The organism is Janthinobacterium saanense (assembly GCF_014200675.1).
Lineage (GTDB): Bacteria > Pseudomonadota > Gammaproteobacteria > Burkholderiales > Burkholderiaceae_D > Janthinobacterium.
Genome location: NZ_JACHCI010000021.1, coordinates 1 through 57,671, shown reverse-complemented (window position 1 = coordinate 57,671; position 57,671 = coordinate 1). Strand labels below are relative to the sequence as shown.

At 61.0% G+C, this 57,671-nt stretch carries 47 protein-coding genes (1 of these 47 running past the window's edge); 21 read left to right on the top strand and 26 right to left on the bottom strand.

Annotation, left to right across the window (positions count from 1 at the left end):
* Positions 1-260 carry the start of an alpha/beta fold hydrolase gene (locus tag HDE72_RS22755; RefSeq protein WP_183746205.1) on the bottom strand. The gene continues 619 nt to the left of window position 1, outside the view, so only the first 260 of its 879 coding nucleotides appear in the window; it begins with the start codon at positions 258-260; its stop codon lies off the left edge, out of view.
* 335 nt (positions 261-595) lie between these two features.
* On the opposite strand from HDE72_RS22755, the gene hslO reads away from it, so the two are divergent.
* From hslO to HDE72_RS22735, 4 genes are all read left to right on the top strand, one after another.
* Positions 596-1,579, top strand: coding sequence for an Hsp33 family molecular chaperone HslO (gene hslO / locus HDE72_RS22750; protein WP_183746202.1), 984 nt, complete (start codon positions 596-598; stop codon positions 1,577-1,579).
* Positions 1,580-1,811: 232 nt separating this feature from the next.
* A complete protein-coding gene (locus HDE72_RS22745; RefSeq protein ID WP_183746200.1) occupies positions 1,812-4,238 on the top strand; it encodes a TonB-dependent receptor in 2,427 nt (808 codons plus the stop codon).
* An 11-nt stretch (positions 4,239-4,249) separates the two neighbouring features.
* Positions 4,250-5,368, top strand: a complete 1,119-nt coding sequence (locus HDE72_RS22740; protein ID WP_409254980.1) for a glycerophosphodiester phosphodiesterase — start codon at positions 4,250-4,252, stop codon at positions 5,366-5,368.
* A gap of 174 nt (positions 5,369-5,542) precedes the next feature.
* Positions 5,543-5,821, top strand: coding sequence for a hypothetical protein (locus tag HDE72_RS22735; RefSeq protein WP_183746194.1), 279 nt, complete (start codon positions 5,543-5,545; stop codon positions 5,819-5,821).
* A 218-nt stretch (positions 5,822-6,039) separates the two neighbouring features.
* On the opposite strand, the gene ftsB is transcribed toward HDE72_RS22735, so the two are convergent.
* The 3 genes from ftsB to HDE72_RS22720 form a co-directional block, all read right to left on the bottom strand.
* The gene (gene ftsB / locus HDE72_RS22730) at positions 6,040-6,360 is read right to left on the bottom strand and encodes a cell division protein FtsB (RefSeq protein ID WP_183746191.1); all 321 of its coding nucleotides are present in this window, start codon (positions 6,358-6,360) and stop codon (positions 6,040-6,042) included.
* A 52-nt stretch (positions 6,361-6,412) separates the two neighbouring features.
* Positions 6,413-7,696: a phosphopyruvate hydratase gene (eno, locus tag HDE72_RS22725; RefSeq protein WP_183746188.1), complete on the bottom strand. Its 1,284-nt coding sequence runs from the start codon at positions 7,694-7,696 to the stop codon at positions 6,413-6,415.
* A gap of 153 nt (positions 7,697-7,849) precedes the next feature.
* Positions 7,850-9,499 carry a CTP synthase gene (locus HDE72_RS22720; protein WP_183746185.1) on the bottom strand — a complete coding sequence of 550 codons (1,650 nt, stop codon included), beginning with the start codon at positions 9,497-9,499 and terminating at the stop codon, positions 7,850-7,852.
* A 245-nt stretch (positions 9,500-9,744) separates the two neighbouring features.
* Here HDE72_RS22720 and HDE72_RS22715 point away from each other — a divergent pair, with 245 nt between their 5' ends.
* The gene (locus HDE72_RS22715; protein WP_183746182.1) at positions 9,745-10,152 is read left to right on the top strand and encodes a PRC-barrel domain-containing protein; all 408 of its coding nucleotides are present in this window, start codon (positions 9,745-9,747) and stop codon (positions 10,150-10,152) included.
* Here the strand turns inward: HDE72_RS22715 and HDE72_RS22710 are convergent, their stop codons facing one another.
* Positions 10,153-11,043, bottom strand: coding sequence for a ChaN family lipoprotein (locus HDE72_RS22710; RefSeq protein WP_183746179.1), 891 nt, complete (start codon positions 11,041-11,043; stop codon positions 10,153-10,155).
* Between the two features lie 101 nt (positions 11,044-11,144).
* Entirely contained in the window at positions 11,145-11,624 is a 480-nt protein-coding gene (locus HDE72_RS22705; protein ID WP_260176870.1) for a GNAT family N-acetyltransferase, read from the bottom strand.
* 453 nt (positions 11,625-12,077) lie between these two features.
* Between HDE72_RS22705 and HDE72_RS22700 the strand changes: the two genes are divergently transcribed.
* Entirely contained in the window at positions 12,078-12,536 is a 459-nt protein-coding gene (locus HDE72_RS22700) for a GNAT family N-acetyltransferase (protein ID WP_183746176.1), read from the top strand.
* 230 nt (positions 12,537-12,766) lie between these two features.
* On the opposite strand, the gene HDE72_RS22695 is transcribed toward HDE72_RS22700, so the two are convergent.
* Entirely contained in the window at positions 12,767-13,909 is a 1,143-nt protein-coding gene (locus HDE72_RS22695; RefSeq protein ID WP_183746174.1) for a hypothetical protein, read from the bottom strand.
* Positions 13,910-14,031: 122 nt separating this feature from the next.
* The gene (locus HDE72_RS22690) at positions 14,032-17,169 is read right to left on the bottom strand and encodes an error-prone DNA polymerase (protein ID WP_183746171.1); all 3,138 of its coding nucleotides are present in this window, start codon (positions 17,167-17,169) and stop codon (positions 14,032-14,034) included.
* A 102-nt stretch (positions 17,170-17,271) separates the two neighbouring features.
* Here HDE72_RS22690 and HDE72_RS22685 point away from each other — a divergent pair, with 102 nt between their 5' ends.
* Positions 17,272-18,057: a PhzF family phenazine biosynthesis protein gene (locus HDE72_RS22685; RefSeq protein WP_183746168.1), complete on the top strand. Its 786-nt coding sequence runs from the start codon at positions 17,272-17,274 to the stop codon at positions 18,055-18,057.
* A 165-nt stretch (positions 18,058-18,222) separates the two neighbouring features.
* Entirely contained in the window at positions 18,223-20,625 is a 2,403-nt protein-coding gene (locus tag HDE72_RS22680) for a TonB-dependent receptor plug domain-containing protein (protein WP_183746165.1), read from the top strand.
* Between the two features lie 165 nt (positions 20,626-20,790).
* Here HDE72_RS22680 and HDE72_RS22675 read toward each other — a convergent pair whose 3' ends face one another.
* Complete coding sequence (locus HDE72_RS22675; protein WP_183746162.1) at positions 20,791-20,970, bottom strand: hypothetical protein; 180 nt, start codon at positions 20,968-20,970, stop codon at positions 20,791-20,793.
* Positions 20,971-21,083: 113 nt separating this feature from the next.
* Positions 21,084-21,929, bottom strand: a complete 846-nt coding sequence (locus HDE72_RS22670; protein ID WP_183746159.1) for an SDR family oxidoreductase — start codon at positions 21,927-21,929, stop codon at positions 21,084-21,086.
* Positions 21,930-22,055: 126 nt separating this feature from the next.
* On the opposite strand from HDE72_RS22670, the gene HDE72_RS22665 reads away from it, so the two are divergent.
* Positions 22,056-22,955: a LysR family transcriptional regulator gene (locus HDE72_RS22665; protein WP_183746156.1), complete on the top strand. Its 900-nt coding sequence runs from the start codon at positions 22,056-22,058 to the stop codon at positions 22,953-22,955.
* Positions 22,956-22,978: 23 nt separating this feature from the next.
* Positions 22,979-23,581, top strand: coding sequence for a 2-hydroxychromene-2-carboxylate isomerase (locus HDE72_RS22660; protein ID WP_183746153.1), 603 nt, complete (start codon positions 22,979-22,981; stop codon positions 23,579-23,581).
* 105 nt (positions 23,582-23,686) lie between these two features.
* Here the strand turns inward: HDE72_RS22660 and coaD are convergent, their stop codons facing one another.
* The 8 genes from coaD to HDE72_RS22620 all read right to left on the bottom strand — a co-directional run bounded on the left by coaD (position 23,687) and on the right by HDE72_RS22620 (position 31,411).
* A complete protein-coding gene (coaD, locus tag HDE72_RS22655; protein WP_183746152.1) occupies positions 23,687-24,823 on the bottom strand; it encodes a pantetheine-phosphate adenylyltransferase in 1,137 nt (378 codons plus the stop codon).
* 118 nt (positions 24,824-24,941) lie between these two features.
* Positions 24,942-26,210 (bottom strand): ATP-binding protein, encoded by a 1,269-nt coding sequence (locus tag HDE72_RS22650; protein ID WP_260176874.1) that lies wholly within the window; start codon positions 26,208-26,210, stop codon positions 24,942-24,944.
* Between the two features lie 68 nt (positions 26,211-26,278).
* On the bottom strand, positions 26,279-26,938 hold the full coding sequence (locus HDE72_RS22645) for a response regulator (RefSeq protein ID WP_183746146.1): 660 nt from the start codon (positions 26,936-26,938) through the stop codon (positions 26,279-26,281).
* A gap of 37 nt (positions 26,939-26,975) precedes the next feature.
* Complete coding sequence (locus HDE72_RS22640) at positions 26,976-28,475, bottom strand: Do family serine endopeptidase (RefSeq protein ID WP_183746143.1); 1,500 nt, start codon at positions 28,473-28,475, stop codon at positions 26,976-26,978.
* Positions 28,476-28,722: 247 nt separating this feature from the next.
* A complete protein-coding gene (locus HDE72_RS22635; protein WP_183746142.1) occupies positions 28,723-29,184 on the bottom strand; it encodes an Hsp20 family protein in 462 nt (153 codons plus the stop codon).
* Between the two features lie 308 nt (positions 29,185-29,492).
* Positions 29,493-29,798 carry a hypothetical protein gene (locus HDE72_RS22630; protein ID WP_183746140.1) on the bottom strand — a complete coding sequence of 102 codons (306 nt, stop codon included), beginning with the start codon at positions 29,796-29,798 and terminating at the stop codon, positions 29,493-29,495.
* A gap of 34 nt (positions 29,799-29,832) precedes the next feature.
* A complete protein-coding gene (locus HDE72_RS22625; protein WP_183746137.1) occupies positions 29,833-30,570 on the bottom strand; it encodes a hypothetical protein in 738 nt (245 codons plus the stop codon).
* A gap of 37 nt (positions 30,571-30,607) precedes the next feature.
* Entirely contained in the window at positions 30,608-31,411 is an 804-nt protein-coding gene (locus HDE72_RS22620; RefSeq protein WP_183746134.1) for a hypothetical protein, read from the bottom strand.
* Positions 31,412-31,595: 184 nt separating this feature from the next.
* Here HDE72_RS22620 and HDE72_RS22615 point away from each other — a divergent pair, with 184 nt between their 5' ends.
* The 6 genes from HDE72_RS22615 (at position 31,596) to HDE72_RS22590 (ending at position 40,068) form a co-directional block, all read left to right on the top strand.
* A complete protein-coding gene (locus tag HDE72_RS22615) occupies positions 31,596-32,213 on the top strand; it encodes an RNA polymerase sigma factor (RefSeq protein WP_183746131.1) in 618 nt (205 codons plus the stop codon).
* Positions 32,206-32,838, top strand: a complete 633-nt coding sequence (locus HDE72_RS22610; RefSeq protein ID WP_183746128.1) for a hypothetical protein — start codon at positions 32,206-32,208, stop codon at positions 32,836-32,838. The genes HDE72_RS22615 and HDE72_RS22610 overlap by 8 nt, the downstream gene beginning before the upstream one ends.
* Positions 32,835-34,466, top strand: a complete 1,632-nt coding sequence (locus tag HDE72_RS22605) for a caspase family protein (RefSeq protein WP_183746125.1) — start codon at positions 32,835-32,837, stop codon at positions 34,464-34,466. Before HDE72_RS22610 ends, HDE72_RS22605 begins: the two co-directional genes overlap by 4 nt.
* Entirely contained in the window at positions 34,463-37,657 is a 3,195-nt protein-coding gene (locus HDE72_RS22600) for a CHAT domain-containing protein (protein ID WP_183746122.1), read from the top strand. Before HDE72_RS22605 ends, HDE72_RS22600 begins: the two co-directional genes overlap by 4 nt.
* A gap of 87 nt (positions 37,658-37,744) precedes the next feature.
* Positions 37,745-39,649, top strand: coding sequence for a M61 family metallopeptidase (locus tag HDE72_RS22595; protein ID WP_183746120.1), 1,905 nt, complete (start codon positions 37,745-37,747; stop codon positions 39,647-39,649).
* Between the two features lie 68 nt (positions 39,650-39,717).
* Entirely contained in the window at positions 39,718-40,068 is a 351-nt protein-coding gene (locus HDE72_RS22590; RefSeq protein WP_183746117.1) for a hypothetical protein, read from the top strand.
* A gap of 58 nt (positions 40,069-40,126) precedes the next feature.
* On the opposite strand, the gene HDE72_RS22585 is transcribed toward HDE72_RS22590, so the two are convergent.
* The 4 genes from HDE72_RS22585 to imuA all read right to left on the bottom strand — a co-directional run bounded on the left by HDE72_RS22585 (position 40,127) and on the right by imuA (position 43,966).
* A complete protein-coding gene (locus HDE72_RS22585) occupies positions 40,127-40,897 on the bottom strand; it encodes an alpha/beta hydrolase family protein (protein ID WP_183746113.1) in 771 nt (256 codons plus the stop codon).
* An 87-nt stretch (positions 40,898-40,984) separates the two neighbouring features.
* Complete coding sequence (locus tag HDE72_RS22580; protein WP_183746110.1) at positions 40,985-41,689, bottom strand: glutathione binding-like protein; 705 nt, start codon at positions 41,687-41,689, stop codon at positions 40,985-40,987.
* 149 nt (positions 41,690-41,838) lie between these two features.
* Positions 41,839-43,326: a Y-family DNA polymerase gene (locus HDE72_RS22575; RefSeq protein WP_183746108.1), complete on the bottom strand. Its 1,488-nt coding sequence runs from the start codon at positions 43,324-43,326 to the stop codon at positions 41,839-41,841.
* Positions 43,256-43,966, bottom strand: a complete 711-nt coding sequence (imuA, locus tag HDE72_RS22570; protein ID WP_183746105.1) for a translesion DNA synthesis-associated protein ImuA — start codon at positions 43,964-43,966, stop codon at positions 43,256-43,258. Before imuA ends, HDE72_RS22575 begins: the two co-directional genes overlap by 71 nt.
* Positions 43,967-44,183: 217 nt before the next feature.
* Here imuA and HDE72_RS22565 point away from each other — a divergent pair, with 217 nt between their 5' ends.
* Positions 44,184-45,449: a putative Na+/H+ antiporter gene (locus HDE72_RS22565; RefSeq protein WP_183746102.1), complete on the top strand. Its 1,266-nt coding sequence runs from the start codon at positions 44,184-44,186 to the stop codon at positions 45,447-45,449.
* Between the two features lie 2 nt (positions 45,450-45,451).
* Positions 45,452-46,381, top strand: a complete 930-nt coding sequence (locus HDE72_RS22560; protein ID WP_183746098.1) for a glycoside hydrolase family 6 protein — start codon at positions 45,452-45,454, stop codon at positions 46,379-46,381.
* 20 nt (positions 46,382-46,401) lie between these two features.
* Here HDE72_RS22560 and HDE72_RS22555 read toward each other — a convergent pair whose 3' ends face one another.
* Positions 46,402-48,429, bottom strand: a complete 2,028-nt coding sequence (locus tag HDE72_RS22555) for a GNAT family N-acetyltransferase (protein WP_183746095.1) — start codon at positions 48,427-48,429, stop codon at positions 46,402-46,404.
* A gap of 82 nt (positions 48,430-48,511) precedes the next feature.
* On the bottom strand, positions 48,512-49,726 hold the full coding sequence (locus HDE72_RS22550) for an MFS transporter (protein WP_183746093.1): 1,215 nt from the start codon (positions 49,724-49,726) through the stop codon (positions 48,512-48,514).
* Between HDE72_RS22550 and HDE72_RS22545 the strand changes: the two genes are divergently transcribed.
* Positions 49,725-50,066: a hypothetical protein gene (locus HDE72_RS22545; protein WP_183746090.1), complete on the top strand. Its 342-nt coding sequence runs from the start codon at positions 49,725-49,727 to the stop codon at positions 50,064-50,066. The genes HDE72_RS22550 and HDE72_RS22545 overlap by 2 nt on opposite strands.
* Here the strand turns inward: HDE72_RS22545 and HDE72_RS22540 are convergent.
* Positions 50,044-51,195 carry an extracellular catalytic domain type 1 short-chain-length polyhydroxyalkanoate depolymerase gene (locus tag HDE72_RS22540; RefSeq protein ID WP_183746087.1) on the bottom strand — a complete coding sequence of 384 codons (1,152 nt, stop codon included), beginning with the start codon at positions 51,193-51,195 and terminating at the stop codon, positions 50,044-50,046. The genes HDE72_RS22545 and HDE72_RS22540 overlap by 23 nt on opposite strands.
* Before the next feature lie 221 nt (positions 51,196-51,416).
* Here HDE72_RS22540 and HDE72_RS22535 point away from each other — a divergent pair, with 221 nt between their 5' ends.
* Complete coding sequence (locus tag HDE72_RS22535; RefSeq protein WP_183746084.1) at positions 51,417-51,965, top strand: PRC-barrel domain-containing protein; 549 nt, start codon at positions 51,417-51,419, stop codon at positions 51,963-51,965.
* 104 nt (positions 51,966-52,069) lie between these two features.
* On the opposite strand, the gene hrpA is transcribed toward HDE72_RS22535, so the two are convergent.
* Positions 52,070-56,188 carry an ATP-dependent RNA helicase HrpA gene (hrpA, locus tag HDE72_RS22530; RefSeq protein WP_183746081.1) on the bottom strand — a complete coding sequence of 1,373 codons (4,119 nt, stop codon included), beginning with the start codon at positions 56,186-56,188 and terminating at the stop codon, positions 52,070-52,072.
* Between the two features lie 56 nt (positions 56,189-56,244).
* Here hrpA and argA point away from each other — a divergent pair, with 56 nt between their 5' ends.
* Positions 56,245-57,555 (top strand): amino-acid N-acetyltransferase, encoded by a 1,311-nt coding sequence (argA, locus tag HDE72_RS22525; RefSeq protein WP_183746063.1) that lies wholly within the window; start codon positions 56,245-56,247, stop codon positions 57,553-57,555.
* Positions 57,556-57,671 lie beyond the last annotated feature (116 nt).

Below are 57,671 nucleotides of genomic sequence, written 5' to 3'. Positions count from 1 at the left end.
AGCATGGCATCAAGGTCAGCCAGATAGTCGGGGAACCAATAGGTATCGGACTGGGTGTAGTCGCTCAAGCCGAAACCACGCCAGTCGGGCGCGATCACATGCCAGTCGCCAGCGAGCTCGTCGACGACAAACTGGAACGAGGCGGCCACGTCCATCCAGCCATGTACCATGAACAAAATAGGCGCGCCTTCGCGGCCCCAATGGCGCACATGGGTGCGTGCGCCGCGAATGGAAATGAATTCGGAACGGGAAGTTTTCATGTTTTTCATTGCCTTGCCTGCCTTGAAAGTAGCGCGGATGTCGCCACATGCTGTGCCTGTAGATAGCGCAGGCATAAAAGTACGATCGTTCTTTAATTATACCGGATCAGCTCCATTGTTCGTACTTGTCTTACAACAGTGAACAGCCCAGCGTAAAATAGCGTCAAACTTCCACATCCGGCTGTGCCCGGCGTTTCCAGCACCGTCTATCGCGGCGATCAGCAGGCACTGCCTTGATCACTGGGCAAACGACAAGACCAGGCCGTCGGCATCATCAACGCGGCCAGCGAATTTAATATGCAACAACATGCAACTCAAGAAGATTGGATAAACACATGACGACCGATACCAGCGCAGTGACAGTGGACGCAGCCACCGAAGGCCAGGATACCCTGCAGAAATTCATTTTCGATAACGCCGCCGTGCGCGGCCAGTTCATCGATGTCTCCCACACCTGGCAGGAAGTGGTGTCGCGCCACGCCTACCCGCTGGCCGTGAAAAAAGTGCTGGGCGAAATGGTGGCTGCTGCCGCCCTGCTGTCGGCCAACCTGAAATTCAACGGTTCCATCATCATGCAAATCCATGGTGACGGTCCGGTACGCCTGATGGTGGTCGAGTGCGATTCCGACCTGCGTTTGCGCGCCACCGCCAAACTGGACCCGGACGCCGCCGTGCCGGATGGCGCCACCGTGCCGCAATTGCTGAACGCCACGGGCAAGGGCCGCTTCATCATCACCCTGGACCCGGCCGACAAGGTGCCAGGCCAGCAGCCGTACCAGGGCATCGTGCCGCTGGACGGCGACGATATGGCGACCGTGATTGAAAACTATATGCTGCGCTCGGAACAGCTCGACACGCGTCTGTGGCTGGCCACCGACGACACCACTTCGCGCGGCCTGCTGCTGCAAAAGCTGCCCCATCACGGCGGCAAGGCAGAGGCGACGCCCGTGTCGGAAGAAGACGCGCTCGATACCTGGAACCGCGCCGTGATGCTGGCCTCGACCCTGAAAGAGGAAGAGATCCTGGCCACCGACATCGACACCCTGATGCAGCGTTTGTTCTGGGAAGAAACAATCCGCGTGTTCGATCCGCTGCACCCGAGCTTCCATTGCACTTGCACCCGTGAAAAAGTGGGCAATATGCTCAAGATGCTGGGCGAAGAAGAAGTCAACAGCACCCTGGAAGAAGTAGGCCATGTGGGCGTGAACTGCGATTTCTGCGGCCAGCACTATGATTTCGACAAGGTCGATTGCGCGCAGCTGTTCGCCAGCGACGCGCCTGCCGAAGTGCTGATACCGCCGGCATCGAGCATTAACTAATTGCGTTGCTTGATTAAATAACTAAATTAAACAACACCTTCGGTTACCACTTCAACATTACCAAATTTTAATGTAATTCTCTGCAACACCCTCGCGCCGCCCCACGGGCGGCGCGCTTGCCACCCCGTTTTTGTCATCCTCCCGTCACGAAGCCGTCATCAACGCGTCATACAGCGGCTATACGCTGCGCAGCTTGTATCAACCCCCATACTTTTCCCCCACAGGCTGATTGATGAACTCGAATTTGAAGCTGGCGCTGCGCCGTCACTCCTTTAATGTCTTACTGGGCGCCTGCGCAGCGGGCTTGTCCATGCCCGCGCTGGCGCAAACGGCCGCTGCTGCCGCCGTCACCGCCGCCGCCAGCGAAATGGCCGCCCCGGCAGGCGCGGCGGCTGCCCCGGCCGATGATGGCAGCGCGGCGCCGATGGCTACCGTGCAGATTTCCTCCAACAAGACGCGCTCTTCAGTTGCCCTGAACAGCAATGAGATTCAAAAAATCCTGCCGGGCACCAATCCGCTCAAGGCGCTGCAAACCCTGCCTGGCGTCAGCTTCCAGACATCCGACCCATGGGGTAACAACGAGCAAAACCTGTCGCTGTTCGTGCACGGCTTCTCGGGCCAGCAACTCGGTTACACCATGGATGGCGTGCCACTGGGCGACCAGCAGTACGGCAACTACAACGGCCTGTCGCCACAGCGCGCCGTGATCAGTGAAAACGTGCGCAGCGTGGTGCTGTCTTCCGGTGCCGGCGACGTCGGCACGGCCTCGACCAGCAACCTGGGCGGCACCATCGAAACCTATTCCAGCGACCCGCTGGCCAAGCGTGGCGGCACGGTGCAGCAAACGGTGGGCAGCTACCGCACGTCACGCACCTTTGCCCGCTATGACACCGGTGTGTTTGGCGACGGCAACAGCGCCTATATCTCGGTGCTGCACCACGAAGCGCACGCCTGGGATTTCAACGGCCGCCAGGGCGGCGACCAGGTCAACGCCAAATTCGTCAACCGCAGCGACGCCGGCAAGCTGACCCTGTTCTTCAACTACTCGGACAAGACCGAGCCGAACGAAGACAGCACCGTGCACGTCAAAGGCGAAACCAGCGCGCCGTATACGCGCCCATTCCTGTACCCCGACTTTAATTCGGCCTTGAACTATCTGTCGCCAACCGGCGCCACGCCGGCTGCCGATGGCAATAACTACCGCAACTACTACAGCGATGCGCAGCGCACCGATTACCTGGCGTATGCCAAGTTCGACGCCAACCTGTCCGAAGGCACGACCTGGTCGAACCAGGTGTATTTCCACAACGATGACGGCGTGGGCGTGGTCGCCGGCCCGATCGGCGTGGCTGGCCTGCCGGCGCTGTTCAGCGTGTACTACCCGAACCAGAACCTGAAACAGGTGTTTGGCGGTTCCGGCTACGCCACCCGCACCACCGAATACAAGATCAACCGCGGCGGCCTGGTTTCCACCCTGCGCAAGGAAATGGGCGACCATCAACTGGAAGCGGGCGTCTGGCTGGAACAAAACAAGTCGTCGGCCTACCGCCGCTGGTATGCGCTGGACGTGAACAATCCGAGCTCGCCATATGACCGCCCGACCGATCCTTTGATCACGCAATACGGCAGCGTGATGGATACCAAGGTAGCCCAGTTCCACTTACAGGATGAATGGAATATCCGCCCGAATATGTCGCTGCAAGCGGGCTTCAAGTCCAGCCTGCAATTTGCCGATGGCCAATTCCCGGTGCAGCCACTGGTAGGCGCGATTGCTGGCGGCTCGACCGCCTTGCCGGTCGGTTCGATTACCACCAAAAAATGGTTCTTGCCACAGGTAGGCGGACGCTGGGACTTCACCTCGAAAGACCAGCTGTATTTCAACATCCAGCAAAACATGCGCCAGTTCGTGACCTATGGCGGCGGCGGCGCCTCGCCATGGAGCCTGGCCAACCAGGCCGCGTTCGACCTGTTCAAGCAAACTGCCAAGCCGGAAACCGCCGTTACCTATGAAGTGGGCGTGCGCGGCAGCCACCCGCTGGACCTGGGCCCTGTCACCGGCATCGATGGCCAGGTCAATATCTACCACGTCGACTTCAGCAACCGCTTGCTGCAAATCAGCCCGACTGCAGTGATCTCGTCCATCATCGGCGGCAACCCGGTGCTGGCCAACGTGGGTAGCGTGCGCACGGATGGTATCGACATGGCGGGCACCTTGCACTTCGGCAAGAACTTCTCGTTCTACAATGCCCTGTCGTACAACCGCTCGAAATACGCCGACGATTACCTCAGCGGCACCACCCTGGTACCGACGGCTGGCAAGGATGTGCCAGGTTCGCCCGAGTGGCTCAACAAATCCGTGGCCTCGGCCACCATCGGCGACGTCGACGTCCAGCTGATCGGCGACTACGTGGGCCGGCGCTATGCCACCTACACCAACGATTTGTCCGTCTCCAGCTATTTCCTGATGAGCCTGGGCGTGTCGGGCAAGCTGCCGAATCTGGCCAGCTGGCTGAAAAACCCGCGCTGGCGCGCTACCGTCAGCAACCTGGCCAATCGCCAGGGCGTGCTGAACGTGGTGGTCGGTGCAGCCAGCGGCACCTACAACACCTTCCCGATCGCCCCACGCCAGGGCTTCCTGACTTTGACTGCGGACTTCTGATGCGCACTCCTATCCTTCCGAAGCGGCACTTTTCGCGCCGCAATTTCATGCAGGCAGCGGCCGGTGGCCTGGCCCTGAGCGCCATGCCGAGCTTTGCCGCCAGCATGCTGACCTTGCCGACGGCCCGTCCGCAAGTGTTCGCCCACCGGGGCGCCAGCGCCCTGCGCCCCGAGCACACGTTTGCGTCCTACGCCAAGGCGATTGCCGATGGCGCCGACTACATCGAGCCAGACCTGGTCTCGACCAAGGACGGCGTGCTGGTGGCGCGCCATGAAAGCAATCTGATCGAAACGACGGACGTGGCCAAACGCAGCGAGTTTGCCAACCGGCGCGGCAAGCGCATGGTCGATGGCCAGATGCATGACGGCTGGTTTGTCGATGATTTCACCCTGAACGAGCTGAAAACCCTGCGCGCCATCGAGCGCCTGCCGCAAATCCGTACCGCCAACACCCTGTACGATGGCCAATTCCAGATACCAACCTGGGAAGAAATCATCGAATTTGTTGCAGCGCAATCGGCCGCCACCGGCCGCGTGATCGGCCTGGTGCCCGAGCTGAAAAGCTCGACCTACTTCCGCGATGCGGGCCTGGCGATGGAAGACCGTTTCCTGTCCATCATCCTGGAACACGAGTACACGCGCCGTGCGCCGCTGGAAATCCAGTCGTTTGAAGTGGCCAACCTGAAGTATCTGCGCGAAAAACTGGGCCACCGCGCCAACATCCGCCTGATGCAGCTGGTGGTGAACATGGATATCCGTCCGATGGATGTGGCCAAGGCGGGCGGCAAGCTGACCTTCCACCAGATGGTCTCGCCGGCCGGCATGCGCGACATCGCCACCTATGCCGACGTGGTGGCGCCGCCGACGCGCGACGTGATACCGCTGGGCGCCGACCAGCGCCTGGCGCCGCCGACGTCCATCGTCGACGATGCACACCAGGCAGGCTTGCTGCTGCACACCTGGACCTTCCGCCCGGAAAACCGTTTCCTGGCAGCCGACTTCCGCGATGGCAATGGCGAGAATGCCCGCAACGAAGCCGGTTCCGTGGCGGAAATCAAGCGCTACATCCAGACGGGTCTGGATGGCTTCTTCAGCGATGATCCGGGGATTGGTCGCCTGGCTGCCGGCTAAGTATCGCCTGCAGCACCGTTTACATATCTTGTAACAATTTTCATTTCAGGGCGTCGCCAGTGGTGACGCCCTTCTTATTCACGCTGTGAATTTCTGAAATGGGGATTTGAAATTGGACGCATATCAAAAAATTCATTATTGTGCACTGCAACAACGCACTTTTATGGAGGATCTATGTCCACATTCAGCACGCACTACAGCAACAACGGCGGCAACAACGACGGCTACTTCAGCAACCTCGGCCGCGCCGCGCGCGCCTTCCTGGGCGCCCTGCTCGCTAGCAAACCTTACAGCGAACTGGCCCAGAAGGAAGTTATCGCCAGTACCGAAGACCAGCGCTACACCCGTCCCAGCCAGCGCGATATCGCCCTGCTGAACTCGGAAGCGATGCGTCACGAGAAATTCATGCCGAACCTGGCTGCAGAGTTGCGCTTCATGGCATCCCGTGGCTAATACCCGATACCCAACTTTTACTAACAAGGAAACATCATGATGATTATCGAATCCGGCCTGATCGTTCTTGCCGTCGCCGTTACCGGCATCCACTTTTACCTGATCATGACGGGCAAAGCGAAGTTCTAAGCAGCAAGCAGTAGAAGTACGCAGTAGAGTAGCAACAAGTTTGACGCAGCAGCCTGGCAATCGGTCCAGGCTGGCAGGGGCAGGAATACTTAGCGCGGCGCAGCAGTGGCGTCGGCTGGTGCAGGCGCCGGGGTCTGGCCCTTGCGCACGATCTGCACGAAAATTTCATTCTGTTTGACCATGCCCAGCTCATAGCGGGCACGCTCTTCGACGGCGCCAGTGCCATCTTTCAGGTCGCGCACTTCGGACTCGAGCTTGTCGTTACGCGCCTTCAATTCCATATTCTTTTTATTCGCTACCGCCACTTGCGCTTCCATGTCGGCAACGCGCAGCCAGCCGCCTTTGCCCAGCCAGAGCGGGTATTGTATCAACAGCAGCAGGGCTGCCAGGGCGAGCGTAATGAGGCGCATGGGGTATCGGTAAAAACCGACCGGATTTCTCCGGCCGGCCTGTAGGTTACGATTACTTCAGATTATAGAACGCATCGCGGCCAGGGTAGCTGGCGACGTCGCCCAGGTCTTCTTCGATACGCAGCAGCTGGTTGTACTTGGCCATGCGGTCCGAACGCGACATCGAGCCGGTCTTGATCTGCAAGGCATTGGTACCGACAGCGATATCGGCGATGGTCGAATCTTCCGTTTCGCCCGAGCGGTGCGAAATGACGGCCGTGTAGCCGGCGCGCTTGGCCATTTCGATGGCGGCGAAAGTTTCGGTCAGGGTGCCGATCTGGTTGATCTTGATCAGGATCGAATTGGCGATGCCTTTCGAAATGCCTTCTTTCAGGATCTTGGTGTTGGTGACATACAGATCGTCGCCGACCAGTTGCACTTTCTTGCCCAGTTCGGCCGTCAAAATCGCCCAGCCGTCCCAGTCGCCTTCATGCATCGCGTCTTCGATCGAGATGATCGGGTACTTGTCGCACCAGGTCGCCAGCAGGTTGGTGAATTCGGTAGCGGTCAGACTCAGGCCTTCGCCTTCCATTTCATACTTGCCGTTCTTGTAGAACTCGGAAGCGGCGCAGTCCAGGCCGATGGCGATCTGCGTGCCTGGCTCGTAGCCGGCTTCTTCGATCGCCTGGATGATCAGCTTGATGGCTTCTTCGTGGTTGGCCAGCGATGGCGCGAATCCGCCTTCATCGCCTACATTGGTATTCAAACCCTTCTTGTGCAGGATCTTTTTCAGCGTGTGGAACACTTCGGCGCCGTAACGTACCGCTTCCTTGAACGACGGGGCGCCCACGGGAATGATCATGAATTCCTGGATGTCCAGGTTGTTGTCGGCGTGTGCGCCGCCGTTGATGACGTTCATCATCGGTACTGGCATCTGCATCGCGCCCGAACCGCCGAAATAGCGGTACAGCGGCAGGCCGGCTTCTTCAGCAGCAGCTTTGGCGACGGCCATCGAGACGGCCAGGATGGCGTTGGCGCCCAGGCGCGATTTGTTTTCCGTGCCGTCCAGGTCGATCAGGGTACGGTCCAGGAAAGCCTGTTCATTGGCGTCCAGGCCCATGATGGCTTCGGAGATTTCGGTGTTGATGTTTTCGCATGCTTGCAGCACGCCCTTGCCGAAATAACGCTTGGCATCGCCATCGCGCAATTCGACGGCTTCGCGTGAACCGGTCGAGGCGCCCGACGGTACGGCCGCACGGCCCATCACGCCCGATTCCAGCAACACGTCGCATTCGACGGTAGGATTGCCGCGCGAGTCCAAAATCTCACGACCGATAATGTCAACAATAGCACTCATATCATTCTCCAAAGTTAAGCGTAACGGGGCTGCGCACTGCATTCTGACGCGCAATTGCACAAAGGGGGCAAAGAAACTCCCGGCAGACGTTTCAGTGAAGAAATGGCGTGCCGGGAGTCGTGCTACGGTGGTACTACGCTATCTCGCCCGCTATCAGGCGGCGGCGGTGGCTTCCTTCTGTGCCAGCGCTGCCTTGATAAACGAGGTGAACAGCGGGTGGCCAGTGCGTGGCGTCGATTTGAACTCAGGATGGTATTGCACGCCCATATACCATGGGTGGGCATTGTCGCCCGTGCGTGGCAATTCCATGATTTCGCACAAATCTTCGCTAGGCGTACGGGCCGAAACGATCAGGCCAGCCGCTTCGACACGGGCCAGGTAGTGATTATTGGCTTCGTAGCGGTGACGGTGACGCTCGGTCACCACGCTGCCGTAGATCTCGGCAGCCAGGGTGCCCGGATTGACGGCGCAGGTTTGCGCGCCCAGGCGCATGGTACCGCCCAGGTCCGAGTTTTCATCGCGCAACTCGACTTTACCATCGTGGTTTTGCCACTCATTGATCAGTGCAACCACCGGTTGATCCGTATCGCGGTCGAACTCGGTCGAATTGGCGTTCGCCATGCCGGCCTTGTTGCGTGCGTACTCGATCAGCGCGACCTGCATGCCCAGGCAGATGCCCAGGTAAGGGATCTTGTGTTCGCGGGCGAACTGGGCAGCCTTGATCTTGCCTTCCACGCCGCGCTTGCCGAAGCCGCCCGGTACCAGGATGGCGTCGTACTTGGCCAGGTTCTCGCAACCGGTGGTTTCGATTTCTTCCGAATCGATGTACTCGATGTTGACGCGGCTTTCCGTGTGGATGCCGGCGTGGCGCAGCGCTTCGATCAGCGATTTGTACGACTCGGTCAATTCCACATACTTGCCGACCATGCCGATGGTCACTTCCGCCTTCGGATGCTCGAGCGTGTAGATCAGCTTGCTCCAGACCGACAGGTCGGCTGGCGCAGGATTCAAGTCCAGCGCGTCGCAAATGATCTTGTCGAGGCCTTGATCGTGCAGCATTTGCGGCACTTTGTAGATGGTGTCGACGTCCCAGACGGAAATCACGGCATCTTCCTCGATGTTCGAGAACAGCGAAATCTTCGCGCGCTCGTCTTCCGGAATTGCACGGTCGGCACGGCACAGCAGCGCGTTTGGCAAGATGCCGATTTCGCGCAGCTTTTGCACCGAGTGCTGGGTAGGCTTGGTTTTCAGTTCACCGGCCGAAGCGATGTAAGGCACCAAAGTCAGGTGCACGAACGCGGTGTTCTTGCGGCCAGCGCGCAGGCTCAGCTGACGGGCTGCTTCCAGGAATGGCAAGGACTCGATATCGCCGACGGTGCCGCCGATTTCGCACAAGGCCACGTCGTAGCCTTCTGCGCCACGACGGATGTAGTCCTGGATTTCATTGGTGATATGCGGAATCACCTGCACGGTCTTGCCCAGATATTCGCCGCGGCGTTCCTTGCGGATCACCGATTCATAGATCTGGCCGGTGGTGAAGTTATTCACCTTTTTCATGCGGGTGGAGATGAAGCGCTCGTAGTGGCCGAGGTCGAGGTCGGTTTCGGCCCCGTCGTCGGTAACGAAAACTTCACCGTGTTGCATAGGGCTCATCGTGCCAGGATCGACGTTGATATACGGGTCGAGCTTGAGCATGGTGACTTTAAGGCCGCGCGATTCGAGGATCGCGGCGAGAGAGGCGGCGGCAATCCCTTTTCCAAGGGAAGACACAACGCCACCAGTGACGAAGACAAATTTGGTCATTGCAGATGGTGCCGAACGGCACGTGCGGGAAATTGAAATTATACACTAAAGCCCGCAGCGAGAACTTGCCCTGCGCGGAAAATTGCGCCAAATGCCGTCATCGACGCCCGGCGTGGTGCCAACGCACAACATTATTACGAATTGGAAATATTTGAAATATTTCCAATTCCATATCTTGTGTGATGGAGCGAACAGACCTCCTCTTCCACCAGGATCACACTGGCATTTTTCAACGGAGGTCCATCATGAGCTACGAAGAACGCGACGCTTACGGCATGTATGTCAATCGGGGCCACAAGGGTCCCGGCCCTGAACTGATGGGTGCCGACACCCTGATCGGCGACCATGTGCACAACGCCCGGGATGAACACCTGGGTGAAATCAAGGAAATCATGATCGACATGCGCAGCGGCAAAATCGCCTACGCCGTCCTGTCGCACGGCGGCGTATTTACCATCGGCGAAAAACTGTTTGCCGTACCCTGGGAAGCGCTGCTGCTCGATACCGTCAACAAACGCTTCACGCTCAACATCGACAAGGAGCGCATAGCAGACGCGCCCGGCTTCGATACCGACAATTGGCCGAACATGGCCGACCAGGCCTGGGCCAATGAGCTACACACTTACTACGGCACCACGCCGCGCAATGACTGATTATTGATCAGAAGCGGGCGCATACCAGACCAGGTCTGCTTGCGCCTTGCTCACAGCCGCGCCGCGCTTGGCCAGCACCAGCACCAGCGGTGCTGCACCGCCCGTCAGATCCTGCACATGCAGCGGCACGCCCAGATCCTGGTGCGCATGATAGGCGCCAGCAATCAGCAAGGCGGGCGCGGGGGCCTCCAGCAAACGCTCAGCCATGCGGCGGTCGCGCTGCTGCTGGATCGCCAGCATGGCGGCCAGGCGCGGTTCATCGATCTGATTGTCATGCATTGCGCGGATGATGTCTTTTAACCGGCCCTGCACCTTGGCGTCATTGGAAAAATCGGAAAACTTGCCCTGCACGGCTGGCTTATCTACAAACATCTGCCTGATCTCGCTGCGGTCCAGATTGGCCGACCAGACCGGATACGGCGCGCGCATCACTTCCATCACCAGCTGACCATACTGATCCCACTTCCAGCTCGCCTGCCATGCCAGTAACTGCGCCAGCTGATCAGGCGTTGCTTGCGGATGCTCCTTCAGCCACAGCTTGGCCTGCTCCACTTTGGTTTGCTGGTCCGGGTTCAGCATTTCCAGCAACACACTACCTTGCGGCCGCCGCCCCTGCAATTGCTGCAGCAGCCATTGCTCTATCTGATGATGGATCAATTGATCATGCTGCTCACCCACGATCACACGCGGCGCGGCCGCCAGATGATCGAGCAACTGATCGGCACTCATGCGCTGGCCGCTGCGCAAGTCGATAATCTCGCCCAGCTGGCTGACATCGGGCACAGATGCTGGCGCCGTTACAGCGGCTGGAGCAACGTCGCTTGCCACGCTGCTGCCAGCGCTCAAGGCAAGCACGCAGGCGGACACAAGGAAGGACAGGGACAGTTTCATGACGGCCTTATTGAAAGCGCTGCAAAAACAGCAATGGCCATCATTTTAATAGAAATGATTCTCATTTACTATAATGACACCACGATATGTCCGGCTTTAAACTATGCCAGCGCCATGCGCATCGGCACGAAGGCAATCCCATCCATCTCCACTTTCGGCCCCGTCGCGATAAAACCCAGGTTTTGATATAGCGGCAAGGCATACACCGAGGAATTCACGGTAAAGCCGGTCGTGTTGCCGTTGGCCAGCGAGGTGTCGCGGGCGGCCTGCCATAAACGGCGCGCCATACCCCGCCGGTGCATGGCGCGCGGCACAAACATATGGAACAGATGCGTATTGTCGCGCATGGCCACCACCCCAGCCAGCACGCCTTCGATATGCGCCAGCTGGTAATGATAGCGGGACTGCGACAGATAATTTTCAATAGCTGGTAGCCGGCAGTGCTCGATAAACTTTTCCGCGCCCTCCCCGTTCGGATGCAGCGTCAGGAAAGGCATCAAATCACCGATCAGGGCGGTGATGGCGGGCGCATCGGCGATGGTGGCAGGACGGATAAGGCAAGAGGAAATAAGCTGGTTCATCTGGCAAGTTTGCCATAGCAGCGGCCAGATAGTCGAATAAACCTTCAACTCAAGCGACAAATGGCGGTTCAAATCATTGAATTAAATGATGTTTCAATGTGCTTTCTAAAAGTCATGAATCACACTGAAACATGGCCCACGAGCCTGTACACAAACAATCTCGATGGCAGTTGGACATACTCATGGTCGCCGCCGCCCGCTCGTCCGCATAGGTCGTCGTCACCCAATCGCACAAAGCGCCGCAACGCGTTCTCGTGCAGCACAGCCAGATATGGCGCGTACAGAATTGCGAACTTTCGAAGATTTCTGGATCAGCAAGATGTTATCTCTATGATCACCGGCCGGGTTCGACCAATACCAGACGGTCCGTAATGGATGAGAAGAATGGCTCTCACTCGACTGATGCAGAGCTCTCGCATAGAATCATTGCTCTGAATCACTTAAGAGGTAGAAATGTTAATCCGTAAAGCTCTTCCCACCGATAATTCCGGCGCCAAGGCTCTGGTACGGAAATCATTGGCTTCTTTCGGCTTAATCGTGGATTTTGACACCCTGGATGCTGCCATTGGTGCGCTTGGTCTAGCCAACACCGCTAACGAAATCGAATTGGTGGCAGAGGTAGATGGCAAACTGGTCGGTTGCCTTGCAATTCAGCGTATGGAGGGGGCTATCGCCAAGCTGTTCGGCTTCCACGTCGATGCGAGCATGCAAGGACAGGGCATCGGCCGAACGCTGCTGAGCGAGGCAATAGCACAGGCCGTAATCCATAAATTGACTCAACTGGAACTCGAGACTTGGGGCAACATGGGGGCTGCGGTTCACCTGTATGAGTCCTTGGGATGGGTTCGTGGCCCGGACCCACTACCAGAAAGTGGAGCAGACCGCTTTTACTGCCTGGCACTAGTCAGGTAAAATCCGACGTAACGAGCGCCTCCCGCCGTAGTCGATTACTGGCAAACTGAATGACTGCAATGGGACGGAAGCAGGCCTTCACGGCGAGTACGCATTTGCCACGCTTATCGTTTAAAGACATACGCGTCTTTCTACACGGCTTGCTTGATCTGCTGAGCTTCATATATCCATCGTAGAAAGAGCTGGAGCGGAACGAATTGCGCAAGAGCGAAGAAACTGATCAAAACTGCTCAATTCACCCACAACAGCTTGCGCAGCATGGCCATGCCAGCCGGCGCGTTCTCAAGCCCACGCTGCACTGGCCACGCCAGGTAACGCAGTAGCGGTGATTTTGGATGGCGCGCCGTGATAGCTTGACAGCCAACAAACCTGACGGGCTGCTTGCCCAGCACCAATACGTCATTGCGCTGACGGCGGAACAGGCTGGCGACATTCAAACCCTGATTTTCCGGACACAGATCAGTAAAAAGGGATTCAAACATGCTGGCCCCTTCTGTCGCAGCAAGTAATTGCTTGCCTTCCAGTACGGGCAATATATGAGCTATCAGCGTTTCCCACTCGCGAAAATCGTTTGCACTCAAGGGTTCGGGAAAAACACTGTTGCGCTGGCCAGGATGGGCGATCCACTCATCCTCGTCATCTGTTTCGGCAAGCACCAATTTGCGCAACGTGTCACTACTGCGAAACGCCGACAACAACAAACCATGCGCGCGCAAGAGGGCGCCAGGATCGCGTACACGCATGGTGGGTGCGCCCGGGCGATTATCGAATGCGGCGCTCAGCTCGGCAGCTGCTTCCAGGAAATAGTGATAGCCAAGCAGCCACTGTATATCACTCTGGTCGACGCGAAAGCGCGCATCGAGCTGGTAATTCTGCTGGTAGTACTGTTCGGTGTCGGCTTCTTCCTCCGTCTCGGCCACCTGCCGCTTGGGGATGGCAAATGCATACTTTTCACTTGGTGTCAGCGTGCCGTCGCCATTCAAATCACTGCTCCAGGTGGCGGGCACCAACAACAGGCCATCCTCCTTGCTGTGCAAGCGGATCTTTTCCAGCACCTGCCTGGTGGTCCGCAACTCGTTGCGCAAAGCGGCAAATGCGATGCGCAAGCCTTCCTGGTCCAGCTGTTTCGTGGGCTGCTGCCCTTCTTTAAGTTCAGGGTAACGATCGCTCAAGCGAAACAGACGCTGTAGGGTCGCAATGTCGCGGCATATCACCCAGGCTTGCTGCGCCTGCGGCGTGGCGGCCGGAGCGACATTCAAGTTACCGGCACAACTTTTCGCCATGCCTTCTGTACTGGTGAAATCGGGAGCAGCGCCCAGCGCCACGCTACAAGGCAGGAAAACGATAAGGCAACGCAGAAGAAAAGATCGCATGAGTGGCTCCTGTGAGTAAGAGATGAACCACTTCAGCCTAACCATACACAGGCACAGAGCCTTAACAAAATGCAAGTTTCAATAAAGTAAGCACGCGCTGACAATTACTCATCGTCAATACCTCAGCAAAAATCACGGCTGCTGGTGCGCAAGCGCCCCAGCAAGTGCGACATGTCGACCAGGCGCTTGGCGACCAGGTTGCGCACGATGCCTTCCCTTTGCCACACGCCGTACACGCCCAGCAAGGGTGCGCTCAAGACTTCGCGGCGTTGCTCTTCCACCAGATTGGGCCAGACGATCACGTTGACGGTGCCGGTTTCGTCTTCCAGGGTCATGAAGATGACGCCCTTGGCCGTGCCCGGGCGCTGGCGCACGGTGACGATGCCGCAGGCGCGCGCCAGCTGGCCATTGGTATAAGCCATCAAGGTGGCTGCGGGCATAAAGCGCTGGTCCAGTAATTTTGTACGCAGCAGCGCCAACGGATGGCGGCCCAGGGTCAGGCCTTGCGCGCGGTAATCGCCGACGATGGTTTCGCCTTCCGTGGGTGCGGCCAGCACGGGCAAGTCTTCCTGCACGCTGGTGGGGCGCAGCAAATCGCGCTCCGGCACGGCGCCCACCGCCTGCCACAAGGCTGCTCTTCGGTTGCCGGCCAGCGCCTGCAGAGTATTGCCGGCCGCCAGTATCTGCAAGTCGTGGCGGTCCAGGCTGGCCCGGCGCGCCAGGTCGGCCACGTCGACAAAGGCGGCGATGGCGCGCGCATCTTCGATACGCTGCGCAGCCTCGGCCCGCATGCCATATAAACTGTTCAAGCCCAGGCGCACCAGCGGCGCGGCCAAGTCACCTTCCAGCGCAGCCTCCCAGCCGCTGAGCATCACATCGACTGGCAACACCTGCACGCCATGGCGGCGCGCATCTTGCACCAGTTGCGAGGGGCTGTAAAAGCCCATGGGCTGGCTATTGAGCAAAGCGCATAAAAAAGCGGCCGGTTCATGGCATTTCAGCCAGGAACTGGCGTAAGTGAGCAGCGCGAAGCTGGCCGCATGCGATTCAGGGAATCCGTATTCGCCAAAGCCTTCGATCTGGCTGAAGATGGCGTTGGCAAATTCCTCTTCATAGCCATTTTTCACCATGGCATCGACAATCCGGTCATGATAATTATTCAGCCCGCCCTTGCGTTTCCAGGCCGCCATGGCGCGCCGCAACTGGTCCGCTTCGCCAGGTGTGAAATCGGCGGCAATCATGGCTACCTGCATCACCTGTTCCTGGAAAATCGGGATGCCCAAGGTGCGGCCCAGCGCCTTTTCCAATCCCTTCGGATACACCACCGGCTCTTTTTGCTGGCGCCGCTGCAAATAAGGATGGACCATGCCGCCCTGGATGGGGCCGGGGCGCACCAGCGCCACTTCGATGACGAGGTCATAAAACTTGCGGGGACGCAGCCGGGGCAGCATGCTCATCTGCGCACGCGACTCGATCTGGAACACGCCGATGGTGTCGGCCAAACACATCATGTCGTAAGTAGCGGGGTCTTCGGCTGGAATATCCTGCAAACGAAATGTGTCGCCGCGCCGCATACTCACCAGTTCCAGCGCGCGGCGCAAGGCTGACAACATGCCCAGCGCCAGCACATCGACCTTCATCAAACCCAGTTCCTCCAGGTCATCCTTGTCCCACTCAATCACGCTGCGCCCCGCCATGGTGGCGTTTTCAATCGGCACCAGGCGCGACAGCTTGCCTTGGGCAATCACGAAGCCACCGGGATGCTGCGACAGGTGACGGGGAAAACCCAGCAACTGCTGCGCCAGCGTGGCCCATTGCTGCGACAGCGCCGCTTCCGGGTCCAGCCCGCATTCGGCCAGGCGGTTCAATAAATCGCGCTTGCCGTCGAACCAGTGATGCGCCTTGGCTACTTTTTCCACGATGGCCAGGTCTATCCCCAGCGCCCGGCCGCTGTCGCGCAAGGCGCTTTTCGGCCGGTAGCTGATCACCACGGCCGCCAGCGCGGCACGCTCGCGGCCATATTTTGTGTAGATGTATTGAATCACTTCCTCGCGCCGCTGGTGTTCAAAGTCCACGTCGATATCGGGCGGCTCATTGCGCTCGCGCGACATGAAACGTTCCACCAGGGAATTGCCGCGCGCCGGGTCTACTTCCGTGATGTGCAGGCAATAACAGACGGCCGAATTGGCGGCCGATCCCCGGCCCTGGCACAAGATATCTTGCGAACGTGCAAAGCGCACGATGTCATAGACCGTCAGGAAATACGGTTCGTAAGCAAGATCGGCGATCAATTCCAGCTCGTGCTCGATCTGTTGCTGCACCAGCGCCGGTATGCCCAGAGGAAAACGGCTGCGCGCACCCGCATACGTTTCTTCACGCAAATAGCTGGCCGGCGTGTGGCCTGCAGGCACCAGTTCATCGGGATATTCATACTTGAGGCTATCGAGTGAAAAAGTGCATAGCCTGGCGATGCGCAAGGTTTCGTCCAGCGCCTGCGGCGGGTAGATATTGGCCAGGCGCAGGCGCGCGCGCAAATGCTGCTCGGCATTTTGCGCCAGCGCATAACCGCACTCGCCCACCGGCTTGCCCACCCGGATTGCGCACAAGGTGTCAAGCAAGGGCTTGCGCGAGCGCACGTGCATGCATACATGGCCGAGCGCCACCACGGGCAAACCCAGCGCGTGGCCAGCATCGAGCACCGTCATGCGGTGCGCATCATCCTGCGCCCGCTGCAACAGATTCAAGCCTATCCAGCTGCGCTGCGCACCAAAGGTGGCGGCCATCCACGCGCCTTGGGCAGACACGGTTTCCGGCTGCGCCGGGTAGCCAGGCAGCAAGATCATCAGGCAGCCGGGCAAGCCTTGCAAATGAGAAAACTCGGGCGACGGTGCGGCAAAATCATCAGGTGTGAGCAGATAACGTCCCTTGGCCGCGCGCGTGCGCGCCATGGTGATCAGCTCGGATAAATTGCCGTAGCCCTCGCGGTCTTGCACCAGCGCCAGCAAGGATAAGCCGGGACTGCCGTCAGCCTGCGTCAAATGAAAATGCGCACCGATAATCAGCGGAAAACCGGCCCGCTTGGCCGTCGCATGGGCGCGCACCACGCCAGCCAGCGAGCATTCGTCCGTGATGGCCAGCGCCTGGTAGCCCAGCTGCACGGCGCGCGCCACCAGCTCTTGCGCATGCGAAGCGCCATGCAGGAAGCTGAAGTTGCTCAAACAAAACAACTCCGCATAATCCGGTAAGCCTGCGGCCGACATGATGCACCTCAATACTGTATATAAACACAGTATATTATACTCATCTGGAATTCACTTTTGGTTTATGCTGGTGCTTGCCCTCAACACTAATCACCGCCCGCCATGACTACCCACCTTTTAAAATGTTTCGGCGCCGAACCCGGCGGCGGCAATCCTGCGCTGGTGATTGAAAACGACCACAGCGATGAAACGGCACGCCAGACCTATGCCCGCGAACGCAATGTCAGCGCCTGCGTCTTCATCGACCGCCAGCCCGATGGCGCCATCGTGCTCGATTATTTTTATCCGCACACGCGCAGCCCGCTATGTCTGCACGCGACCCTGGCGGCTACGCATGTGTTGCTGGGTGCGCCGGATGCGCCAGACACCTTGACGGTAACGACCGCCATGCGCGGCCAGGCGCTGCGGCTGCTACGCAGTGCCGACGGTTATCTGATCGGCCTGGCGCCACAGGAATCGCCCAAAGTCATCGTGGAACGGCATATCCCGTCTGAACTGATGGGCCAGCATATGCATCTGGTGTCGCCACCGGCCATCGTTTCCGTGGGCAGCCCCAAGCTGCTGCTGGAAGTGGCCGACCGCACCACCCTGCGCGCGCTACGCCCTAACCTGGAATTGATCGCCGACTGGAGCGGCTTGCATAAGGTCAGCGGCTGCTATGTGTATTGCCGTACAGGCGAGGGTCAGTACGAAGGACGCAACTTCAACCACCTCGATCCTGCGCTGGAAGACAGCGCCACCGGCGTGGCGGCGGGCGCACTGGCACTGCATCTGCAACAGTCGCTGAGCCTGTCGCAAGGCCATGTGACGCAGCAACCCTGTTTGATACAGGCGCAGTACAAGCCGGGCGAAATTTGGGTAGGCGGCATGGTGCAAGCAAGCATCTGAATAGTGCTTTAGTCACAATAATGCACCACGCTGTGGCAGATAAAAAAACGGGGCAACAAGGAAACAACAGTCGCACTTAATTTGTACAAGAAAACAAATTATTGCTGGTGAGGCATGAAATATTGGCACTAGAATCAAGTGGCCTATACCACTTGGAGATACTGCGTGCCTACCCTCACCACCTTGCGTAAAGCCGTCCTCATCAGCCTGTATGGCAGCGCCGCCCTGGCCCTGTCCAGCCCGGCAGCACAAGCCCAGAACACCGAAGCCGCCGCCGCGCAAGCCGAGCTGCAAACGGTCAGCGTGGTCGGTTCGCGCCGCGTGGCCAGCTCTGCCACCGATACCATGGTGCCGGTCGATATCATTCCCATCTCCAAGGTGGCCGAACAAGGCGGCCAGTTTGACCTGGCGCAAACGCTGCAATACATCTCTCCGTCCTTCAATTCCACGCGCCAGACGGGCGCGGACGGCGCCGACCTGATCGATTCGGCGGCCCTGCGCGGACTGGGCTCTGACCAGACGCTGGTATTGGTGAATGGCAAACGTCGCCACACGACGGCGCTGGTCAATCTGTTCGGCGCGCGCAACCGCGGCAACACGGGCACCGACATGAATGCGATTCCCTTGCTGGCAATCAAGAACGTGCAAGTACTGCGCGACGGCGCCGCCGCCCAGTATGGCTCGGACGCGATTGCCGGCGTGATCGATATTGAACTGAAAAAAAGCCTGGGCTGCGAAGCGGTGGCCGGCTACAGCCAGTATGGCGTGGGCGACGGCAAGAATTACCTGACCTCCGCCTATTGCGGCATCGCGCTGGGCGACCAGGGCACGCTCGCCATCACGGGCGAATACCTGGACCGTGGCCGCTCGAACCGGGCCGACGCAGACAGCATGCGCATCATCGGCGACAGCAAGTCGCAAAACAAGACGCTGTATATCAATGGCGATTACGCCACCAGCGGCACGGGCAAGCTGTACTTCACGGCCGGGGCACAGACGCGCGATGCATCGAGCGCCGCCTTTGGCCGGGGCGGCATCGGCAGCGACGACATTCCTTCGCGTAATTCGGCCGCCATGTACCCGGACGGTTTCGTGCCCTTCATCAACGGCAAGATCGACGACCGCTACGCCATCCTGGGCCACCGCAGCCAGATCGGCGACTGGCACGCCGATTTTTCGCAAACCTATGGCTACAACAGGATGCGCTACGACATCAGCCATACCCTGAATGCCTCGATTGCCAACCTCGACCTGTTAAAAGGCGGCAAGGGTGTCAGTGCCAGCAACTTCGACGCGGGCGGTTTCTCATTCCAGCAACTGACCAGCAATGCCGATTTCAGCCGTTATTACGACGACATCCTCAAAGGCTTGAACCTGGCTTTCGGCGCCGAATACCGCAGCGAGGAATACCGCATCATGGCCGGCGAACCCAATTCCTACATCGACGCCGACGGCGTGGGCGTGGGCGGCAATGCCGGCAGCCAGGGTTTTCCCGGCTTCCAGCCCAGCGATGCGACCAAGGCCAAACGCCACAGCATCGCCGCCTATGCCGACGTGGAACTGGATCTGACGGAGCGCCTGAAAACACAGGCAGCCGTGCGCTATGAAAAGTTCAGCGATTTCGGCTCGACCGTGACGGGCAAGCTGGCCGACAGCTACAAGGTCGCGCCCGACGTGCTGCTGCGCGGTTCAGCCAGCACGGGTTTCCGCGCGCCATCGTTGCAGCAAGTGTATTTCTCGTCGACCTTCACCGACTTCATCGGCGGCGTGCCAACCGACGTGGTGCTGGCGCCGAACGGTGGCGCCGTCGCCAACGCGGCTGGCATCCCGAAACTGAAAGAAGAAAAATCCACCAGCTTTACCCTGGGCGCCACCTGGACACCCACCCAGGCGATCTCGGTGACGGCCGACCTGTACAACATCAAGATCAAGGATCGCATCGTGCTGTCGGGCCGCTTCAATGCCGACAACTACCCGGACCTGGCGGCGCGCCTGGCCTTGCTGGGCGTGGGCGAAGCGCAATTTTTCGTCAACTCCATCGACACGCGCACGCGCGGCCTGGACCTGACAGCCTCGCACAAGGGCGAATTCATCGGCAACAAACTCACCACCTTCCTGGCCCTGAACCTGAGCCAGACGGAAGTGACGAAAGTCAAAACCCCGCCATCCCTGGCAGGTTATGCCGACGTGCTGCTGTCCGAACGCGAGCGCCTGTTTATCGAACAGGGCGGCCCGCGCGCCAAGTCCACGCTGGGCTTCGACTACGTCACCGGCAAGCTGGAATCGGACCTGCGCATTATTTATTTCGGCCCGCAAACCCTGGGCACCTTCAGCGGCACGGCCGCCGGCGTGCCCAACGCCCACTACTCGGCCAAGGCCTCGGCCGACCTCAGCTTCACCTACAGCATCAACAAGAACACCAAGCTGACCTTTGGCGGCAACAACATCTTCAACGTCAAGCCCAGCACCCAAAACCCGGATGAAACCGATAACGGCTTCAAATACGACAGCGTGCAATTCGGCCTGAACGGCGCCTCGTATTTTGGCCGGCTGTGGGTGAAGTTCTGATCATGCACTGCATATAAAACAGCGGCTGCGCCAATAGGGGCAGCCGCTGTTTTTTCAAGATGTCAGCAACATGATTTGATCGCTAGCTCAGGCGCCTATATCGGTGGCAAGCGGCTCAAGCCAACTTCATCGTATTCGTTAATCGAACCAGTTGATTGCACGAAGTCAGATGCGCGCCAATTTCTGTGGTCTTGCCGCCAGCACCAAAGGAATGGCGAACGGGCCCAGCAATACAGCTGACATGGTTCTGAGCGTGGAATTTTTTACTCCACGGCGCTTGGCAATCATAAGACAAGCCATGTGGGAGAGCAGCCAAATAAACGCTGGCATATAAGCAGACATCATTACCTCCGGATACTGTTTGTGGCAGACAAACCATCGTGACACGTAAAAGTTGCCAGCGCAATATCAGAGTGACCATAGCCCATCGGATACCTATGAAGCTCAAGCGCTGCTTGTCACGCCTGGGACGGCGCGAAATAGCCGCGCATATACTCGATATATGCCTCCTCGCTCAAGCTGCGCCGCGCCTTGACGAAGCCGCGCGCATCGTCGCCGATCAGGTAGCGCAGCTGATCGCTGCCGTCGGTCAGCGCCGTGTGGATCAGCTCTGCCACGTCCTGCGCCGAAATCGCACTGGCGGCAACCATCTTCGCGTACGCGGCTTGCGTATCGGCGATAAACGCATCGTAGCTTGCCAGTTCCGGCGCGGGCAGCGCTGTGGCCTGCGCCGACGTGGCGTTAAAGGCGGTGCCTGTCACGCCGCCATGGGGTATCACCAATTTGACGGCGATATGCTGCGACGCCAGCTCATACGACAGCGCCTCCGTAAAACCTTCCAGCGCAAACTTGCTGGCGCAATACAGGGAAGCGAGCGGCAGCGTAAACATGCCGGCGCCCGAACTGACATTGAGCACGGCGCCGCCACCCTGCGCGCGGAAGTGCGGCAAGATGGCGCGGATGGTATCCATCACGCCAAACACGTTCACGTCGAACTGGCGCTGCACGGTGTCGGCGGGCACCGGTTCGAACAGGCCGATCTGGCCATAGCCGGCGTTATTGACCAGCACGTCGATACGGCCGAAACGCGCAATACCGGCTTCGATGGCGGAGGCGATGCTAGCCTTGTCTTCCACATCGAGGCGCGTCACCAGCACGCCGGGCAAGGTGGCCAGCGCCTGGCCTGCGGCACTGTCGGGTGTGCGCATGGTGGCCACCACATTCCAGCCTTGGCTGGCAAAAAGTTGAGCAGTTGCCTGGCCTATGCCTTGCGAAGCGCCCGTAATCAAGATGGTCTTGTGCATGATGTTCTTTCAATGAAGGGGGAAGTGTGTGGAACACAGACAAGATAGTCCCCTTGCATTGAACTAACAATCCGCATAATCTTGCATGAGTTGCTGCATAAAACAGGATAATCAGAAGGTCTCAAAATGAAGCGGACAGGTTTGATCGAACTCAATGCGGTCGTCGCGGTGGCAAACCAGCGCAGCTTTCGCAAGGCAGCGGCCGAACTGGGTATGTCATCCTCGGCACTGAGCCATGCAATTGCCAACCTGGAAGCGCGACTGGGCGTGCGCCTGTTCCACCGCACTACGCGCAGCGTGGCCTTGTCCGAGGCGGGCCAGCAATTCCTGGCCCGCGTGCAGCCAGCGCTGGGGCAGATCGCCGAGGCCATGGATGGCGTGAATGCCTTTCGCGACACGCCGTCCGGCACCTTGCGCATCAACACCTCGGAAGGCGCCGCGAAGATGATCCTGGCGCCGCTGGTGCTGGCCTTTCTGGCGCGCTATCCCGACATGCAGGTCGATATCGTCACCGAAGGCCGACTGGTCGATATCGTTGCCGAGGGCTTCGACGCCGGCATCCGCGCGATGGAAAACGTGCCGCTCGATATGATCGCCGTGCCCTGCAGCCCCCCGCTGCGGTTTGCCGTGGTGGGTTCGCCCGCCTATTTTGCGCGCCATGCTGCGCCGCTTTCGCCGGACCAGCTGCACCAGCACCGCTGCGTGCGCAGCCGCCTGCCGGGTGGCGCCTTGTATCAATGGGAATTCGAACGCGGTGGCGAACGCGTCGATATCGATCCCCACGGGCCCCTGACCTTGGACAACCATCACCTGATGATTGCTGCCGCACTGCATGGCGAAGACTTGATCTGGACCAATGAATGGGCAGTGGCCAGCTTGCTGGCAGAAGGCCGGCTGCTGCGCGTACTGGAAGACTGGTCGCCAGCGATGCCGGGCCTGTGCCTGTATTATCCAGGCCATCGGCACGTATCAGCCGGCATGAAGGCTTTTCTGGCCATGCTGCGCGAGACTTATACTGAAGCCTGACTTATACAGAAAAGAAAGCGCACATGCATACGGCAAATACACTCGAATTCTGGTTTGATTTCGGCAGCAATTACAGCTACCTGAGCGCCATGCGCATCGAAGCGCTGGCGCGTGAAAAGAACGTCGAGATCATCTGGAAGCCTTTCCTGCTCGGCGTCGTCTTCCAGGCGCTGGGTTGGGAAACTTCACCGTTCGTGCTGCAAAAACTCAAGGGCGACTATGCCTGGCGCGACATGGCCCGCCTGTGCGAAAAGTATGGCTTGCCATGGCGGCAGCCTACAAGCTTTCCCCGCACCGCCCTGCTGACTATGCGCGTAGCGCTGATAGGGGCGGACCAGGGCTGGGCCGCAGCATTTACGCGCCGCATGATGACGATGAATTTTGCCGAGGACCGCGATATCGACAATGCAACAGCGGTCAGCGAAGCGCTGACGGAGCTGGGCCTCGATGCGCCAGCCATCCTGGCGCTGGCCTTGACGAACGAAAACAAGCTGCGCCTGCGCCGCCAGACGGAGCAGGCGCAAGCTCGGGGCCTGTTCGGCGCGCCCAATTTCATCAGCGGCGACGAACTATTCTGGGGCAATGACAGGCTGGAAGATGCGCTGGCCTGGGCTGCTAACAAGTAGCTATCTGCTAGCTAAAGCCCAACGGCAAAGACTGGGGTCGGACCCTCAGGGTCCGACCCCGGCACTTTCGCCGTTGGGGTAAATATTCTCGCAACTACCTCACGCCTACGCCAGGCCAGCGATCTCGCGCTGCATATTCTCCACTGCCCGCTGGTTGTACTGCCCCGAGAAATAGTCGTCGCCAAACAGCTGGCCTGCCTGCGCCTTGGCGCGCAGATGCTGCAGGGCCAGGCTGCGCTGCTCATTGAAGCGTACAGGGTCGACGTGCCCATACTCACGCGCGATGGCGGCGGTGTAGGCGTCGTAGACTTCTTCGTCCTGGCCCAGGATGGCCAGGTCGGCGCTGAGGATGACGTCTTTCAGGGGATGCTGAATCGACGGGCCCTGGAAGTGGTCGGTGGCGCGTATCAGCTGCGCCACGTCGGCGTTGTCGCCGGCATCGAGACCGCTGGCCAGCCACAGCTGGGCGCTGGCTTCTTCACTGGAAAACAGGGCGTCGTCCTCGTGGCCGTAGACGGCATCGTGGAACCAGAAGGCTTTTTTGGCGATGGCGCTGTCGCGTCTGGACGCGCCCGTATTGTCGGCCCACACGCGCAGCTCGGACAAGCCGTGCACCAGGTGGTCGAGGTTGTGATAATGGCGCTCGGCGCCGCCATAGGCTTGCGGCCCCGTCAGGCGGGCAAACCAGTCTGCGGCCAGGGCCAGCCCGGCCTCGCCGGAGCCGGTCCACAAGGTATCCCATTCCTTGCGCAGCCAGTCGAGTATCCAGGCCTGATAGGCAGCGGCAGGCACGAATTTTTTCATGGTCCAGTTCCAGCCGACCGGGCCTTCCAGCGCTTTGACAAAGCTGGAGCTGACCGAACCCAGGTCGCGCGGCGGCATCACGAAGATGGTCTTGGCGCCCGCCAGCACGTCCACATTGGTTTGCTGGATCAGGTTTTCATAGTCGAAATCGGCGGTCGTGCGAATACCGCGTATCAGATAATCGCAACCGTATTTTTTGGCTGCCCGCGCCGTGTAGTCGCCCTTGACGATGACCACCTGCACATTGTCCCAGCCACAGGCACGCGCGCTCTGCTCGATGATGCGTTTGCGGTCTTCGGCGGGAAACTGCGGTTTCTTGGCCGGGTTCTGCGACAGGAAAACGATCACCTCGTCGGCCAGCGAACGCGCCTCGCCGATCACCCACATATGGCCGTTGGTAATGGGGTCCAGGGTTCCTGAAAATCCGATCTTCTTCATGCTGCTTGCTCCCTACACTGGCTGCTATTATTGCGCAGACAATATAGGGATGGCGTTGCCACGTCAATGCGCACAGGCAAAGATCACGGAAGATCAGGCCGGTTCAAGCCCAAAAACCTTATTTCTTGACCGGCGCAGGAAACTCCAGGCGCACGCACAAGCCGCCCAGGCGTTCGGATTTATCCAGCACCAGGCGCGCGCCGTGGCGTTCGGCGATGGCCTTGATGATGGCCAGGCCCAGGCCGCTGCCATTGGCGTCCGTGCCAGGCACGCGGTAAAAGCGGCTGAAGACGCGCTCGCGCTCTTCGGGCGGGATGCCGGGGCCGCTGTCTTCCACCGACAGGACCACGCCAGCCGGTGTCGCGCGCAAGTCGATATCGACCGTGCCGCCCTGCGGCGTGTACTTGATGGCGTTGTCGACCAGGTTGCGCAGCAGGATATTCAAGGCATCGGCCTGGCCGGCGGCGCTGGCCGGGTCCATATGGTACAGGCCCAGGTCGATCTTGCGCGCCTGCGCCACGCCGGCCATGTCGCCCAGCGCACGCTTGACGACATCGTTCAAGTCCACCTGCTGCAGCTGGTCGCCGCTGGCGGCGCTCGCTTCCTGGCGGGCCAGCACCAGCAGTTGCTCAACCAGGCGCGTGGCCCGCTCGATGCCGCCGCTGACCCTGGAAATGGCCAGACTGCGTTTTTCTTCCGATTCGGCGCGCTCCAGGCTCAATACCTGCAGCTTCAACGCCGCCAGCGGCGTGCGCAATTCATGGGCCGCGTCGGCAACGAAATGCTGCTGTGCGTCGAACGCCGTTTTCACGCGCCCGAACAGCAGGTTCAATTCATGCACCAGCGGGCGCACTTCATCGGGCAAGCCCGCTTCGGAGACTGGCGACAGATCGTCGGCCTGGCGCGCCGCCACCTGCTTGCGCACGCGTGACACGGGTGCCAGCGAACCGCTGACCACCCACCACACCACCAGCATCAGAATCGGCGCCATCAGCGCAATCGGACCCACCGTGCGCAGCGCCAGGCTACCGGCCATGCGCTTGCGCACGGCCATGTCCTGCGCGATCTGCACGGTCTGGGAACTGGTTTGCACGGAGAAGATACGGTAGGTCGTGCCGTTGGCCTTTACATTGGAAAAGCCCAGCACGGCGCGCTGCGGCAGTTCGGCGCGGGTAATCGAACGGAACACCTGCACCCCGTCCGGCGTCCAGACCTGCACCACCATGTCGTTGTTGACGGGGTCGGCCGGCAAGGCCTCGGCGTGATTGGCCAGCGGCGCGCCGGAGCGCAGCGACAGCGCCATCTGCTGCATGTGGTAGTCGAAAATCTGGTCGGCGTCGTACAGCGCGCTGCGGTAGGCGATCGAGGCTTGCGCCAGGGCCGCCATGATGATGGCCGCCAGCAGGAACCACAGCAGGCGGCCGCGCAGCGAGTGGGTGACCTTTACCGTAACCTTCACGCCTTCGGTACCATATAACCCAGGCCGCGCACGTTCTGTATCAATTCGCTGCCCAGTTTTTTGCGCAAGCCGTGGATATACACTTCGACCGCGTTGCTGTTGACTTCATCCTTCCAGCTGTACAGCTTTTCTTCCAGCTGGGCGCGCGACAGCACGATGCCGGGGCGCGCAATCAGCGCCTCTAACACCGCCCATTCGCGGGCCGACAGGTTGACCGGATGGCCTTCGGCAATCACTTCGCGCGTCAAAGGATTGATGGAAACGCCCTGGTGTTCAAACACCGGTTCCGGACGGCCGGAGGCACGCCGCAGCAATGCACGGATGCGCGCCAGCAGTTCGTCGAGGTCATACGGCTTGAGCACATAATCGTCGGCGCCCGCGTCCAGCCCGGCGATACGCTGTTCGATGGCGTCGCGCGCCGTGGCGACCAGCACCGGCGTATCGAGTTTGCGCAAGCGCATCGAGCGCAGCACTTCGAGGCCATCCTTGCGCGGCAAGCCCAGGTCCAGCAGCACCAGGTCATAGGTCTGTGTCTGCAGGGCCGTATCGGCCATGTCGCCATCCTTGACCCAGTCCACCGCGTAATGCTCGGCCCGCAACAGATCGAGCACCACCTCGCCGATCATCGTGTCATCTTCTACCAGCAATAAGCGCATGCCCTACTCCTTGTTCTCGTATTCTCTTTATTCTCAATCAACCCAGCCGTACCGGAATAAATATCTTATCCGGGCCGCGCTGTATCAGCAAGGCCACCGACTTGGCGGACTTGTCGACGACCTCGCGCACCTGCTCGACCGTGTTGACAGGGTGGCCATTGACCGACAATAACACGTCGCCCGGCTGTACCCCCGCATTTGCCGCCGCGCCGCCGGCGTCTTCCACCAGCAAGCCGGCGCTGATGCCTGCTTCGCGCTTTTCTTGCGATTGCAGGGGACGCAAGGCCAGGCCCAGGCGTACCTTGCCTGCAATACCATTGTTTTCTGCCACGTCGGCCACCTTGTCGGCCGCATTGCCCAGGGTGGCGGACAAGGTAACGATCTTGCCGTCGCGCCAGACATCGAGGTTGATCTTGTCGCCAGGCAAGGCGACACCCACCATGGCAGGCAAGTCGCCCGAGGCGATGATGCGCTGGCCATTCATCTTGCGGATCACGTCGCCCGATTTCAAGCCAGCCTTGTCGGCCGGGCTGCCGCGTTCCACATTGGCCACCAGCGCGCCTTCCGGCGTGGCCAGCTTGAACGAATCGGCAAAGCCCTGGTTCACTTCCTGCACCGTCACGCCCAGTTTTGCATGGCTGGCCTTGCCGGTGGCGACGATCTGGTCCTTGATACGGCCAGCCAGGTCGATCGGAATGGCAAAGGACAAGCCTTGGAAGCCGCCCGTCTGGCTGTAAATTTGCGAATTGATGCCGACCACTTCGCCGCGTGTGTTGAACAGCGGGCCGCCCGAGTTGCCGGGATTGACGGCCACGTCGGTCTGGATAAACGGTACGTTGCTATCGTCGGGCAAGGAACGGCCCTTGGCACTGACCACACCAGCCGTCACCGTGCTGTCGAAGCCGTACGGCGAACCGATGGCCAGCACCCATTCGCCCACTTTCAAGTCGTTCGAGTGGCCCAGCGGCACCACGGGCAGGTTGCTGGCATCGATTTTCAGCACCGCGATATCGGTTTTCAGGTCGGAACCGAGCACCTTGGCGCGGAATTCGCGGCGGTCGTTCAGCTTGACGGTCACTTCACGCGCATCGCGCACCACGTGGGCATTGGTCATGATGACGCCGTCCGGGCTGACAATGAAACCGGAACCCAGGCCGTGGGTAGGCACGTCGCGGCCACGCTGTCCGCCTTGCGGACCCTGGAAGCGGCGGAAAAACTCAAAAAACGGGTCGGTGCCGTAATCGTCGGTACCGGCCTGGCTGCTATCGGCACTGACCTTGGTGCTGCCCGTCACGCTGATATTGACCACGGCGGGGCTGTTGCGGGCGGCAATTTCGCTAAAATCGGGCAGCGTCATTTGCGGCGCAGCGGCGGCAGGAACCTGGGCGACAGCCGCAGGGATGACCGGCGCACTGTTGGCGCCAGCGTAATTTTGATGCACGATCATCGCGCCCCCGGCTCCCAGCACACTGATCGCGACCAGCGCGGCTGCAGTGCGTTTGATGCCGAGAGATGGCGTCGTTGACTGATTGTCCATGAATTGCTCCTCATTTAATGAGACTTTGATGTGTGCAATATTGGGCTAGCAGACTTAGACCGTGCTTAACATTTTGTGTGCTTTTGTGTGCATAAAGCAGCGTTTTTTTCCTTTAAGCATGGCCTAATACTGCCAACATCAGAGATAAAATGTGGGGCCGAATGTAAAACTGGCCGGATAAACCGGCCAGTATTTTACTGCACGCCCCTGTCACCGCATGACAGGGCATGCTTGCAACATGGAATGATTACGCTGCCTGGCGCTGCTCCAGCACGCTGACATTGGCTACCGCGCCGTCGGCGATCTCGATCTTGCGCGGTTTCAGCGCTTCCGGCACTTCGCGCACCAGGTCGATGGTCAGCATGCCGTTTTCAAACGTGGCGCCCGTGACTTTCACGTGGTTGGCCAGCTGGAAACGCTGCTCGAAATCGCGGGCAGCGATGCCACGGTGCAAGAAAGTGCGCTCGACGCCCTCTTTCTGCTTGCGGCCCGTGACGTGCAGCGAGTCGCGTTCGGTGATGATGTCGATCTCGGCGCGGCTGAAGCCTGCCAGCGCCATCACGATACGGTATTTATCTTCCGACACCAGTTCGATGTTGTAAGGAGGATAGCTCGGTTGCGCATCGGCGCGTTGTTCGTTGAGCAGTTGTGCCAGGCGGTCAAAGCCGATGGCGGAACGATACAGGGGAGCAAGGTCAAAAGTACGCATGGTAAATATCCTTCAATAAGTAAGCGATAAGTGGCGCGGACCTCACCGTGAGCATCCGCTTGCTAGCTATCTAAGGACGATGGCCCTGCGTTCAAGGCCTTGAAAATTGCGATTTTTGCCCCAGTCGCCAAAATATTTTTTGGCCGGGTCTGCAGCATGCACGGCAGACCCGGATGAGCGATTGACAACACCTGACAAAACCGTAGCGAGCGGAAGGAAGAGGCGGCCGAGAAGCGGAGCCGTACGAATAGTACGGTGAGCATCGCAGGCCGCCTATACCGACGCGCAGTAGATTTTGTCAGGTGTTCTTAGCGGCAGGCGTAGGCCTTGCCTATCCACTCATTGGTGGTGCTGGTGCCCTGCTGGCTCCAGACGATATCGCTGGCCTTCAGGTTCACGCCTTGGTTCAAAGCCTTGGCCTTGGCGTTCTTGCTGCCAATCGATGAGCTCAAACCGATGAAAATGGCATCCGAGCCATTCACATTGCCCAGAAAACGGCAGCTTTTGACATTCTGCTCATTGACTTCGCGAATGTTGTTGGGAGTAACGGTCGTGCAGCCAGTCAACGCCAGCATGGCGGCAGCTACGGCCCAGTGTGTGAAACGTGTATGCATGGATATCCTTTGGTCAGTGCCGGAATCGGCAGTTTTATTGCGTGGCTAACACATTGCCTTTTTTATCGACCAGCTCGACCTTGACGATTTCCGCCCGCACCAGGTTCTGGCTGATATCGGCATCTTGCGCAAACGCATACACCACCAGTTGCAAGGCCTGGTATTTGCTGCGCAAGCCCTCGATGCTCCGTGCCGCATCTTCGGCCGGCACGTTCAGGTAGCGGAAACCGTCGCCATTGCTGAAGCTCAGCTTGTAGACAGGATTGTCAAAGAAATAGCGCGTCGAGCCCGATTCCCACAGTGAACTGTCCAGTGGAAAACCTTTTTGCTCGAAATCGTATTTATTGAGCGGGTTATCGAGCTTCAGGCGCACATAGCGCTGCGCACCGGCCTGGGCCACGGAAGCGTCGATTTTCGGCTTCAAGGCCTTCAACAAATCGTTCTTGTGGAATTCATCGCTGGAACGCGCATAGTCGGACGACACCACGCCGGCGATCTTGGGGTAATCGATGGGCATGGCCGCCAGCGACAGGTAGGAATACATCAGCTGGTTGCCGCTGGTGAGTTCCTGATAGCTGGCGGCGGGCGTGGACTTGTCCGCCTTCGGCAGCGCGGCGCGCACCACTTCCTGCTTGATCGCTTCCACGCTTTTTGGCGCCGTCGCATCGGCCAGGGTAGGCGCTGGATTAGCGGCCTCTTTCTTGTCACCGCAGGCGGCCAGGCTGACCGTCAGCAAGGCCAGCAAGAATGGTTTTTTGTATGAACTCAACATGGTTTCTTTCAGTAAGAGTGAGAAATAAGAGTGAGGATCAAACGGCCTTGGCGGCCAGGAATTTGATCGTGCCCCGGCCTGCCAGGTAGAGGCTGGCGGCCAGCGACAGATAGGCGCCCAGGCCGACGCTGATGGCGCGCAGCGCTTCACGCGCCATGCTGGAACTCATCTCGGCCATCATGCGCGCCCCTTCGGCGCCACCGAACTGGCTGGCCGCGCCTTGCGCTTCGCTGATGCCGCTGCTGATGCCGCTATAGATCAGGCCGACCACCAGCAGCATGAACAACAGGGGCAGCAGGCCACCCAGGTGGGCGCGCTTATCCTTCCAGGCATGCGGCAGCAAGGGTCCGGCCAGGCAGACGATGGCCAGGAAACCATACATGCCGCTGCTACCCGAAATACTGCCGAACGATTGCAGCACGCCATTGGGTGAATTGAGCAAGGCCAGCAGTTTCCAGAAACTCAGGCCGGGATTGAAATTGGACGACACCCGCACCGAAATCGCGTTGAGGAAAAACCAGCCGATTACCAGCAAGCCCAGCGACAGCAGCATAGGCACACCGAGGCGCGCCACCACGCCGCTGGCCACTTCCGCGCCCTTGGCCCTGGCGGCAGACATGGCCAGCTCGGCTTGCTCCTTGGCCAGCTGCGTGTCGGCCACCGGGTAAATCGCGCTAAGCGCCTGAGATGCATCAAACTCCACCTCGACCACCATATTCACCTTGGGCGCCGTGTCCGACTTCCACATGCCTTCCAGCTGAAACGGATATTGCTCCAGGCCTATGGCAAGCAAGCCAGGGCCGATGCTGGTGTCGCGTAAAATCTTGCCGCGCTTTTTCATGATGTGAACGTCCTTTCTTTAGGGAGGGTGAGCCACTTGTTTGCAGCCCTTCACCGTCTTGTTCGTAAGAAAGTTCAGTCCGGTTCAATCTTTTATGAAGAAAAGTTAATGCCCTGATGACGGCGGCAACTATTTCCACAATGCTATAATCGGCGCTTTCCCAGGCCCGCCCCCACCCGCACGCATGAGCGCATTGCCTGTCAATCCTGCCGAACTGCTGGCTGCCATGGCATCGGGCGACCAGCGTGCCCTGGACGCCCTCTACCGGGCATGGTCACCCCGGGTGCGCGTGTTCGCACGCCTCCAGCTCAGCGCTTGCGGCCTTGATGCACACGCGATTGCCGACGAAGTGACGATCGACGTCTTCCACGATGTGTGGCGCGCACCCATGCGCTACGATGGCCGCGTGGCCTTCGGCACCTGGCTGCTGACCCTGGCCCGCAACAAGGCCATCGACCAGATCCGCCGCCATGGCAAACGCCTGGCGCACGAAGAATCGATCGACAGCGATGGCTATGACCCATCCCGGCTGGAACAGGCGGAACATGATCCGGGACCGCAAACGGCAAAAGAAGGCGTGCAGCGGCGCCAAGCCGTACTGGACTGCCTGCGGCGCCTGCGCAATCCCCTGCAGCGCGAAAGCCTGACCTTATGGGCCATCGACGATTTGTCGATCGCCGACATCGCCCAGATCCAGCAAGCGCCCGAAGGCACCGTCAAGACGCGTTTGTTTCATGGCCGTCTCAATCTACGCCAGTGCATCGAGCGCTGGTTTGTCCAGGAGGGCGGCCGCCATGACTGATACCATCAAAAAGCAGGAACAAGCGCTGCGTGAAGCACTGCCCGACTATCTGAACGGCCACGCCTCTGCCGATCAGGCCAGCCGCATTGCCGCCAAACTGGAACAGGACCCGGCGTGGGCTGCCGACGCGGCCTGGATGGGCGACATTCGCAGCGCCATCGAACAGGAAGCGGCCAGTCTCGACGCCAGCGCCGGTCTGGCAGAACTGCAGCGCAGGCTGGCACAGGAAAAACCAGCCTGGTGGCGCCGCCTGCTGCAACGCTTTTCCCTGCCATCGCTACCCCGCCTGGCGCCGCTCGCGATCACGGCGCTGGCCAGTATCTGCATCATCCAGGCATGGCTGCTGTGGCAAGTGCAAGGCACGGCTAACGAGCAACTGCAATGGCGCAGCGTGCCGGGCACGGAAGCGCCGGTGGCGAATTTGCGCGTGCAATTCAAGCCCGATACATCGATCAGCCAGATGGAAGCTGCGCTGGAACTGGCGCATGCGGGCATCGTCACCGGCCCCCTGCCCGGCCACATCTATCTGCTCGATGGACTCGATGCTGCTGCTGCGCTGCAAAGCCTGAAAAACAGCGGCGTGGTGGATGAAGCGGCCCTTATCGAGGCGCCAGGAGCCCAATGACAAGGGCAAGGCTGGCATGCTTGCTGCTGTCTTGCCTGCTTAGTACTGCGGCGGTGGCGGGCGAACGCCACGCGCTGCTGATCGGCGTGGCAGAGTTACCCGCCATGCCGCGCAGCACCTGGCTGGCCGGCCCCACCAGCGACGTGGCGGCCATGCGCGCGGCGCTGCTGCGCCAGGGTTTTGCGGCAGACCATATCGACAGTTTTTCCGATGCTGCCGATGCTACACAGGCTCCTGGCCGCGCCGCCATCCTGGCCCGCCTGGCCGAACTTGAAAAGACCCTGGGCAAGGACGATGTGCTGCTCTTGTACTGGTCCGGCCACAGCGTGCTGCTGCCCGCCTATCCTGGGCAAGCGCCCACGCCAGCCGGGCGGCACACCATGCTGCTGACGCGCGACAGCAAAGTTCATGTACAGGGCCAGGGCCGGCGGCTGGACGGCGGCATCAGCAGCAGCGAATTGGGACGCGCCATCGACGCCATCTCGGCGCGCCAGACACGCGTGGTGGCCATCTTCGACACTTGCCATGCGGCGGCTGGCACGCGTGGCGGCGACGGCCTGGTATGGCGCGGATTGTCAAACGCCGACATCGGCTGGCGCCCATCGGCCAGCACCGCCGATGCCGAACCACGCGCGCGTCCACGCTTCATCGGCTTCTTTGCCGCCGAAGCGCAGCAGCGGACACCCGAATCCGCGCTGCAGACCACGGGCCAGGCGGCCGGCCTGTTTACCCGCGCCGTGATCGCCGGCCTGGACGCGCAGCCGCGCAGCTATGCCATCTGGGCCGGCAGCGCCACGCAGCAATACCGGACAGCACTGAATAATTACCACCTGCCCCGCTCCGCCTGGCCATCCCCCGTTTATACGGGCACGCTCGATACGCCGCTATGGTCAAACGGCAGTGCAAGCGCTTCGCCGCTGTGGCCGATACGGCGCGATGGCCTGGGCTGGTATCTGCCGTTTGGCCTGCTCGATGGCTTGCGCGATGGCGATCTGTTTGAAAATGGCGGCGCACGCTGGCGCGCCGTCGCTACCGGCTGGGGCGAGAGCAGGTTGTCGCTGATCTCGGGCAGCGATGCCACCACGCCGGGCTGGGCCAGCCGCACGGAACATCCACAAGCGCAATTGGCCCAGCTGCTGGCCCTGCCCGCCACGCCCGGCACGCCGCTGCTCGACGCGCGCATCGAACTGAGCTTGCCAGGCCAGCCGCCGCGCCAAGTCCCCTTCAGCGATGGCGACCTGGGCCTGCTGCCGGCCGGCACGCGCATCCGCTTGAGCGTGGAAAACCGGGGCAGGTCTTCCGTCGACCTGGCGCTGGCCCATCTTCCTCTGGGCGGCCCCGCCATGCGCATCTACCCAGCGCTGGACGGCGACAGCAACCGCATGCCGCCCGCCATTGGCAACGGCATCAGCCGCTTCGAGCGCAGTTTTGTCGTCAGCGGTCCCCGCTTCGGCAAAGAATGGCTGGCCCTGATGGCGGCGCCGGCAAGCAATGGCACGCTGCCGCGCCGTTTCTTTTTGCTCGATGCCCCACCGCCGGCCACCCGTGGCGCGCAGACTGAGCTGGGCGACGAACATCATCCCGACCAGGCGCAAGTCGCCCGTCTTTCCTGGATTTCCACGAAATGAAACGCCTGGCACTTTGTTTGCTGCTGGCCGGACCAGCCTTGCTGAACACAGCGGCCGCCGCCAGTTGCCGCGCTACTGTCACGCCCTGGCTCGATGCAGGCAATGACGCCAGCCAGGATGAACAGCCGGCGCGCGCCCTGCCCCTGTTCGAGCGCAGCGTGCAGGTTTGCCGTGCAATGAACGACCGGGCCGGCATCGCCAGCGGCTTGCTGGGCGTCGGCCAGAGCCTGCAATTCCTGAACCGCTATGCAGAAAGCGAACAAGCCTTGCTGGAAGGCTGGGCCATCCGCCAGACCCTGGACGATGGCGATCCTGGCCGCGAAAACATGTACTACCCCGCCGAATTGATGTATTTATATCGCCAGTGGAGCCGCTTCGAACTGGCCTGGCAATGGGGCGATACCGCGCTGGCGGCCAAGGCGAAAATCATCGGCAAAAATACGGTCTCGTACGGCACCAGCCTGTCGAACCTGTCTGGCGTGGCGCTGCAAACCAAGGAATACGCGCGCGGCCTGCCGTATGCACGCTTGGCGATGGATACCTGGGCCCGCACCTCGGGCGAAAACAGCACCGACCACGCCTGGGGCATGCGCGACGTGGGCGTGCTATTGCTGCGCATGGGGCGCATGGAAGAAGCTTACGGCTACCTGGAACACGCTTACCGCATCCGCCTGGCAGCCTTCGGCGAAAACCGCACCGAAACGCAAACCAGCATCACGGACATGGCCACCTGGTACACCCTGACCGGCAATGACAGTCAGGCGCTGTCGTTCGCGCAGCGCGCATTGGCCATCGCCGTGCAGCGCTCGGGCGCCGATTCGATGCAGGCCAGCGTGGCCCTGAACCGCCTGAGCGGCATCCATGCGCGCCTGGGCGAAAGCGGCAAGGCGTGGCAGGAAGCCGAGCAGGGCTTGCGCATACGCCAGGCCCTGTTCGGCGACCAGCACGCCAATACGGTGAGCGCCTGGCAAGACGTGGCGCTCACCGCGCTGGCCGACAATCAGCTGGGCCGCGCGGAAGAAGCAGCCGGCGCCGCGCTGGTCCACTGCCGCGAGGTCTATGGCGACACCTCGCCCGCCTGCTCCACGCATCAATATGCACATGGCAGCACCCTGATGGCGCTGGGACAGTACCAGCAAGCCTTGGATGCGGCGCAAACGGCGGCGCAACTGGCTGTCTCCGGCAGCCAGCCTTTAGCGGACGATGAAGTCAACGCGCTGCTGCTGGCGGCCCAGGCGCAGGCGGCGCTGGGCCAGCAGGCGCAAGCCGAAACAGCCCTGGCCAGCCTGGTGGCGCGGCTGGAAAAAACGCCATCGGCGCCTGCCGGCCTGCTCGACACCGTGCGCCAGGCCCGTTTGCAGGTGCAAGCGGCGCGCACGGACATCAGCGATGCCGGTTTGCGCGCACTGGCGCAGGAAGCGGCCACCCTGGCGCAGCAACTGGCGGCCGTGCGCGGCGTGTCGCATCCCGCTTATGGCCTGGCCTTGCTGGGCGCCGCCGAACTGAATGCGCGCACCGGCGACACGGCCAGCGCACGCATTCAGGCGGCGCGCGCGCTGGCCATTGCGATGGCCAATCAGCAAACCCTGCTCGAAGCGCGGGCGGCCGCGCAGCTGGGTGCTTTGGAGCCCGATGCGGCGGCCATCTTCCTGGGCAAGCAGGCGATCAATGCACTGCAAGCGACGCGCGCCGGCACGGCAGGCTTGCCCGTGCCGTTGCGGCAAGGCTTTATGCGCCAAAAGCGCGCCGCCTATGGCCAGCTGGCGGACCGCCTGCTCGACCAGCGCCGCATCCAGGAAGCGGAAACCGTGCTGGCCATGGTGCGCGAAGACGACTTTCACAATCTGGTGCGCAGCGCGCCAGATCCGCGCACCACGCGCCTGGCGTACACGGGTACGGAAAGCGCCTGGCAGCAGCAGTTCGATACGCGCAGCGCCGCACTGCGCGCCGGCGCCCAGGCCTTGGCCTTGGCGCGCGAACACCAGGCGCAAGGCGCGGCGCAGGCCGAGGAAGAATGGCAGCGCGCCAATGCCGCCATGACGGCCCTCGTCGATGAGAGCACCACGGCGCTGGCCACGCTGCCGGCAGCACCCGTCGCCAGGGCATCGCCTGCCAGCGGCGGCAAGGCCGCGCCACTGAAACGGGGCGTGCTGCACCTGACGTATCTGGTGACGAACCAGCGCCTGCGCATCGTCGCACAAACAGCTGGCAAGCGCGGCAGCAGCATCTACGACGTGACCATCGATGAACGCACGCTGGCCCAGCGCATCGCCAGCCTGCGCCGCAGCGCGCAAGATCCTGATCTCGATGCGCGCGCCGATGCGCAAGCGCTGTATGCGCTGCTGATCGCCCCCGTCGGCAAGCAGCTGAACGGCGCCAGGTCGCTCTCGCTGTCGCTCGATGGCGTCTTGCGCTATCTGCCTTTCGCCATGCTGCACGACGGCCGCCATTGGCTGGTCGAACGGCTGCCGATTATGCTCGATGCGCGTGGCAGCGATGGCAAGGCGGCAGAATCTGCACGCGCACCGTCGATGGCCTTGCTGGGCCAGACCCGCGCCAGCGGCGAGCTGCCAGCGCTGCCCTTCGTGCAGTCTGAATTGCGCGCCGTGGCAAAGATCGAACAGACAGCGCACGTGCCCAGCCAGGTGTATCTCGATGGCGACTTCACGGCGGCCGCGCTGCAGCAGGCACTGCCCGCGAACAGCAGCGTGCATATCGCCAGCCATTTCGTGCTGCGCTCGGGCATGGGCAAGGATTCCTATCTGCTGCTGGGCGATGGACAAAAACTCAGCCTGGCCGAACTGGCGCAAGAGCGCTATCGCTTTGCGGGCCTGGACTTGCTGACCCTGTCGGCCTGCGAAACGGCCGTGCCGGCCGGCACCGACGATACGGGCCGCGAACTCGAAGGCCTGGCCTGGCTGGCACGCCAGCGCGGCGCGCGCAATGTGCTGGCCAGCCTGTGGCGCGTATCGGATCAATCGACCGCCACTTTGATGAGCGATTTTTACGGCGCGCTGGCGCGGGGCAAGAGCAAGCCGCAGGCCTTGCGCCAGGCGCAATTGCAGCAAATCCGCGCCGGCCGCGCCAGCGCCCCGGTCACGCGCGGCCTGACCATGCTGGGCGCCGCCAGCACCGGCAACACGCATAGCCACCCGTTTTTCTGGGCCGGCTTCATCTTGCTCGGCTCCTGATGCTATCCACGGCTGTGCTACAGTTACTGTTGCTGCCAGACCATAGTTGCCGACAATACCACTTTCTATACATCACTCTTTTCTCTCATGTCCCTTAAAACATTTTCACGCCCGCTGCTCGCTGTTTTGTTGAGCGCCGCCTTCAGCGCACACGCTGCCGCTACTGCTACCGCAGAGACGCCATCCGCTCCCATCGTGCTGCATGTGGACGCCAGCAATGTGGCCCAGCAGATTTTCAATATCCGCGAGAGTATCCCCGCCACGCCAGGCAAGATGACCTTGCTGTATCCGCAATGGGTGCCCGGCAACCACGGCCCCAGCGGCCCGCTGAACCAGCTGGCCGGCCTGCGCCTGTCCGCCAATGGCAAGCCGCTGGAATGGCAGCGCGATCCCGTGAACATGTTCGCCTTCCACATCGAGGTGCCGGCTGGCGCATCGACGGTGGAAGCGCAATACCAGTTCCTCTCGCCCGTCGAGGGCAACCAGGGGCGCATCACCATGACGGCCGACATGCTCGGCGTGCAATGGCATGCGATGACCTTGTACCCGGAAGGCCGTCCTGCGCGCGCAATCCAGGTGCAGCCCAGCCTGACCCTGCCGGCCGGCTGGCAATTCGGCAGCGCGCTGGAAGTGCGCGCCGAGTCATCCACGCCGGCGGGCAAACAGGTGGACTTCCAGACCGTCGACCTCGACAACCTGGTCGACTCGCCCCTGTTCGCGGGCCGCTACTTCAAGCGCTTCGACCTCGATCCTGGCGCCAAGGTGCCGGTGCACCTGAACGTGGTGGCCGACAGCCCGGACAGCCTGGAAGCGACGCCGGAACAAATCGAAAAACACCGCGTGCTGATGCAGCAAGTGTATAAACTGTTTGGCTCGCGCCATTTCAAGCACTATGATTTCCTGCTGGCCCTGAGCGATGATTTCGGCGGCATCGGCCGCGAACACATGCAGTCGAGCGAGAACGGCGTCAAGCCGGGCTACTTCAGCGAATGGGACAAGACCGAAGCGGGCCGCGCGCTGCTGCCGCATGAATTGACGCACTCGTGGAATGGCAAGTTCCGCCGTCCTGCCGGCCAGGCCACGCCGGACTTCAACACGCCGCTGCAAAACAGCCTGCTGTGGGTCTACGAAGGCCAGACCCAATACTGGGGCAATGTGCTGGCTTCGCGTTCCGGCCTGATCACGCCGGCCAATATGCGCGACCTGTTCGCCTCCACGGCCGCCTATTACGATGCGGTGCCGGGACGCAGCTGGCGCGCCATGCAGGATACGACCAACGACCCTATCATCAATGGCCGCCGCCCTATCGGCTGGAGCAGCTGGCAGCGCAGCGAAGATTATTATTCGGAAGGCTCGCTGATCTGGCTCGACGTCGACACCACTATCCGCGAACTGTCCGGCGAGCGCCGCTCGCTCGACGATTTCGCGCGCGCCTTCTTCGGCGTGCAGGATGGCAGCACCACCCCGCTGCCCTACACCTTTGAAGATGTAGTGGCGGGCCTGAACGCCATCGAGCCCTATGACTGGACCACCTTCCTGCGCAGCCGCCTCGATGGCCATGGTCCGGGTGCGCCGCTGGACGGCCTGGCCCGCGCCGGCTGGAAACTGGTCTACCGCGACAAGCAGACGCCCTTCATGCAAGCGACGGAAGAGCGCAGCAAGAGCACCGACCTGAGTTACTCGCTGGGCTTGACGGTCGACAAGGACGGCAAGCTGGGCAAGCTGCTGTGGGACGGCCCCGCCTTCAAGGCTGGCTTGTCGGGCAACACCACCCTGCTGGCCGTGAATGGCATGGCGTACACGCCCAAGCTGCTGAAAAAAGCCATCCAGGCGGCCAAAGACAGCTCGCAGCCGATCAACTTGCTGGTAAAAAAAGGCAAGCAGTACCAGACCGTGGCGCTGGATTACCACGGCGGCCTGAAGTACCCGCAACTGGAACGCATCGCCGGCACGCGCGACCGCCTGACGACCATCTTGCAAGCGCTGAAGTAAGCCATTCCGGGGCCGCGCTATGGGGCGGCCCCTCTCTCCCCAGCCACGTTTTGGTGTATGCTGACAATATGAACAATGACACCGACATCCAGCTCAGCGGCCCTTTCAAGGCCACCGACGGCTCCGGCCGTGCCCACGACATCAAGGCGATCCGTATCTTCGACGAAGGTTACGGCATCATCGACGTGTACGTGGATTTTTCCGCCCCGCTCGAAAGCGGCTTGTACAAAGACAAAACCCTGGTCGGCCACATCCTCACGCGCTTGCGCAGCCTCGGCTACGCAGGCCCCGACTTCGGCCATGGCGACCTCGGTTTGCAAGACAAGAAACTGATCGTGCTGGAAGCACCGGAAGAATTTTCGGCGTTTGCAGTGAGCAAGGGCTGGAAAGACTTATCTGCAGAGTTTGACGAAGACTGAGCCTTCGCCAGCTGAACCCCACCACGCGCCGCCTCTGCATCTGCCAAGGCGGCGTTTTTCATGGCTTATCGTTCAGATAGCGCGCGCTCCACGCGGCAATCACATTGGCGACATAGGCCGCATCGTCGCGGCCGGTCAATAAATGGTCGGCGTCGTCGAGCGAGACGAAACTTTTCGGATGCTTGGCCGTCATCAGGATTTCCATCGCGTTCGACACGTCGACCGTGGTGTCGTTGGGCGCATGCATCACCAGCAAGGCGCGGCGCAGGCCGGCGATCTGCTCTTTCAGACTGTGGCGGCTGGCCACGTCGTCGACGAATTGCTGGCGGATACGGAATGGCCGGCCTTCCAGCTGCACCAGCGCTTCGCCTTCGCTGGCGATCTGTTCCAGGTGGTCGCTGAACATGCGCGTCACGTAGGCGGGAGAGCTGGGGGCGGCCAGGGTCACCACGGCGGTGGCTTCCGGCACTTGTGCTGCGGCAGCCAGCACGGCGGCGCCGCCCAGGCTATGGCCGATCAGCAATTGCGGCGCAGCGTGCCTGGCGCGCATAAAATCGGCGGCGGCGATCAGATCGGCCACGTTCGATGAAAAATTGGTGGCGGCAAACTCGCCCTCGCTGGCGCCCAGTCCCGTGAAATCGAAGCGCAGCACGGCGATTCCATGTTCCGTCAAGCCTTGCGCGATGCGCCGCGCGGCCAGCACATCCTTGCCGCAGGTAAAACAATGGGCGAACAGCGCATAGGCGCGGATAGCGCCATCGGGTGCGTCGAGGCGGGCCGCCAGCACATGGCCGTGGGCACCGGGAAAGTCTTGCCGGGTTGATTTCATACGATACACAGTCAAGCTGCCGCGCAGCGCGGCCGAAACGCATTGTAGCGCCGGGCGGCCATCGCTGCAGGCAGTTGCGTTATTGCGTTAACTACGTTTGGGTACGTCCACACCTTTGACGACAGCCGGACGCGCCTCAAAAGCCTTCAGTGCGCGCGCGACATTGGGGAAGTTTGCAAAACCAACCAGGTCGCTGGCGCCATAGAAGCCAACCAGGCAGCGCACCCATGGGAAGACCGCGATATCGGCTATCGTGTAGTGCTCGCCCATGATCCAGTCACGGCCTTGCAGGCGCTGTTCCAGCACGCCCAGCAAACGCCTGGTTTCGCCGACATAACGTTCGAGCGGACGCTTGTCTTCGAATTCCTTGCCAGCAAACTTGTGGAAGAAGCCCAGCTGGCCAAACATGGGGCCGACGCCACCCATCTGGAACATCACCCATTGGATGGTTTCATAGCGCAAGCCCGCATCCTGGGGGATGAACTTGCCGGCTTTTTCGGCCAGGTAAATCAGGATGGCGCCCGATTCAAACAGCGCCAGCGGTTTGCCACCCGGGCCGTTCGGGTCGAGGATGGCGGGAATCTTGTTGTTCGGATTGAGGGACAGGAATTCCGGCGCCATCTGGTCGTTGCGCTCGAAGCTGACCAGATGCGGCTCGTACTCGAGACCGATTTCTTCCAGCAAGATCGACACCTTGATGCCGTTCGGCGTAGGCAGCGAATACAGCTGCAGGCGTTCAGGATGCTGGGCAGGCCATTTCTGGGTGATAGGGAAGTTCGATAGCTGAGACATGGATATCCTTTAGTGTAGATATAAATTCAAGTCGTGACGCGGCACAGGCTGCATGGATAAAGGCCATGCAGCCTGACAGGTGGATCAGTATAGCCAAGCATGGCATTTTCAGCAGGGCAGCACCCAATTTGGCTGTACCTAGTCAGCCATCAGGCAAACAGCCCATGCAAAAACCAGCGCGGCGCGGCCTCTTCGCCGCTGCCGGCAATGCGTTCGCGGTAGACCCAGTAATGGGCGTGGTCGCGCCCTTCGGCAATAAAATAATCGCGCGCCTGCGACTGGCCCCACCAGCCCGCCTCTATGCGTTCGGCCACCGACACCATTTTCAGGGGCGAGCCATAAAAGGGCCGATGATCGCGCATCAGCAAGGCAATCGGTTGCGCCAGCAGCCAGCCGGGACGGGGCATGCCAGGCAGGCCGGGCGGCAAATCAGCCGCGCCGCGCTTGCCCGTCAATTTTCCTGCCAGCGGCAGCCAGCGGTTCGCCGCTTCGGGCCGGTAATCGGCCAGCGGCGCCGCCTGCAAGACATTGCCGCTGCCCAACCGGGCCACCAGCAATTCCATCAGGCGCTGGCGGTCTTCGGGTGTGCCGCCCGGCTCGGGAAACAGGGTTTCGCTGGGCGGCGCCATCGGCAACACCTGCAGCGCTTCCAGGGAGAGGCCGATCACGGGCGCTTCCAGCACCAGCTGCGCCAGCCGTTCCTTGAGCAAGCGCAGCAAATGTTCATCGCGCCACACGGCTTCACCCAGGGCCAGTTCGACCACCGTGGGTGGACGCGCCTGCCGGCCCCGCTCATGCGCCAGCAGCAAGACGATGCGTTCAACCGCCAGTTGCCGTGCACACAGCCAGCCCGTCATTTGCTGCAGCAGACGGCGCGCGCCAAACAGCAGGGCTTCGGCGTTTTCCACGCGGTCGAACAATTCCAGGCTGGCACGAAACGTGGGCGGCGCGACTATCCACACATGCAGCTCCGTGCCATGGCCATGCGCATCGTCGAGCATGGCCAGCAAGGCGGCGCCGCAACGGCGCTGCAGGCCGGGCCGGGGCAAGCGGCGTAGTTGCCCCAGGGTACGGCAACCGATGCCCTCGAACCAGTCAAGGTAAGGACGCGCAGGCGGCAGCAAAGCGACCGGCAAACGGTCGAGCCGGTGCAGCAGGCTAGCCATGCCCAGCACGCGGCGCACACCCGCTTCAGCATTGGCCAGCAGCCAGGCGCCCCTTGCCGTGGGCGCGCACGACAGCACGGCCGTGTAGCCCAGCGCACGCAGGCTGGCGGCGATCTGCCGGCACAGGGCGCGCACGCCGCCGAACAGGCGCAGGCTGGCCCCCGCATCGACCAATAACGTCGCCTCTTCACCGTGCGCCACCAGCGGCGAAAACTGCAGCAGCGCCAGCGCCACTTCCTGCAGCGCCTGCGCTTCGAGCGCCGGTGAACGCTCGAACAGGCGCGCCGGCGGCGCCAGCATCAGCACGCCACCGCGCCGCATGCCTGGCTTGATCCCCGCCTGGCGGGCCAGCGGCGACAGGGCCATGACTTGCTCCTGCTCCAGCACCACGCCAACCGTGTCAGCCGACCAGTTCGGGCAAAAGACTTCGAGCGGGAGCCGGGGCAGGCAAAGGCCGATCCAGAGACGCATGGCGCTGCAGTAAAGAAGGTGGTTGCAAGGGCAGGAACAGCGGCGCATCGCGCTGCGGTCCCCGGCGTTTGATAAAGCCGATCTCGATGCCGCCGGCCGCCGGCCGCAAGGACAGGCGCAGCGGCGCCGGCGACGCATCCTGCGCGCCGTGCAGCGGACGCAGCATGCAAAACAGGGTATTGCCGCCCTGCGCCGCCAGGTGCAGGCGGCGCAAGCTGTCGCCGCGCACATGCGGCTGCCAGAACAGCAGTGCGCCGCAACTGCCGCTGCGCAAGATATTTTCCGCCGCCCATAAAGCATCCTTGCTGCTGGCACTGCGCAGCCACAGCAGCTGCGACGGCGCCAGCCCCAGCGCCGCCAGGGCCAGCGCCTGCGGCGGATGGGGCGGCTGCAGCAGCACAATGGGCAAGCCACCCAGCTGCGCCAAGGCCGGCGCCAGCAGGCGCAACTCGCCACACCCGGGCTGCTGCAGCAGCAAGTCGATCAGGCAGCCACCGGGCCAGCCACCGCCTGGCAGCTGCGCCGACAGCGCGGCAAAGCCTGTATCGAGGCAGCGCGTGGCCGCCTGGCCCAGTTGCGAGGCGCGCCACAGCGATGGGTGCAAGGCTTCCGGCGCGGCCATCAAGGCGGACTGTTGCATAAAAGAATCCAAAGAAGATACTGTATGCATATACAGTACTATCCGACTCCCCTTTTGGCAAGGCTTATCTGCGATCGGGCCGCAATCGTGTACGCCCCAGCCCGCCCCGCAGATCCGAAAAACGCCGTTGTATGTGGCGTTTGCTGTAACATGGGCACTCTCCTTACCGCCCGAAAATGTACCGGGCGGCCACCGTTCGTCCATAAGGAAAACGCATTTGACTACCATACAATTGATCAGCGCCATCATCTTCGGCCTGGCCCTGCTGCACACCTTTGCCGCCAAATCTTTCGAAGTGCTGGCCCACCGCCACCCGCGCCATGCGGGCCTGCTGCATTTGCTGGGCGAAGTGGAAGTCGTGTTCGGCTTCTGGGCGTTTATCCTGATCATCGTGATGGCCTTCGTGTCGGGTGGCGCGGCCGCCGTCGACTATGCCGAGTCGCGCCACTACACGGAACCGCTGTTCGTCTTCGTGGTCATGGTGGTGGCCGCCTCGCGCCCCGTGCTCGACGCCGTGCAGCGTTTGCTCAAGGGCGTGGCGCGCGTGATGCCGCTGCGCACGGAACTGGCCCTGGTCTGGCTGGGCCTGGCGCTGGTGCCGCTGACCGGTTCGCTGATCACCGAACCGGCGGCGATGACCCTGGCGGCCCTGATGCTGGCGCCGCAAATTTTTCGTCCCGGCATCCCTGAATGGCTGAAATACGGCGCACTGGGCGTGCTGTTCGTCAACGTCTCCATCGGCGGCACCCTGACTTCCTACGCGGCGCCGCCGGTGCTGATGGTGGCCACCACCTGGAGCTGGGACAGCGCCTTTATGGCGGCCCACTTCGGCTGGAAGGCAGCCATCGCCGTGCTGGTCAATGCGACTGGCGTGAGCTTGCTGCTGCGCAAATATCTGCACAGCAACACTTCCGACATCAAACCGAAGGCGGGCGATGTCGAACTGCCTAAAGTACCGCTGATCATCAGCGTGGTGCACCTGGCCGTGCTGGCCGCCGTGGTGGCGCTGGCCCATCACCCTGTGCTGTTCATCGGCCTGTTCCTGTTTTTCCTGGGTTTTGTGCAAGCGTATGAACGCTATCAAAGTCCGCTGATCCTCAAGGAAGGCTTGCTGGTCGGCTTCTTCCTGGGCGGCCTGGTGGTGCTGGGCGGCATGCAGCAATGGTGGTTGCAGCCGATCGTGTCCAGCCTGAAACCGCTGGCCCTGTTCTTCGGCGCGCTGGGCTTGACGGCGATTACCGACAATGCCGCCCTGACTTATCTCGGCTCCCTGATCGCCGGCATGACGGACGAATCCAAATACATGCTGGTGGCAGGCGCCGTGGCCGGTGGCGGCCTGACCGTGATCGCCAATGCGCCGAATCCGGCCGGCGTGGCGCTGCTGCGCCGTGGCTTCAAGGATGAATCGATTGGCGCCCTCGGCTTGCTGGCGGGCGCCTTGCTGCCAACTGCCGTGGCGGCGATTGCCTTCCTGGCGCTGTAAACATGTGCAGAAAACTGGCCGCCCTGCTGCTGGCCTTGCCATGCCTGGCCGGAGCCGTCGAACGACTTGCACCCACGACGCTGTATGTCGACCCGCAATCGACGGCAGCCATCTGGGTCAATAGCCACCCTGACGATCCCAGGGCGGATATCATCCGCAGCAAGCTGGCCGGACAAGCCCAGGCAAAGTGGTTTGGCAACTGGAGTGGCGATATCGCCAAAGCCGTTGGAAACTATGTCGATGCAGCAGCAAAGCGCAACCAGACGCCAATACTGGTGGCCTACAATATTCCCGGCCGCGATTGCGGCCAGTACAGCGCGGGCGGCGCCAATTCCATCACCGGCTACCAACAATGGATCGCCAGCTTTGCCGCTGCGATCGGCCAGCGCAAGGCGGTGGTCATCCTGGAACCGGATGCATTGGGACAACTGACCTGTTTATCCGCCGCCGGCCAGCAAGGCCGCCTCGACGCCTTGCGTTATGCGGTTGAACAATTCCACCAGGCAGCGCCCCAGGCCTATGTCTATCTCGACGCGGGCAATAGCGCGTGGATGCCGGCCGAGGTGGCCGCCAGCCGCCTGGCCCAAGCCGGCATCGCCGATGCGCGCGGCTTTGCGCTGAATGTGTCGAATTACAAGACGGATCAATCGAGCAAGGCGTATGGCGACGCCGTCAACGCGGCACTGCAAAAACAGCAGGGGTATACGCGCGCCTACGTGGTCGATACCAGCCGCAATGGCAACGGGCCGCTGGGCGCAGTATGGTGCGATCCGCCAGGGCGCAAGATCGGCGTAACGTCGGTGGTGCACCTGGGTGGCGGGCAGCCCGAAATGCAGTTGTGGGTCAAGGCGCCCGGCAATGCCGATGGCTGCCGTGGCAAAGCGGGCATCTTTGCGCCCGAGCTGGCTGAAAAGTTAATACAAGGAAACTAAGCCAGTCGCCCCTGCCTGCCTCAGTTTCCTTCATACACGAGAAAGTGCAGGCGGTCATAGAACAGGCTGTAGGCATAGTCGAAGGTGCCGACGCTGCGAAAGCCCTTGTGCAAGTACACTTGCAAGGCTTCACTCTTTTCCCACACCGTCAAGCTGATGCGCGTACACCCCTTGCCGCTGGCCAGGTCGCGGATTGCATTGAACATCTGCTTGAACCAGCCTTGTCCACGGTATTTTTCGTCGATGGCCAGGCTGCTGACAAAACAGTCGCCGGCCCGCGCATGCTCGAACACGAACTGGTCGTACGCATCGTCGAGCGCCTTCATGTCATCACGGTAATACGAGATCGCGCCGCAGGCCTGGAATTCGTCCATGGTCGCGGCCGTGAAAAAACCGATAAAACGGTTTTCCTCGTCATGCAAGCCGTGGATATGCGCCAGATACGGATCGATATTCTGGCGCCGCTGCAGTTCGACAAACTGCAGATTGAGTTTATTTCCGAAGGAACAGTATTCGAGGTAACTGGTGGCAAACAGCAGCTTCGCCATGCGGTTCTTCTCCTCCTCGCCCAGCAGAGCGCCGGATACCAGCCTGAGCGGCGCATGCGACAGCAGGCCCACCTGGCCATCCTCGTCGGCTACGACGACATCGTTTGCCGCCGGCAGGAGGCTGGCGTGGCGGCCCACCGTAGGGCGCCAAAAGGCGCCGGCGGCAATATGCCGCGAGCGGTGGGCCAGCAGGTAACGGCAAAAGACGGTATTCACCCGGTCCAGCTGCGGGTCATCCGACAGCACCGAATAATAATGGAAGTGCTCGAGGTCTGAACGCAACTGGGCCGCATACGCCATGCGTGGCACTTCCTCGATGTCGAACACATCGACGATATTGGGCAGGCTCAGGGGATCGACGAGCTGCCAGTCGATCTCGTCGAGCCGCGCGACGCAGCGGGCATAGGCGCACGCCTCCTCTTCGCTGAGAGGAATATGTGTATCGCTAATGATATCGACCAGCAAGCGCATGCCACGGATGCCGCCCGCCACGGCCTCCCTGGCGCCATCATAAAGCACACAATAGCGCTGGTAGAACTCGGCATGGCTGAGCATGGTGCGGCCCAGGTGCTGCTTCCATTCCGCATAGAACTGGCCGAACAACTGCGCTTCGAATTGCGGGCAGGAACAGGGAATCGCAGCATCGATACCCGCATAAGCGAGGTTCACATTGCGCTGGATCAAGCGCAGGGCGGCGTCGTTCTTCCTGGCGATCAGCATGCCTGTTTCATCGAGGAACAGATTCATCCAGCTGACATGCTGGCGCCCCTGTCCATCGGCGCGCTGGAAATAATCGGGCACTTCCGGTTTCATCAGGAAAATCGTCGCCGGATTATGCGGGATCGTATCGACATCCATATACAGGCCGCCGTATTCGCACATGATGAGGATGCGGAAATAATCGGACAAGGTGGCGAAATAGCGCTGTGCGTGCAAGGTGTCGAGAATGCCAAAGCGCTGCGGCGCGAAGTCCAGCGCCAGCGCGCGCAGCGAGTTGATATGCAGGGCGGTGCCGCCGATGGCGTAGCGGCCTATTGTGTAGCGCCCCGCGCCACCAGTCGGACTGAAGCGCGCATCGCTGCGCAGCTGCGCCGCATCCCACACCCACAGGATCGACACATACGGCGCACCGCCGCAGCGCCGCACTTCGTCCAGCGCCGCGCCCCACTGCTGGATCGCCTCAAAGGCGATGTCCGGTAGCTGGCCGCCCATCCAGATACGGTGCAGATAGCGTTCATCGTCACCGAGCGCGCGCGTGGGGATGGCGCTCAGCGAGGAACAGCTGGCTGCATTGAAATGCGTAAAATTGGCGGTGATGAAACTGCGCAGGGCGGCGATGCCAGCCTGATGTTCTTCTGCCAGGGTAGCGCTGCCGGCGGCAGCCGGTCCGGCATCGGCCAGGGAGATGAAATCGAGTTTCAGCTTATTGATACGAAACTCATATTCCAGGTTGAAAATCGTTGCTTGATCGTGTTTTGAGGCCAGGTCATCTATCTTCATGAGCGCACCATCTTCCGCAGGAGAGTGTAGGTAAACATTGTTTGGGTACATCCACATCCACAACACGCGCATCGTTGCGCCATCAATGCCGGGCCAGCCGCACCTCGCTCTCTGCGCGTCCCGCCATGCCGCGCGTAAACAGCAGCAGGCAGGCTGCGATCAGTACAATGACGGGAACATTCAGCAAGGCATAGATTTCCAGCGCATAGCCGAAACGCTGGCACAGCACGTTGTAGAGTTGCAGCCAGGCGGACAAATAAATGCAGTACAGCAAGCTCATGGCAGCTGTCGTCAAGGTCACCGATTCCTTGCTGGCGGTAATCGCGCTGCGTATCAGGGCGCCATTGAACAGGCCGAAGCCGATGGAATAGATAAACATACAGGCGGCAAACACATCGACGTGATGGCGTCCCGCTCCCGCACCGAGCATGCCGGCCACCGCGATCAGCCCGCCCAAGCGCAGCAGCGTTACCAATGGGAAATCCTGCGGCAGGCGCTGGATGGCGATGCTGCTGAGTACAAAACCCGACAGGATCACACATTGCAGGGCGATATAGGTGGCATAGGATGCGCCCATTTCCTGCAGCACGAAAATGGGAGAAAAGCCGATCCAGGCTGTCAGCGGCACGGTGGCAAGTCCGGCCGTAAACATGCCGAACATGAAGCGTCCGTTGCTGAAAATAGCCGCGTAGCTGCGCACGATGGCGGCAAGGTCCAGGCGCACCAGCGTCGCCGGCGTGCGCGGCATGCTCTTGAACAAACCCAGCAATGACAGCAGGGCCAGCAGTCCAGAGAGGACGAACACATACCGCCAGTCCAGCTGGCTGATAATGGCGCTACCGAGAATCGGGCCGGCCAGCGGCGCCAGAATGGTGGTGCTGGACAGGATGCTGCTCAGTTTGACGGCTGCCATGTCGTCGAACAGCTCGTGGATCATGGCATAGCCGACGAAAACGAAGCAGCAGCCCATGCCCTGCACGAAGCGCGCCAGCAGGAATTGCTCGATGGAGGTGGTCAATGGCACCGTCAAGGTGGCCAGCAGGAACAAGGCATTGCCGGTCAAGACCAGCTTGCGCTTGCCGATAGTATCGGCCAGCGGCCCCAGGAAAATCTGCAGCGAACTGCCGCCCAGCAAATACAGGCTGAGGGACAGGGGAACGAACTTCTTATCCGCCTGGAACTCGCCAACGATGCTCAGCATCGCCGGCATGATCATGTCATTCGACAGATAAATATTGAGTTCGAAGACAAGGAAAAATGCAAAAAACCACAGCAACTGTTTCGACTTGATGGACATGATGCATTCCGTGACGTGGGTGGCGGCAATCAGTACCTGCGCCATGCCGTCGTACGGCGCGGCAAGCCTGCTCTGGCAGCAAAAACATGTACCAATTGTATACCACTTAACATTTTTGGCATCTATTTTTGTTATTTTTAAATACCTATACAATACCACTTTCATAAAATGCGCCATGCTGGTGCACGCGGCAGGCAAGCAAGAAAGTGTGCTGGCGACCGCGCTCGCGCAGCGGCGCAGCGGCATTGACCGGCGTCAGGGGAGAATGAAGGAATGCGTACCAATGGCAGCCACGACAGGCTATGCCGCCTGGCGGCTTATCTGCGGCGGTGCCTGGTGAAGAAATCGAGCAGCAGCTTGCTGGCGTCCGGCCTGGCCTTGTCATTGAAGGGCAAGCTGGCGTCGCCGCCACTCCAGGCATGGCCCAGGTGTTCGATCTGCGCCACCCGCAACAATAACAATTTCCCCACCTGATAATCATGCACGGCATACGCATGCGCGGGCGTGCGGCTGCCCGCTGCGCTGGCCGGCACGCGGTGCGCCGTCACCAGCGTATCGGCCGGCATGCGGTTCAGGCGCAAACCCTGGCGCACCAATTGGTCCTGGTTCACGGGACGCACGATATTGTCTGCCTGGCCTTGTAGCAGCATCATGGGCAAACGGGGAAAGTCAGGCTGGCGCTGCAGCACTTCATCGATGGCTGTATCGGCCCTGGTGGCAGCGCCATGCTGCATCACGTTGAGCGCACCGATCAGGTTATGGCCGCCGCCAAACACGGGCCCCGAATGCAGGCCCAGCGCGGCAAACAGCTGCGGATGGTTCAAGGCCACGATATGCGCCATGCCGGCGCCAGCGGAAATGCCGCAGATATAAATGCGTGAGCGGTCGATGGCATAACGCGCAGCCACCTGCTCGATGGCGCCGATAATCAGGCCGACATCGCCGCCGCCCTCCTGCGTCAGCTTGTCATACCATTTCCAGCAGCGCCGCGCCTGCGCGCGCAGCGACTGTTGCGGGTACAGCACTGCATAACCCTTGCGCTCGGCCAGGCGGTTCATGCGCGTGCCCTCGGCAAACTGCGTGGCGCTTTGCTCGCAGCCATGCAGCATCACCAGCAGCGGACGCCCCCGGGCAAGCATGGCGGCGCTCGGCGCCTTGTGCGGCAGATACAGAAAATACGGCAACCGCCGGCCCGGCAAAGTCCCCAGTTCCGGCAAGGGAATATAGTGGGAAGCGAGCCACTTGCCCGGCGCGGGCGCGGCTTTCTTGCGCGTGCGTGGCGCTGACTTGCTGCGCGGCTTGAGTGTGGATGTGGCCAATGTGGCCGATGCTAGCTTGCGCTTGCGCTTGGGCTTGGGTTGGATGGGCACGGGTGCAAACAGCACCTTGGCCAGTTTCCGGGCCGTACGCTGCTGCGCCTTGCCCGCGCGCAGCAAGCCGCGCAACCAGATGGTGGCGGGCTTCACCATGGGCGCCCCATCAAACTGCATTCTTGCGTCATCAGCGACAGTATCAGCATAAGCTACGGCCTCCTCTTGGAAACCATAGAGTACCGCATTGCCCGTGCGCACCGTACGTTTGCAAGCTAGAAAAGTGCCCCGGACACAATTGAGGCAGATCAAAGGTGGGAATGTCCCAGTGCTTATCGTGAATACTCGTCAAGCCACACACACCACACGAAGGAGACACCATGAGCTATCTGGACCGCGACATTCTGGGCATGTACCGCAACAACGACACCGGCCCTGGGCCCGCATTGATGGGGGCCGACACCCTGCTCGGCGACGATGTCTACAATCACAGCGACGAGGAGCTGGGCGACATCAAGGAAATCATGCTCGACATGCGCAGCGGCCAGATCGCCTATGCCGTACTGTCCTTCGGCGGCATGCTGGGCATGGGTGAAAAACTGTTTGCCGTGCCCTGGGAACGCCTGAGCCTGGACACCATCAACAAGCGCTTCGTGCTCGACGTCGACAAGGATCAACTGAAAAACGCCCCCGGCTTCGACAAGAATAACTGGCCCGACATGGCCAGCGATGCCTGGAACCAGCAGCTGGAAGACTTCTACGGCACCGGCACCCGCTACGGCACCGGTGCAGGAGCGCGGCGCATGCAGCAAGGCGGCGACCTGCGCGGCGGCGCCAGCCTGCAATCAGGCAGCAGCGGCAACCTGCAAAGCGGCTCCGGCTCCCGTTCCTCGCTCAACGACGAGGATGACCTGGATAAGCGCAGTTAATCAAGCATTGAACCCAGCGGTAAGGAGCTGGGGTCTGTCGGCAAAGGCATTTAAGCCAGCAACAAAGAGCCGGGGTCAGACCCCAGTTTTACTTAGAGGCGCCATCACCGCAGCATGGATTCCCATACCTTTTGCAGGCGCTTGGCCGACACCGGCATCGGCGTGCGCAGTTCCTGCGCAAACAGCGATACGCGCAGCTCTTCCAGCATCCAGCGGAAGTCGACCAGTTTCGGGTCGGTATTCTTGCCGGCCTGGCGGTCTTTTGCCTGGCGCTGGTAGGGAGCAGCGGCCGATTGCCATTCAGCCATCAACTTGGTGTCGCGGGCGGGGTCGGCGCGCAATTTTTCCAGGCGCACATTGATCGCCTTTAAATAGCGGGGGAAGTGCGACAGCTGGGTGTATTCGTTTTCCGTCAGGAAGCGTTTATGCACGAGGCCCTGCAATTGCGCCTGGATATCGCTGGACGCCGCGGCCGGAATGTTTTGCAGGCGCTTGGGCAAGCCATGGAATTCCGTCAGCACTTGCGACAGCAGCCGGGCAATTTCATTGACCAGCAAGACCAGCCGCGACTTGCCTTCTGCCTGGCGCTTGGCGAACGAGGCCGCGTCCAGCGGCAGCGGATCTTGCAGGCAGGCGATATCAATCGCCTTGTTGATGATTTGCTCGCGTAACTCTTCCTGCGACCCCAGCGCCATGAATTGCATGCCCATCTGCTGCAAACCGGGGATGCTTTTCTCGACGTACTTGATCTGCTCCTTCATTTGCAGCGCAAACAAACGGCGCAAGCCCACCTTGTGCGTGCGCGCCGCCACGGTTGGATCGTCAAACACTTCCAGGTCACAATGCGTGCCCTTGTCGACCAGCGCCGGGAAACCGATCAAGGTCAGCTTGCCCTGCACGATTTCCAGCAATTCCGGCAATTGACCAAAGGTCCAGTTGCTCAAGCCCATATGCTGGGAGACTGTGTTGTTCGCTGCCGGCGCGGCCGCCTTGGCTGGTGCAGCGCCCCTGGCGTTCGAGGCGGCAGTTTGCGCCTGCAGCCGCGAGGCCACTTGCGCACCGGCCACCTTGGCACCCGGCGTACCGGCGCCGGACACGCCCGACACTTCGGCCAGCTTTTGAAAACTCTGACGCGCCTGGCCGCCGAATTCCGCCTGCAAGGTGGCCAGGTTGCGGCCCATGTCGAGCTGGCGGCCATGCTCGTCGATCACCTTGAAATTCATGAAGTGATGGGCAGGCAGGGTTTCCGGCTTGAAGTCGGTGGTCAGCACATTGATGGTGATTTGCGTGCGGATGTCTGCAATGATGGCGTCGATCAAATCACCACGGCCAAACACGCCGTCCGTGTGCACGCGCTCGCAGAACTTGGCCGCGTAATCGGGCAGCGGCACGCAGTGACGGCGCAGTTTTTGCGGCAGGGATTTAAGCAGCAGATGGACTTTTTCCTTCAGCATGCCGGGCACCAGCCATTCGCAGCGCTCGCGCGGCAACTGGTTCAGCGCATACAGGGGCACGGCCAGGGTCACGCCATCGCGCACGCTGCCCGGCTCGAAGTGATAGGTCAGCCCCATTTCCAGGCCCGTCACCGACATGGTTTTCGGGAACAGGTCGGTAGTCACACCAGCCGCTTCGTGGCGCATCAGCTCATCGCGGTTCAAATACAGAAGCTTGCCGTTGTCGCGCGTGGCTTCCTTGTGCCATTTTTCGAAACCGGCGCCATTGCACACATCGGCCGGCAGCAGCTTGTCGTAGAAGGCGGCGATCAATTCATCGTCGACCAGCACGTCCAGGCGGCGCGACTTGTGTTCCAGGTTTTCGATTTCCTTGATCAGCTTATGATTGTGCGCAAAGAATGGCGCGCGCGTATCGAAGTCACCGCCCACCAGCGCATCGCGGATAAAAATCTCGCGCGCTTCCGGCAAATTGAAATTGCCGTAATTGATGCGGCGCTGGCTGTACACCACCAGGCCATACAAAGTCGCCCGTTCGGAGGCCGTCACCTGCGCCGAGCGTTTTTCCCAGCGCGGCTCGCCCCACGATTTTTTCAGCAAATGGCCGCCGACATTTTCCAGCCACTCGGGCTGGATCTGCGCCACGCAGCGCGCGTACAAGCGCGTGGTGTCGACCAGTTCGGCCGCCATGATCCACTTGCCCGGCTTTTTCAGCAGCGAAGAACCTGGCCAGATATGGAACTTGATGCCGCGCGCGCCCAGATAACCCGCGCCCGGCTCGTCTTCGCTCTTGAAGCCGATATTGCCCAGCAAGCCAGTCAGCAAGGCCATGTGCAGATTGTCGTAGGTGGCCGGTGCTTCATTCAAACGCCAGCCCTGCTCCTTGACGATGGTCAGCAACTGACTATGCACGTCGCGCCATTCGCGCAGCCGCATCTGCGACAAAAAGTTGCTGCGGCAATTGTCCTGCAACTGGCGGTTGGTTTTCTTGTGTTCGATGGCCGACTCGAACCAGCGCCAGATTTTCAGGTAGCTGAGGAACTCCGACTTTTCATCGGCAAATTTCTTGTGCGCTTCGTCGGCTGCCTGCTGGTGTTCCATCGGCCGGTCGCGCGGATCCTGCACCGACAGGGCCGAGGCGACGATCAGCACTTCCGTCAGGCAGGCGTTGTCCAAGGCAGCCAGGATCATGCGGCCCACGCGCGGGTCCAGCGGCAGCTTGGCCAGCTTGTTGCCCAGCGGTGTGAGCTTGTTGACGTCATCGACGGCGCCCAGTTCCTGCAGCAGCTGGTAACCGTCCGCAATCGCGCGCGCCAGCGGCGGCTCGATGAAGGGGAAGGTTTCCACGTCCGTCAGGTGCAAGGACTTCATACGCAAAATGACGGCTGCCAGCGACGAGCGCAGGATTTCCGGCTCCGTGAATTTCGGGCGCAGCAAATAATCCTGCTCTTCATACAAACGGATACACACGCCATCGGCGACGCGGCCGCAACGGCCGGCGCGCTGATTGGCCGCCGACTGCGCAATCGGCTCGACCTGCAGTTGCTCCACCTTATTGCGGTAGCTATAGCGCTTGACACGCGCCAGGCCCGCATCGACCACGTAGCGGATGCCGGGCACCGTCAGCGAAGTTTCCGCCACATTGGTGGCCAGCACGATGCGGCGCGCATTGCTGGTTTTAAAAACGCGTTCCTGCTCTTCGGCCGACAAACGGGCGAACAGCGGCAAAATTTCCACGTGCGGCGGGTGATGCTTGCGCAACGCTTCGGCGCAATCGCGGATTTCGCGCTCGCCCGGCAAAAATACCAGCACGTCGCCAGAACCGATGCGGCACAGCTCTTCCACGCCATCGACCACGGCATCCATCAGGTCGCGCTTTTCACGGGCGGCAGCCGTGCGCTGGCCCGGCTTATCTGTACCAGCAGCACCCGGCATGGCCACCTGTTCACGTTCCACAGGGCGGTAGCGCACTTCCACCTGGTACAGACGGCCCGACACTTCGATCACGGGCGCCGGTTTTTCAGGCGTGCCGAAATGGCGCGAGAAGCGCTCGGCATCGATGGTGGCCGAAGTGATGATGATTTTCAGGTCGGGCCGGCGCGGCAGCAGCTGTTTCAGGTAGCCGAGCAGGAAATCGATGTTCAGGCTGCGTTCGTGCGCTTCATCGATGATGATGGTGTCGTAATTCTTCAGCAGCGGATCGGTCTGCGTCTCGGCCAGCAGAATCCCGTCCGTCATCAGCTTGACCGAAGCCCCTTTCGTCAAGGTGTCGGCAAAGCGGACTTTAAAGCCCACTGTCTCGCCCAGCGGCGTGCCCAGTTCCTGCGCGATGCGCTTGGCCGTCGACGAGGCGGCGATACGGCGCGGCTGCGTGTGGCCGATCAGACCTTTCTGGCCACGTCCCAGCTCCAGGCAAATCTTCGGCAGCTGGGTGGTTTTACCGGAACCGGTTTCACCCGAAACGATGATGACCTGGTTTTCCGTCAAGGCCTTGGCGATTTCCTCGCGGCGGCCCGAGACTGGCAAGTCTTCCGGATAGGTAATCGGTGGCAGCGGATTGCGGAAGGTCTTTTCGGCTTCGCGCGCGGCGCGTGCAGCCTCACGGGCTAGACGCGACTCAGGACTTTCCTGCCCTCCCCGCGGTTTCTGTGGTTCCGGACGCGCACGGCCACGGCCCTGCGCAGGCGCCGCATTGGGACCTGGATCGGCCCCGTCTTTAGGCACATACGCAACGTTAGAAGGGGAAGAAGACTTATTACTGGCTGAAGACATTTATTTTTACAGGTATTTTAAGCGCGCACATCGCGCAGCGAATTATAATGCGCTTAATGGAAAACCCTACCCAATTCGTCCAATGGCTGCGTTCAGTCGCGCCTTATATACACGCCTTTCGCGGCAAGACCTTCGTGGTCGCCTTCCCCGGTGAGCTGGTCAGCGCCGGTGCACTGCAAGTGCTGGCCCACGATCTGTCCCTGCTGCATGCGCTCGATATCAACGTCACCGTGGTCTATGGTTCACGACCGCAGGTGGCCGAACAACTGGCCCTGCGTAACGTCGAAGGCCGCTTTCACAATGGCGTGCGGATCACCGACATCGCCGCCATGGAATGCGCCAAGGAAGCTGCCGGTGAATTGCGTCTCGATATCGAGGCCGCATTCAGCCAGGGCTTGCCGAACACGCCGATGTCGCATGCGGCGATCCGTATTATTTCTGGCAACTTCATCACGGCACGCCCGCTGGGCGTGATCGATGGCGTGGACCTGGAACTGACGGGCATCACGCGCAAGGTCGACGCCGAAACCATCCATTCCATCCTCGGTTCGGACGGTTTGGTGCTGCTGTCGCCTTTGGGCTTTTCGCCGACCGGCGAAGCGTTCAACCTGACCATGGAAGACGTGGCCTGCAGCGCCGCCATCGCCCTGCATGCGGATAAACTGATCTTCATCACGGAAACGCCGATGATGATCGATGCCACCGGCGTGGAAATCCGCGAACTGTCGTCGCACCAGGCCGAAGCCGTGCTGATGGCCGGTTTCCTGCCGGACGCCACCTCGTTTTACCTGCGCCATTGCATCAAGGCTTGCCACAATGGCGTGGACCGCTCGCACATCGTGCCCTTCTCGATGGACGGCTCGGCCCTGCTGGAATTGTTTACCCACGATGGCGTGGGCACCATGATCAGCCATGAAAACCTGGAAAGCCTGCGCCAGGCCAGCATCGAAGACGTGGGCGGCATCATCAAGCTGATCGAACCGCTGGAAGCCGATGGCACGCTGGTCAAGCGCGGCCGCGAGCTGATCGAACGCGAAATCGATTATTTCTCCGTCATCGAGCATGACGGCGTGATCTTCGGCTGCGCCGCCCTGTACCCGTTCCCGGCGCAAAAAATGGCGGAAATGGCATGTTTGACCGTCAACCCGGAAGCGCAAGCCCAGGGCGATGGCGAACGCATCCTGAAACACATGGAAAACCGCGCCCGCGCCGCCGGCCTGCACAAGCTGTTCGTGCTGACCACGCGCACCTCGCACTGGTTCAAGAAGCGCGGCTTCGTTACCGCCACCGTCGATGACTTGCCGAAGGATCGCCAACATATGTATAACTGGCAGCGCAAATCCCAAGTTCTTATCAAGACCCTGTAACACTGAAAAAGCCCGGCATGCCGGTAATGCCGTTCACTTAAGCAGGTTTTCGTAGAACGCGAGTGGCATAGCGCTGAGGTTTTGCCTTGACGGCCCGGTCGAATTTTCGATCGGGC

What these genes read in the sequence shown, in the direction of transcription:
- hslO (WP_183746202.1), top strand. Translation starts at nt 596, where the DNA reads ATGACGACCGATACCAGCGCAGTGACAGTGGACGCAGCCACCGAAGGC.
- HDE72_RS22745 (WP_183746200.1), top strand. Translation starts at nt 1,812, where the DNA reads ATGAACTCGAATTTGAAGCTGGCGCTGCGCCGTCACTCCTTTAATGTC.
- HDE72_RS22735 (WP_183746194.1), top strand. Translation starts at nt 5,543, where the DNA reads ATGTCCACATTCAGCACGCACTACAGCAACAACGGCGGCAACAACGAC.
- ftsB (WP_183746191.1), bottom strand. Translation starts at nt 6,360, where the DNA reads ATGCGCCTCATTACGCTCGCCCTGGCAGCCCTGCTGCTGTTGATACAA.
- eno (WP_183746188.1), bottom strand. Translation starts at nt 7,696, where the DNA reads ATGAGTGCTATTGTTGACATTATCGGTCGTGAGATTTTGGACTCGCGC.
- HDE72_RS22720 (WP_183746185.1), bottom strand. Translation starts at nt 9,499, where the DNA reads ATGACCAAATTTGTCTTCGTCACTGGTGGCGTTGTGTCTTCCCTTGGA.
- HDE72_RS22715 (WP_183746182.1), top strand. Translation starts at nt 9,745, where the DNA reads ATGAGCTACGAAGAACGCGACGCTTACGGCATGTATGTCAATCGGGGC.
- HDE72_RS22710 (WP_183746179.1), bottom strand. Translation starts at nt 11,043, where the DNA reads ATGAAACTGTCCCTGTCCTTCCTTGTGTCCGCCTGCGTGCTTGCCTTG.
- HDE72_RS22705 (WP_260176870.1), bottom strand. Translation starts at nt 11,624, where the DNA reads ATGAACCAGCTTATTTCCTCTTGCCTTATCCGTCCTGCCACCATCGCC.
- HDE72_RS22700 (WP_183746176.1), top strand. Translation starts at nt 12,078, where the DNA reads ATGTTAATCCGTAAAGCTCTTCCCACCGATAATTCCGGCGCCAAGGCT.
- HDE72_RS22695 (WP_183746174.1), bottom strand. Translation starts at nt 13,909, where the DNA reads ATGCGATCTTTTCTTCTGCGTTGCCTTATCGTTTTCCTGCCTTGTAGC.
- HDE72_RS22690 (WP_183746171.1), bottom strand. Translation starts at nt 17,169, where the DNA reads ATGTCGGCCGCAGGCTTACCGGATTATGCGGAGTTGTTTTGTTTGAGC.
- HDE72_RS22685 (WP_183746168.1), top strand. Translation starts at nt 17,272, where the DNA reads ATGACTACCCACCTTTTAAAATGTTTCGGCGCCGAACCCGGCGGCGGC.
- HDE72_RS22675 (WP_183746162.1), bottom strand. Translation starts at nt 20,970, where the DNA reads ATGATGTCTGCTTATATGCCAGCGTTTATTTGGCTGCTCTCCCACATG.
- HDE72_RS22670 (WP_183746159.1), bottom strand. Translation starts at nt 21,929, where the DNA reads ATGCACAAGACCATCTTGATTACGGGCGCTTCGCAAGGCATAGGCCAG.
- HDE72_RS22665 (WP_183746156.1), top strand. Translation starts at nt 22,056, where the DNA reads ATGAAGCGGACAGGTTTGATCGAACTCAATGCGGTCGTCGCGGTGGCA.
- HDE72_RS22660 (WP_183746153.1), top strand. Translation starts at nt 22,979, where the DNA reads ATGCATACGGCAAATACACTCGAATTCTGGTTTGATTTCGGCAGCAAT.
- coaD (WP_183746152.1), bottom strand. Translation starts at nt 24,823, where the DNA reads ATGAAGAAGATCGGATTTTCAGGAACCCTGGACCCCATTACCAACGGC.
- HDE72_RS22650 (WP_260176874.1), bottom strand. Translation starts at nt 26,210, where the DNA reads ATGGCGGCCCTGGCGCAAGCCTCGATCGCCTACCGCAGCGCGCTGTAC.
- HDE72_RS22645 (WP_183746146.1), bottom strand. Translation starts at nt 26,938, where the DNA reads ATGCGCTTATTGCTGGTAGAAGATGACACGATGATCGGCGAGGTGGTG.
- HDE72_RS22640 (WP_183746143.1), bottom strand. Translation starts at nt 28,475, where the DNA reads ATGGACAATCAGTCAACGACGCCATCTCTCGGCATCAAACGCACTGCA.
- HDE72_RS22635 (WP_183746142.1), bottom strand. Translation starts at nt 29,184, where the DNA reads ATGCGTACTTTTGACCTTGCTCCCCTGTATCGTTCCGCCATCGGCTTT.
- HDE72_RS22630 (WP_183746140.1), bottom strand. Translation starts at nt 29,798, where the DNA reads ATGCATACACGTTTCACACACTGGGCCGTAGCTGCCGCCATGCTGGCG.
- HDE72_RS22625 (WP_183746137.1), bottom strand. Translation starts at nt 30,570, where the DNA reads ATGTTGAGTTCATACAAAAAACCATTCTTGCTGGCCTTGCTGACGGTC.
- HDE72_RS22620 (WP_183746134.1), bottom strand. Translation starts at nt 31,411, where the DNA reads ATGAAAAAGCGCGGCAAGATTTTACGCGACACCAGCATCGGCCCTGGC.
- HDE72_RS22615 (WP_183746131.1), top strand. Translation starts at nt 31,596, where the DNA reads ATGAGCGCATTGCCTGTCAATCCTGCCGAACTGCTGGCTGCCATGGCA.
- HDE72_RS22610 (WP_183746128.1), top strand. Translation starts at nt 32,206, where the DNA reads ATGACTGATACCATCAAAAAGCAGGAACAAGCGCTGCGTGAAGCACTG.
- HDE72_RS22605 (WP_183746125.1), top strand. Translation starts at nt 32,835, where the DNA reads ATGACAAGGGCAAGGCTGGCATGCTTGCTGCTGTCTTGCCTGCTTAGT.
- HDE72_RS22600 (WP_183746122.1), top strand. Translation starts at nt 34,463, where the DNA reads ATGAAACGCCTGGCACTTTGTTTGCTGCTGGCCGGACCAGCCTTGCTG.
- HDE72_RS22595 (WP_183746120.1), top strand. Translation starts at nt 37,745, where the DNA reads ATGTCCCTTAAAACATTTTCACGCCCGCTGCTCGCTGTTTTGTTGAGC.
- HDE72_RS22590 (WP_183746117.1), top strand. Translation starts at nt 39,718, where the DNA reads ATGAACAATGACACCGACATCCAGCTCAGCGGCCCTTTCAAGGCCACC.
- HDE72_RS22585 (WP_183746113.1), bottom strand. Translation starts at nt 40,897, where the DNA reads ATGAAATCAACCCGGCAAGACTTTCCCGGTGCCCACGGCCATGTGCTG.
- HDE72_RS22580 (WP_183746110.1), bottom strand. Translation starts at nt 41,689, where the DNA reads ATGTCTCAGCTATCGAACTTCCCTATCACCCAGAAATGGCCTGCCCAG.
- HDE72_RS22575 (WP_183746108.1), bottom strand. Translation starts at nt 43,326, where the DNA reads ATGCGTCTCTGGATCGGCCTTTGCCTGCCCCGGCTCCCGCTCGAAGTC.
- imuA (WP_183746105.1), bottom strand. Translation starts at nt 43,966, where the DNA reads ATGCAACAGTCCGCCTTGATGGCCGCGCCGGAAGCCTTGCACCCATCG.
- HDE72_RS22560 (WP_183746098.1), top strand. Translation starts at nt 45,452, where the DNA reads ATGTGCAGAAAACTGGCCGCCCTGCTGCTGGCCTTGCCATGCCTGGCC.
- HDE72_RS22555 (WP_183746095.1), bottom strand. Translation starts at nt 48,429, where the DNA reads ATGAAGATAGATGACCTGGCCTCAAAACACGATCAAGCAACGATTTTC.
- HDE72_RS22545 (WP_183746090.1), top strand. Translation starts at nt 49,725, where the DNA reads ATGATGCATTCCGTGACGTGGGTGGCGGCAATCAGTACCTGCGCCATG.
- HDE72_RS22550 (WP_183746093.1), bottom strand. Translation starts at nt 49,726, where the DNA reads ATGTCCATCAAGTCGAAACAGTTGCTGTGGTTTTTTGCATTTTTCCTT.
- HDE72_RS22540 (WP_183746087.1), bottom strand. Translation starts at nt 51,195, where the DNA reads ATGGTGAAGCCCGCCACCATCTGGTTGCGCGGCTTGCTGCGCGCGGGC.
- HDE72_RS22535 (WP_183746084.1), top strand. Translation starts at nt 51,417, where the DNA reads ATGAGCTATCTGGACCGCGACATTCTGGGCATGTACCGCAACAACGAC.
- hrpA (WP_183746081.1), bottom strand. Translation starts at nt 56,188, where the DNA reads ATGTCTTCAGCCAGTAATAAGTCTTCTTCCCCTTCTAACGTTGCGTAT.
- argA (WP_183746063.1), top strand. Translation starts at nt 56,245, where the DNA reads ATGGAAAACCCTACCCAATTCGTCCAATGGCTGCGTTCAGTCGCGCCT.